The 57,515-nt window shown below is 72.7% G+C and carries 46 protein-coding genes and 1 pseudogene (2 of these 47 cut by a window edge); 35 read left to right on the top strand and 12 right to left on the bottom strand.

Features of this window, described 5'->3' with window-relative positions; genetic code table 11:
- The 12 genes and pseudogenes from ACE3UN_RS10945 to ACE3UN_RS10890 form a co-directional block, all read left to right on the top strand.
- Positions 1-488, top strand: partial view of a MucB/RseB C-terminal domain-containing protein gene (locus ACE3UN_RS10945; RefSeq protein WP_374674975.1) — the final stretch only. It extends 607 nt beyond the left edge of the window; only the last 488 of its 1,095 coding nucleotides appear in the window; its start codon lies off the left edge, out of view; it ends in the stop codon at positions 486-488.
- Between the two features lie 22 nt (positions 489-510).
- Entirely contained in the window at positions 511-1,995 is a 1,485-nt protein-coding gene (locus ACE3UN_RS10940) for a DegQ family serine endoprotease (protein WP_374674974.1), read from the top strand.
- Between the two features lie 527 nt (positions 1,996-2,522).
- Positions 2,523-4,331, top strand: a complete 1,809-nt coding sequence (lepA, locus tag ACE3UN_RS10935; RefSeq protein WP_374674973.1) for a translation elongation factor 4 — start codon at positions 2,523-2,525, stop codon at positions 4,329-4,331.
- Positions 4,332-4,408: 77 nt separating this feature from the next.
- A complete protein-coding gene (gene lepB, locus ACE3UN_RS10930) occupies positions 4,409-5,374 on the top strand; it encodes a signal peptidase I (protein ID WP_374674972.1) in 966 nt (321 codons plus the stop codon).
- 35 nt (positions 5,375-5,409) lie between these two features.
- The gene (locus tag ACE3UN_RS10925) at positions 5,410-5,805 is read left to right on the top strand and encodes a DUF4845 domain-containing protein (RefSeq protein ID WP_374674971.1); all 396 of its coding nucleotides are present in this window, start codon (positions 5,410-5,412) and stop codon (positions 5,803-5,805) included.
- A gap of 43 nt (positions 5,806-5,848) precedes the next feature.
- Positions 5,849-6,541, top strand: coding sequence for a ribonuclease III (rnc, locus tag ACE3UN_RS10920; RefSeq protein WP_374674970.1), 693 nt, complete (start codon positions 5,849-5,851; stop codon positions 6,539-6,541).
- A gap of 44 nt (positions 6,542-6,585) precedes the next feature.
- Positions 6,586-7,566 (top strand): GTPase Era, encoded by a 981-nt coding sequence (era, locus tag ACE3UN_RS10915; RefSeq protein ID WP_374674969.1) that lies wholly within the window; start codon positions 6,586-6,588, stop codon positions 7,564-7,566.
- 10 nt (positions 7,567-7,576) lie between these two features.
- Positions 7,577-8,329, top strand: a pseudogene (gene recO / locus ACE3UN_RS10910) (DNA repair protein RecO); the annotation flags it as partial.
- Between the two features lie 95 nt (positions 8,330-8,424).
- Positions 8,425-9,231: a pyridoxine 5'-phosphate synthase gene (locus ACE3UN_RS10905; protein ID WP_374674968.1), complete on the top strand. Its 807-nt coding sequence runs from the start codon at positions 8,425-8,427 to the stop codon at positions 9,229-9,231.
- Positions 9,228-9,659 (top strand): holo-ACP synthase, encoded by a 432-nt coding sequence (acpS, locus tag ACE3UN_RS10900; RefSeq protein ID WP_374674967.1) that lies wholly within the window; start codon positions 9,228-9,230, stop codon positions 9,657-9,659. The genes ACE3UN_RS10905 and acpS overlap by 4 nt, the downstream gene beginning before the upstream one ends.
- Complete coding sequence (nagZ, locus tag ACE3UN_RS10895) at positions 9,656-10,720, top strand: beta-N-acetylhexosaminidase (protein WP_374674966.1); 1,065 nt, start codon at positions 9,656-9,658, stop codon at positions 10,718-10,720. The genes acpS and nagZ overlap by 4 nt, the downstream gene beginning before the upstream one ends.
- Before the next feature lie 29 nt (positions 10,721-10,749).
- Positions 10,750-11,676: a carbohydrate kinase gene (locus tag ACE3UN_RS10890; protein WP_374674965.1), complete on the top strand. Its 927-nt coding sequence runs from the start codon at positions 10,750-10,752 to the stop codon at positions 11,674-11,676.
- A 15-nt stretch (positions 11,677-11,691) separates the two neighbouring features.
- Here the strand turns inward: ACE3UN_RS10890 and ACE3UN_RS10885 are convergent, their stop codons facing one another.
- Positions 11,692-12,774, bottom strand: a complete 1,083-nt coding sequence (locus ACE3UN_RS10885) for an AI-2E family transporter (RefSeq protein WP_374674964.1) — start codon at positions 12,772-12,774, stop codon at positions 11,692-11,694.
- 71 nt (positions 12,775-12,845) lie between these two features.
- On the bottom strand, positions 12,846-13,967 hold the full coding sequence (locus ACE3UN_RS10880; protein WP_374674963.1) for an ABC transporter substrate-binding protein: 1,122 nt from the start codon (positions 13,965-13,967) through the stop codon (positions 12,846-12,848).
- Between the two features lie 182 nt (positions 13,968-14,149).
- On the opposite strand from ACE3UN_RS10880, the gene uvrA reads away from it, so the two are divergent.
- Entirely contained in the window at positions 14,150-19,786 is a 5,637-nt protein-coding gene (gene uvrA, locus ACE3UN_RS10875) for an excinuclease ABC subunit UvrA (RefSeq protein ID WP_374674962.1), read from the top strand.
- Positions 19,787-19,808: 22 nt separating this feature from the next.
- Here uvrA and ACE3UN_RS10870 read toward each other — a convergent pair whose 3' ends face one another.
- Entirely contained in the window at positions 19,809-22,526 is a 2,718-nt protein-coding gene (locus ACE3UN_RS10870) for a DUF3857 domain-containing protein (protein ID WP_374674961.1), read from the bottom strand.
- 227 nt (positions 22,527-22,753) lie between these two features.
- Between ACE3UN_RS10870 and ACE3UN_RS10865 the strand changes: the two genes are divergently transcribed.
- From ACE3UN_RS10865 to ACE3UN_RS10840, 6 genes are all read left to right on the top strand, one after another.
- On the top strand, positions 22,754-23,374 hold the full coding sequence (locus ACE3UN_RS10865; protein WP_374674960.1) for a hypothetical protein: 621 nt from the start codon (positions 22,754-22,756) through the stop codon (positions 23,372-23,374).
- 76 nt (positions 23,375-23,450) lie between these two features.
- The gene (locus ACE3UN_RS10860) at positions 23,451-25,802 is read left to right on the top strand and encodes a bifunctional salicylyl-CoA 5-hydroxylase/oxidoreductase (RefSeq protein WP_374674959.1); all 2,352 of its coding nucleotides are present in this window, start codon (positions 23,451-23,453) and stop codon (positions 25,800-25,802) included.
- Complete coding sequence (locus ACE3UN_RS10855; RefSeq protein ID WP_374674958.1) at positions 25,799-26,563, top strand: SDR family NAD(P)-dependent oxidoreductase; 765 nt, start codon at positions 25,799-25,801, stop codon at positions 26,561-26,563. Before ACE3UN_RS10860 ends, ACE3UN_RS10855 begins: the two co-directional genes overlap by 4 nt.
- On the top strand, positions 26,560-27,081 hold the full coding sequence (locus ACE3UN_RS10850; protein ID WP_374674957.1) for a MarR family winged helix-turn-helix transcriptional regulator: 522 nt from the start codon (positions 26,560-26,562) through the stop codon (positions 27,079-27,081). Before ACE3UN_RS10855 ends, ACE3UN_RS10850 begins: the two co-directional genes overlap by 4 nt.
- 20 nt (positions 27,082-27,101) lie before the next feature.
- On the top strand, positions 27,102-27,959 hold the full coding sequence (locus ACE3UN_RS10845; protein WP_374675029.1) for an enoyl-CoA hydratase family protein: 858 nt from the start codon (positions 27,102-27,104) through the stop codon (positions 27,957-27,959).
- A gap of 17 nt (positions 27,960-27,976) precedes the next feature.
- Positions 27,977-29,131, top strand: a complete 1,155-nt coding sequence (locus ACE3UN_RS10840; RefSeq protein WP_374674956.1) for an acyl-CoA dehydrogenase family protein — start codon at positions 27,977-27,979, stop codon at positions 29,129-29,131.
- A 55-nt stretch (positions 29,132-29,186) separates the two neighbouring features.
- Here ACE3UN_RS10840 and ACE3UN_RS10835 read toward each other — a convergent pair whose 3' ends face one another.
- The 6 genes from ACE3UN_RS10835 to ACE3UN_RS10810 all read right to left on the bottom strand — a co-directional run bounded on the left by ACE3UN_RS10835 (position 29,187) and on the right by ACE3UN_RS10810 (position 36,411).
- On the bottom strand, positions 29,187-30,191 hold the full coding sequence (locus ACE3UN_RS10835; protein ID WP_374674955.1) for a cation diffusion facilitator family transporter: 1,005 nt from the start codon (positions 30,189-30,191) through the stop codon (positions 29,187-29,189).
- Positions 30,192-30,198: 7 nt separating this feature from the next.
- Positions 30,199-30,855: a sulfite oxidase heme-binding subunit YedZ gene (locus tag ACE3UN_RS10830; protein ID WP_374674954.1), complete on the bottom strand. Its 657-nt coding sequence runs from the start codon at positions 30,853-30,855 to the stop codon at positions 30,199-30,201.
- Positions 30,856-30,858: 3 nt separating this feature from the next.
- Entirely contained in the window at positions 30,859-31,893 is a 1,035-nt protein-coding gene (gene msrP, locus ACE3UN_RS10825) for a protein-methionine-sulfoxide reductase catalytic subunit MsrP (RefSeq protein ID WP_374674953.1), read from the bottom strand.
- Positions 31,894-31,994: 101 nt separating this feature from the next.
- Entirely contained in the window at positions 31,995-33,392 is a 1,398-nt protein-coding gene (gene ccsB / locus ACE3UN_RS10820) for a c-type cytochrome biogenesis protein CcsB (protein ID WP_374674952.1), read from the bottom strand.
- Positions 33,389-35,563 carry a cytochrome c biogenesis protein ResB gene (locus ACE3UN_RS10815; protein WP_374674951.1) on the bottom strand — a complete coding sequence of 725 codons (2,175 nt, stop codon included), beginning with the start codon at positions 35,561-35,563 and terminating at the stop codon, positions 33,389-33,391. The genes ccsB and ACE3UN_RS10815 overlap by 4 nt, the downstream gene beginning before the upstream one ends.
- A 182-nt stretch (positions 35,564-35,745) precedes the next feature.
- Positions 35,746-36,411: a cytochrome c gene (locus ACE3UN_RS10810; RefSeq protein WP_374674950.1), complete on the bottom strand. Its 666-nt coding sequence runs from the start codon at positions 36,409-36,411 to the stop codon at positions 35,746-35,748.
- Positions 36,412-36,465: 54 nt separating this feature from the next.
- On the opposite strand from ACE3UN_RS10810, the gene yihA reads away from it, so the two are divergent.
- On the top strand, positions 36,466-37,173 hold the full coding sequence (gene yihA / locus ACE3UN_RS10805) for a ribosome biogenesis GTP-binding protein YihA/YsxC (protein ID WP_374674949.1): 708 nt from the start codon (positions 36,466-36,468) through the stop codon (positions 37,171-37,173).
- A 96-nt stretch (positions 37,174-37,269) separates the two neighbouring features.
- On the opposite strand, the gene ssb is transcribed toward yihA, so the two are convergent.
- On the bottom strand, positions 37,270-37,782 hold the full coding sequence (gene ssb / locus ACE3UN_RS10800) for a single-stranded DNA-binding protein (protein WP_374674948.1): 513 nt from the start codon (positions 37,780-37,782) through the stop codon (positions 37,270-37,272).
- A gap of 152 nt (positions 37,783-37,934) precedes the next feature.
- Between ssb and ACE3UN_RS10795 the strand changes: the two genes are divergently transcribed.
- Positions 37,935-38,375 (top strand): hypothetical protein, encoded by a 441-nt coding sequence (locus ACE3UN_RS10795; protein ID WP_374674947.1) that lies wholly within the window; start codon positions 37,935-37,937, stop codon positions 38,373-38,375.
- 56 nt (positions 38,376-38,431) lie between these two features.
- Here ACE3UN_RS10795 and ACE3UN_RS10790 read toward each other — a convergent pair whose 3' ends face one another.
- Positions 38,432-41,431, bottom strand: a complete 3,000-nt coding sequence (locus ACE3UN_RS10790; protein WP_374674946.1) for a ribonuclease E/G — start codon at positions 41,429-41,431, stop codon at positions 38,432-38,434.
- A 688-nt stretch (positions 41,432-42,119) separates the two neighbouring features.
- On the opposite strand from ACE3UN_RS10790, the gene ACE3UN_RS10785 reads away from it, so the two are divergent.
- From ACE3UN_RS10785 to bioF, 13 genes are all read left to right on the top strand, one after another.
- Positions 42,120-43,118, top strand: coding sequence for an RluA family pseudouridine synthase (locus ACE3UN_RS10785; protein ID WP_374675028.1), 999 nt, complete (start codon positions 42,120-42,122; stop codon positions 43,116-43,118).
- On the top strand, positions 43,115-43,777 hold the full coding sequence (locus ACE3UN_RS10780; RefSeq protein ID WP_374674945.1) for an HAD family hydrolase: 663 nt from the start codon (positions 43,115-43,117) through the stop codon (positions 43,775-43,777). The genes ACE3UN_RS10785 and ACE3UN_RS10780 overlap by 4 nt, the downstream gene beginning before the upstream one ends.
- Positions 43,770-44,159 (top strand): Rieske (2Fe-2S) protein, encoded by a 390-nt coding sequence (locus ACE3UN_RS10775; protein ID WP_374674944.1) that lies wholly within the window; start codon positions 43,770-43,772, stop codon positions 44,157-44,159. The genes ACE3UN_RS10780 and ACE3UN_RS10775 overlap by 8 nt, the downstream gene beginning before the upstream one ends.
- A 47-nt stretch (positions 44,160-44,206) precedes the next feature.
- Positions 44,207-45,286 carry a S49 family peptidase gene (locus ACE3UN_RS10770; RefSeq protein ID WP_374674943.1) on the top strand — a complete coding sequence of 360 codons (1,080 nt, stop codon included), beginning with the start codon at positions 44,207-44,209 and terminating at the stop codon, positions 45,284-45,286.
- A 43-nt stretch (positions 45,287-45,329) separates the two neighbouring features.
- Positions 45,330-46,385: a hypothetical protein gene (locus ACE3UN_RS10765; RefSeq protein WP_374674942.1), complete on the top strand. Its 1,056-nt coding sequence runs from the start codon at positions 45,330-45,332 to the stop codon at positions 46,383-46,385.
- 34 nt (positions 46,386-46,419) lie between these two features.
- A complete protein-coding gene (locus ACE3UN_RS10760) occupies positions 46,420-47,616 on the top strand; it encodes a hypothetical protein (protein WP_374674941.1) in 1,197 nt (398 codons plus the stop codon).
- Between the two features lie 148 nt (positions 47,617-47,764).
- Positions 47,765-48,631: a 3-methyl-2-oxobutanoate hydroxymethyltransferase gene (panB, locus tag ACE3UN_RS10755; RefSeq protein ID WP_374674940.1), complete on the top strand. Its 867-nt coding sequence runs from the start codon at positions 47,765-47,767 to the stop codon at positions 48,629-48,631.
- Between the two features lie 196 nt (positions 48,632-48,827).
- Positions 48,828-49,667, top strand: a complete 840-nt coding sequence (gene panC / locus ACE3UN_RS10750; protein ID WP_374674939.1) for a pantoate--beta-alanine ligase — start codon at positions 48,828-48,830, stop codon at positions 49,665-49,667.
- 7 nt (positions 49,668-49,674) lie between these two features.
- Complete coding sequence (gene bioB / locus ACE3UN_RS10745) at positions 49,675-50,694, top strand: biotin synthase BioB (RefSeq protein WP_374674938.1); 1,020 nt, start codon at positions 49,675-49,677, stop codon at positions 50,692-50,694.
- Positions 50,695-50,727: 33 nt separating this feature from the next.
- Entirely contained in the window at positions 50,728-51,111 is a 384-nt protein-coding gene (gene panD / locus ACE3UN_RS10740; RefSeq protein ID WP_374674937.1) for an aspartate 1-decarboxylase, read from the top strand.
- A 17-nt stretch (positions 51,112-51,128) separates the two neighbouring features.
- A complete protein-coding gene (bioA, locus tag ACE3UN_RS10735; RefSeq protein ID WP_374674936.1) occupies positions 51,129-52,511 on the top strand; it encodes an adenosylmethionine--8-amino-7-oxononanoate transaminase in 1,383 nt (460 codons plus the stop codon).
- Entirely contained in the window at positions 52,501-53,223 is a 723-nt protein-coding gene (gene bioD, locus ACE3UN_RS10730) for a dethiobiotin synthase (protein WP_374674935.1), read from the top strand. Before bioA ends, bioD begins: the two co-directional genes overlap by 11 nt.
- Before the next feature lie 39 nt (positions 53,224-53,262).
- Positions 53,263-54,468 (top strand): 8-amino-7-oxononanoate synthase, encoded by a 1,206-nt coding sequence (bioF, locus tag ACE3UN_RS10725; RefSeq protein ID WP_374674934.1) that lies wholly within the window; start codon positions 53,263-53,265, stop codon positions 54,466-54,468.
- 769 nt (positions 54,469-55,237) lie between these two features.
- Here the strand turns inward: bioF and ACE3UN_RS10720 are convergent.
- The gene (locus ACE3UN_RS10720; RefSeq protein WP_374674933.1) at positions 55,238-56,740 is read right to left on the bottom strand and encodes a carbohydrate porin; all 1,503 of its coding nucleotides are present in this window, start codon (positions 56,738-56,740) and stop codon (positions 55,238-55,240) included.
- Positions 56,741-56,890: 150 nt separating this feature from the next.
- Here ACE3UN_RS10720 and ACE3UN_RS10715 point away from each other — a divergent pair, with 150 nt between their 5' ends.
- Positions 56,891-57,515, top strand: partial view of an imelysin family protein gene (locus tag ACE3UN_RS10715; protein ID WP_374674932.1) — the 5' portion only. Its footprint extends 596 nt past the window's final position; only the first 625 of its 1,221 coding nucleotides appear in the window; it begins with the start codon at positions 56,891-56,893; the stop codon falls past the right edge of the window.

Below are 57,515 nucleotides of genomic sequence, written 5' to 3'. Positions count from 1 at the left end.
GCGGCCTGCTGCTGCGGGTGGACATCCTCGGCCCGGGCGAGCAGCTGCTCGAGTGGGCCGCCTTCTCCGACATCCTCATCGGCGTGCGCCCCCGCATGCACGCCGTGACGGACCAACTCCGGCGCCTGGACGGCTACCGCGTGCTGCGGCCCGCGGTGCTGCCCACCAGCCTGGACAACGAAGGCTGGCAGCTGCAGGCGCCGCCGCCGGGCTTCCGGCCGGTGCAGTGTGCCAAGCGTTCGCTCGACCCCGCCGGAGCGGCCGGTGCGCCGGTCGTCCTGCAGGCCATCTATTCCGATGGCCTCACGCATGTCTCGCTGTTCATCGAACCTTTCGATGCGAAGCGGCACCAAGCGGAGGTCGCCGGCTCCATCGGCGCGACGCACACCTACATGGCGCGGCGCGACGACCAATGGGTCACTGTCATGGGCGACGTGCCGATGGAGACGCTCAAGCGTTTCGCGTCGGCACTGCAGAAGAAGCGCTAGCCTTGTTCCGGAAGGAGAACACATGCCCCGTTCCGCCATTGCGATGGCTCCCCGCCGCGCGCCGCGCGGCCTGATCGCCGCTGCGGCCCTGTCCCTGGCCGCCGCCTTCACGGCGCTGCCGCCGCTGCCGGCGTCCGCCCAGACCCGGGTGCTGCCGGACTTCACCGAGCTGGTCGACCAGGTCGGCCCGTCCGTGGTCAACATCCGCACCACCGAACGGGTGCGCGGCATGGGTCCGCGCGGCGGCCAGGTCGACCCCGGCCTGGAGGAGTTCTTCCGTCGCTTCGGCATTCCCCTGCCCAACGGGCGGGGTGGCCCCCGCGGCGGCAACGAGGACGAGGACGACGACCGGCCGCAGCGACGCGGCGTCGGGTCGGGCTTCATCGTGAGCACCGATGGCTACGTGATGACGAACGCGCACGTGGTCGAAGGGGCCGACGAGCTCATCGTCACCCTGACCGACAAGCGCGAGTTCAAGGCCAAGGTCATCGGCGCCGACGCGCGCACCGACGTGGCCGTGGTGAAGATCGAGGCGACGGGTCTGCCCGCCGTGAAGATCGGCGACATCAACCGCCTCAAGGTGGGCGAGTGGGTGATGGCCATCGGCTCGCCCTTCGGCCTGGACAACACGGTGACGGCCGGCATCGTCAGCGCCAAGCAGCGCGACACCGGCGACTTCCTGCCCTTCATCCAGACCGACGTGGCCATCAACCCCGGCAATTCGGGCGGGCCGCTGATCAACCTGCGTGGCGAGGTGGTGGGCATCAACTCGCAGATCTACAGCCCCTCGGGCGGCTACGCCGGCATCTCCTTCGCCATCCCGATCGACGAGGCGATCCGCGTGTCGGAGCAGCTGCGTGCCAGCGGCCGCGTGATCCGTGGCCGCATCGGTGTGCGCATCGCGCCGGTCACGAAGGAAGTGGCCGAGTCCATCGGGCTGGGCAAGCCGGTGGGCGCGCTCGTGCAGGGCGTCGAGCCCGGCACGCCGGCCGAAAAGGCGGGCATCGAGGCGGGCGACATCATCGTCAAGGTGGATGGACGCCCGGTGGAACGTTCTGGCGACCTGCCGCGTGTCATTGGTGGCACCAAGCCCGGCACGAAGACCACGCTGCAGGTCTTCCGCCGTGGCACCTACAAGGACGTGGTGGTGACCGTGGCCGAACTCGAGGCCGACAAGCCCCGCACCCCCACGCCGGTGCCGCCTGCGGATGCCCCGTCGTCCGCCGCCGCCAAGGCGCACCTCGGCCTGGTCGTGAGCGACCTCACCGAGGCCCAGCGCAAGGAGTTGCGCGTGCGTGGCGGCGTGCGGGTCAGCGAGGCCGAAGGCCCTGCCGCACGCGCCGGCCTGCGCGAGGGCGACGTGGTGCTGTCGGTGAACAACGTCGAAGTCACCGACGTGAAGCAGTTCGGCGCATTGGCCGCCAAGCTGGACAAGGCCAAGCCTGCCACGCTGCTGGTGCGGCGCGGCGAGTGGGTGAACTACGTGGTCATCCGGCCCGCGCGTTGACCCCCAAGGCGGCCCCTGCCGCCCCGTTCCGAGGACCCGCTGCCCCACCGGGACGGCGGGTCTTTTCACGTCATGGGATCTGTGCCCTCCGCCTGCAGTGGGTGCAAAAGTGTGTGGGCACTGACCTACCGAGTCGCTTCCCGGGATTGCGCGCTCGAACGCGTACAATCGGGCCAGACGACGCGGCTTTGATGAGCGACGCCGGCATGGCGGAGGGTGCACACCGGCATCCGGCCAGCGCGCGACGGCATCTGTGGATAACTTGTGGATGAATTCCCTTGTTGGCACCCCGCAACGTGGCCGGGCCGGCTCACGGCGGGGGTTGCGGCGGGGGGCTTTTGGCTACAATGAAGGCCCAACAAGCAGTTGCCATACGTTTTGTTGGAAGGCGCGTCTCCTCTTTGGACGTGCCTTTTTTTTAGCCTCCGTACGGGGCCGCCCGCCCGGGCCCTGCGCCCCCTGACACCCTGGCCCACGCCGGTGTCGCGAGGGCCTACACGACTTGCGCCGGCCGAGCCGACGTTCCCATGGACCACATCCGCAACTTCTCCATCATTGCCCACATCGACCACGGCAAGAGCACGCTGGCCGACCGCCTCATCCAGCGCTGCGGCGGGTTGAGCGACCGCGAGATGGAAGCGCAAGTGCTCGACTCGATGGACATCGAGCGCGAGCGCGGCATCACGATCAAGGCGCAGACCGCGGCGCTGCAGTACACCGCGCGCGATGGCCGGACCTACAACCTCAACCTCATCGACACCCCGGGCCACGTCGACTTCTCGTACGAGGTGAGCCGCTCGCTGTCGGCGTGCGAGGGCGCGCTGCTGGTGGTCGATGCCAGCCAGGGCGTGGAGGCCCAGACGGTGGCCAACTGCTACACCGCGCTCGACCTCGGCGTCGAAGTGGTGCCGGTGTTGAACAAGATGGACTTGCCGCAGGCAGACCCGGACAACGCCAAGGCCGAGATCGAGGACGTGATCGGCATCGACGCTTCCGACGCCATTCCGTGCTCGGCCAAGACCGGCATGGGCATCGACGACATCCTCGAGGCGGTGATCACGCGCATGCCACCGCCCAAGGGCAACCCCGCCGGCGCACCGCGGGCGATGATCATCGACGCCTGGTTCGACAACTATGTGGGCGTCGTGATGCTCGTGCGCGTGGTCGACGGCCAGCTCGCCAAGGGCGAGCGCATCCGCATGATGGCGACCAACACGGTCTATCCCATCGAGCACCTGGGCGTGTTCACGCCCAAGAGCGAGAACCGCGACGTGCTGAAGGCCGGCGAGGTGGGCTTCATCATCGCGGGCATCAAGGAGCTGGCCGCGGCGAAGGTGGGCGACACCGTCACGCTCGAGAAGAAGCTGCCCAACAACGCCGGCCCGGCCACCGAGCCGCTGCCGGGCTTCAAGGAAATCCAGCCGCAGGTCTTCGCGGGGCTGTACCCCACCGAGGCCAGCGAGTACGACCAGCTGCGCGACGCGCTGGAAAAGCTCAAGCTCAACGACAGCTCGCTGCGCTTCGAGCCCGAGGTGTCCCAGGCGCTGGGCTTCGGCTTCCGATGCGGCTTCCTCGGCCTGCTGCACATGGAGATCGTGCAGGAGCGGCTCGAGCGCGAGTTCGACCAGGACCTGGTCACCACCGCCCCCAGCGTGGTGTACGAGGTCGAGCTGAACGACGGCACCGTGCTGGAGGTGGAGAACCCCAGCAAGATGCCCGACCTGGGCCGCATCCGGGAGATCCGCGAGCCCATCGTCACCGTGCACCTGTACATGCCGCAGGACTACGTGGGCGTGGTCATGACGCTGTGCAACCACAAGCGGGGCGTGCAGCTGAACATGGCCTACCACGGCAAGCAGGTCATGCTCACGTACGAGCTGCCGCTGGCCGAGATCGTGCTCGACTTCTTCGACAAGCTGAAGTCCGCCTCACGCGGCTATGCCTCGATGGACTACGAGTTCAAGGAGTACCGGGCGGCCGACGTGGTGAAGGTGGACATCCTCATCAACGGTGATCGCGTCGACCCGCTGGCGATGATCGTCCACCGCTCGCAGAGCCAGTACCGCGGCCGCGCCGTGGCCGCCAAGATGCGCGAGCAGATCCCCCGCCAGATGTACGACGTGGCGATCCAGGCCGCCATCGGCGCCAACATCATCGCGCGCGAGAACATCAAGGCGCTGCGCAAGAACGTGCTGGCAAAATGCTACGGCGGCGACATCACCCGCAAGCGCAAGCTGCTCGAGAAGCAGAAGGCCGGCAAGAAGCGGATGAAGCAGATCGGCTCGGTCGAGGTGCCGCAGGAGGCCTTCCTGGCCATCCTGCAGGTGGACGACTGACACGGCTGCTTGACCGCGGCGGCCTGCCATTCGGCAGCCCTTCATTTCCAACGCGCCCACGAGGCACCCCCTACCCGATGAGCATCCTCACCGCGGCCCTGTACGCCGTCCTGATCATCTACCTCGGCGGCTGGTACATGGACAAGTGGGTGGGCAACTTCTCGTTGCTGCTGTTCCTGCTGTCGGTCGTCACGTTCTTCTACTGGCTGGCCGAGCGCTTCCACTTCCGCCCTCGGCGCGAGGCCGCCGCCCGCACGCTGGAGCAGCAGGACATGGCACGCCGTGCGCAGCTGGCCGCCCAGGGCATCACCCAGGTCGACGGCAACGTGGAGGAAGCCCGGGCGCGCCTGCTGATGCAGCCCTGGTGGCTGGACTGGACCGCGGGGCTCTTCCCCGTGATCATCGTCGTGTTCGTGCTGCGCTCGTTCCTCTTCGAGCCGTTCAAGATTCCTTCGGGATCGATGATCCCGACGCTGGAGGTGGGCGACCTGATCCTCGTGAACAAGTTTCACTATGGCGTGCGCCTGCCCGTGATCAACAAGAAGATCATCGACAACCACTCGCCGAAGCGCGGCGACGTGGTGGTCTTCCGTTATCCGCTGGACACCCGCATCGACTACATCAAGCGCGTGGTGGCGGTGCCCGGGGACGTGGTGAGCTACGGCAACCACCAGCTCAAGCTGAACGGGCAGCCGGTGCCGCTGACGCCCCAGGGTGACGGCTACGACGAGGAGAGCATCCGCTACATGGCCGTGTTCGCCGAGAAGCTGGGCGAGGTCGAGCACCGCATCCAGCACGAGAAGGGCGCGGGCCAGTCGTTCCACCCGATCACGGTGTTCCCCTACCGCGAGGCCTGCAGCTACAGCGCGGAGGGCGTGTCCTGCACCGTGCCCCCGGGCCACTACTTCGTCATGGGCGACAACCGTGACAATTCCCAGGATTCACGCTACTGGGGCTTCGTGCCGGAGCAGAACCTGGTCGGCCGGGCCTTCTTCATCTGGATGAATTTCGGTAACCTCGGCCGGATCGGTGGCTTTCATTGACGTGCCGCCGCCGTCCTGACAGGAGCAACCCGACCATGAGCCGTCCCATGATGCCCGCACCCGCCAGCCGCCGTGCCCAACGAGGCCTGAGCGTGATCGGGCTGCTGTTCTGGGCCATCGTGGTGGGCGCGCTGGCGGTCTTCGCGATCAAGGTGTACCCCTCGGTGCAGAAGTACATCACCACGCGCCAGGCACTCGACCGCGTCATGCGGGCCGATCCGCCGCCCAACTCCGTGCCCGCCATCCGCACCGCCTTCGACCGCCAGCGCGACATCGAGTACATCCAGGACATGCTGCGCGGTGCCGACCTCGAGATCGAGGCCGTGGGCTCCGGATTCAGTGTGGGCTTTTCGTATGACGACGAGGTCGAGATCGCGGATCCGGTCTACTTGCTGATCAAGTACCGCTACACCGCTCCGTCCACGCGCTGACGCATGGCGCGGTGTGGAACCGACGACCGACACCGCCTGCCCGATGGATACCCGCCACGACGCGCTGCAGCAGCGCCTGGACTACCGTTTTCGACAGCCCGAGCTCCTGCAGCGGGCGCTGACGCACCGCAGCTTCGGCGCGGGCCACAACGAGCGCCTGGAGTTCCTGGGCGATTCGGTGCTCAACCTCGGCGTTTCGCGCCTGCTCTTCGACCGCTTCGGTGACTCGGACGAGGGCGACCTCACGCGCATCCGCGCCCACCTCGTCCGCGAGGACACCCTGCACCGACTCGCCCTGGCCCTGCGGCTGGCCGAGGTGCTGCGCATGTCCGAGGGCGAGGCCCGCGGCGGCGGGGCCCAGCGCCCTTCCATCCTCGCCGATGCGATGGAGGCCGTCATCGGCGCGGTCTACCTCGACGGCGGTGCCGAGGCCGCGCACGCGCTGGTGGCCCGCCTGTTCGGCGAGATGATCGCCGGCACCGGCGTGGACGCCTGGCGCAAGGACCCCAAGACCGAGCTGCAGGAGTGGCTGCAGGCGCGCCGCATCGCGGTGCCCGCCTACCGGATCGTGGCCACGCGCGGCCAGGCGCACGCCCAGACCTTCGAGGTCGAAGCCGCGGTGCCCAGCCTGGAGCGTGCCGCGCGCGGCGAAGGGCGCTCGCGCCGGGCGGCCGAGCAGGAGGCCGCGCAGGCGTTGCTCGAGCAGCTGCAGCAGGCCGAGCCACCGCGCCCCTGAGACCCCGCTGCCGCACCGGCCGCCGTGTGCGGGACAATCGACCCGTGGACACCAACCCCCAGACGCCCGAGGCCGCGCCGCAACGCTGCGGCCTCATCGCCATCGTCGGCCGCCCCAACGTGGGCAAGTCGACGCTCATGAACGCCCTGGTCGGCCAGAAGATCAGCATCACCTCGGCCAAGGCGCAGACCACGCGCCACCGCATCACCGGCGTGCGCACGGTGGGGCCGGCGCAGTTCGTGTTCGTCGACACGCCCGGCTTCCAGACCAAGCACTCGGCCGCGCTGAACCGCTCGCTCAACCGCGCCGTGGTGGGCACGCTGGCGGACGTGGACGTGGTGATCTTCGTCGTCGAGGCCGGCCGCTTCGGCATGGACGACGCCAAGGTGCTCGCGCTGCTGCAAGGCGAATCGCTCAAGCACAAGCCGGTGGTGCTGGTGGCCAACAAGCTGGATGCCGTGCAGCGTCGCACCGACCTGCTGCCCTGGCTCAAGGGCATGCAGGACCGCCACACGTTTGCCGAGTACGTGCCCATGTCGGCGCACAAGGCGGCCGACGTCGACCGGCTGTTCGGCATCCTCCAGGCCTACCTGCCCGAGCAGCCCTGGTACTACGACGAGGACATGCTCACCGACCGCAGCGAGAAGTTCCTCGCCAGCGAGATCATCCGCGAGAAGCTCTTCCGCCTCACGGGCGACGAGCTGCCCTACACCTCCACCGTGGTCATCGACAAGTGGGAGGAAGGGGATGACAGCCCCGAAGACGCTGCGCCCGCCGGCGAGGTCCGCGTGCCGGCCTTCGCCGGCCGCCGGTGCCGCATCAGCGCCTCCATCGTGGTGGAGCGCGACGCGCACAAGGGCATGATCATCGGCGCCCAGGGCGAGCGGCTCAAGCGCATCGGCAGCGAGGCGCGCCAGGAGCTCGAGCGCCTGATGGACGCCAAGGTGTTCCTGGAGCTGTGGGTGAAGGTGCGCTCCGGCTGGGCCGACAGCGAGGAGCACCTGCGCAGCTACGGCTACGAGTAGCCGCGCCGCCATGGCTGCCCGCCACCCGGCCGCCAGCGCGGCCTATGTGCTGCATCGCTGGGACTGGAGCGAGAGCAGCCTGATCCTGGACGTGTTCACGCGCGACCAGGGGCGGCTCACCGTGGTGGCCAAGGGGGCCAAGCGGCCCTACTCGCAGCTGCGTGCGGCCCTGCTGCCGTTCCAGCGCATCAGCGTGTCCGTGGGCCGGCCGCGCGAGGAGGCGGCCGAGATCCACACCCTGCGCGGCGCGGAGTGGGCGGGCGGCGGGCCCATGCTCGGCGGGGCCGCCCTGTTCTCGGGCTTCTACCTCAACGAGCTGCTGATGAAGCTGCTCGCCCGGCACGACGCCCATCCGCGCCTGTTCGACGCCTACGCCGCCACGCTGCCCGCGCTGGCGGCCGGCCACGATGCGCTGTCGCAGGCGGCCTTGCGGGCGTTCGAGCTGGTGCTGCTGCAGGAGATCGGCCTGCTGCCGCAGCTCGACCTGCACACCGCCACCCTGCAGCCCGTCGGCGACGACGAGGCCTGCGCCCTGCGCCCCGAGTCCGGTGTCGGCCTGGCGAACGACGGCGAACTGCCGCTGCGCGGCGCGCTGCTGCAGCGCCTGCAGGCGGCGCTCGATGCGGGCGACATGCCGGCCTTGCAGGCGGTGTGCGCCGAGGCCCTCGCGCCGCTCAAGCAATGGCTGCGTGCGCTGCTTCACTATCATCTGGGCAGCCCGAGGCTGCGCACTCGCGAGGTCATGATCGACGCGCAGCAGCTGCTCGAGGGCGCCGCCCGCGGGGCGCCCACCCCTGCCACCCCCACCACGCCAGCGCCTGCGCCCGGCGTGGGCTCGGCCGCCGTGCCGGTCCGCCCATGAACCCACTCGTCGCCCCCGAAGCCGGCCACCGGCCCCACGCCGGCCGCACCGCCCTGTCGGTCAACCTCAACAAGGTGGCCTTGCTGCGCAACACGCGCCACCTGGCCATCCCCAGCGTCACCCGGGCGGCCGAGCAGGTGCTGCAGGCCGGCGCGGACGGCATCACCGTGCATCCGCGTCCGGACGAGCGCCACATCCGCGCCAACGATGTGCATGAGCTGGCCGCGCTGCTCAAGGCCTGGCCCGAGGCGGAGTACAACATCGAGGGCAACCCGCTGCACAACCTGATGGACTTCGTGCGTACCGTGCGGCCGCACCAGGCCACCTTCGTGCCGGACACCGTGGGCCAGTTCACCTCCGACCACGGCTGGGACCTCCGGCACGATGCCGAGCGCATCCGCCCGCTGATCGCGGAGTGCCAGGCGCTGGGCGTGCGCGTGAGCCTGTTCATGGACCCGGTGCCCGAGGCCATGGCCGCCGCCCGTGCCGTGGGCGCCGACCGGGTCGAGCTCTACACCGAGGCCTATGCCCGGGCCTTCGGCACGCCCGACGAGGCGGCCGTGCGCGCCCGCTACGCGGCAGCCGCTTCGGCGGCGCTGGCCGCCGGCCTGGGCGTGAATGCGGGGCACGACCTCAACCGCGACAACCTCAGCGCCTTCCTGCGTGAGGTGCCCGGCGTGGCCGAGGTGTCCATCGGCCATGCGCTCATCGCCGATGCGCTGGAGCTGGGCTACACCGACACCGTGCGCGCCTACCTGCGCGCCATCGCGCTGGCCCACGGGCCGGCCACCGCCTCGGCATGATCTTCGGCACCGGCACCGACATCTGCGACCTGCGGCGCATCGCCGAGACGCTCGCGCGCCGCGGCGACCGCTTCGCGCAGAAGGTGCTCGGCCCGGCGGAACTGCAGGTGTTCCACGCCCGCCGCGCGCGCGCCGAATCGCGCGGCCTGGCCTACCTGGGCACGCGCTTTTCCTGCAAGGAAGCGTTTTCCAAGGCCATCGGGATGGGCATGCACATGCCCATGACCTGGCGCGCCTGCGAGACGCTCAACCACCCGAGCGGCCAGCCGTACATCCGCCTGCATGGCGCGCTGGCCGAGTGGTTCGCCGCGCGGCGCCTGCGTGCGCACGTCACCCTCAGCGACGAGAGCGACTACGCCGTGAGCTTCGTCGTCGTCGAGCACGACCCCGACGCCCTCCACCATTCCCTTTCCCCGATCGCCCCATGAGCACCCACGCGCCCGTCATCCTCGACACCGCCGGCCCGGCCCTGTCTGCCGACGACCGCCGGCGGCTGAAGCACCCGCTCACCGGCGGCCTCATCCTCTTCGCCCGCCACTTCGACAGCCGTGCGCAGCTGACCGCCTACGTGGCCGAGGCCAAGGCCGTGCGGCCCGACCTGCTGGTGTGCGTGGACCATGAAGGCGGCCGCGTGCAGCGCTTTCGCACCGACGGCTTCACCCACCTGCCGCCCATGCGCGCGCTGGGCGAGCTGTGGATGCGCGACGCCATGGCCGCCACGGCCGCGGCCACGGCGGCCGGCTTCGTGCTCGCGGCCGAGTTGCGCGCCTGCGGTGTCGATTTCAGCTTCACCCCCGTGCTGGACCTGGACCACGGCCACAGCGCGGTGATCGGCGACCGCGCCTTCCACCGCGATGCCCGCGTCACCACGCTGCTGGCCAAGAGCCTGATGCACGGCCTGATGCAGGCCGGCATGGCCAGCTGCGGCAAGCACTTCCCCGGCCACGGCTTCGTGGAGGCCGACAGCCACGTGGCGGCGCCCGTGGACCGGCGCGGCAAGCGCGCCATCCTGGGCGACGACGCGCTTCCCTACGGCTGGCTGGGTACCGTGCTGCACAGCGTGATGCCCGCGCACGTGACCTACCCACGCGTGGACAGCCGGCCGGCCGGCTTCTCGCGCGTGTGGCTGCAGGACATCCTGCGCGGCCAGCTGGGCTTCACCGGCGCCGTGTTCAGCGACGATCTCAGCATGGAAGGCGCGCGGGTGCTCGACGGCCATGCCGTGAGCGCCACCCAGGCGGGCATCGCCGCGCTGGAGGCCGGCTGCGACCTGGTGCTGCTGTGCAACCAGAGCCAGGTCGATGGCGGCGCGGCGGTGGATGCCTTGCTCGACGGCCTGGCCATGGCCGCCGAGCGTGGCCAATGGCAGCCGAGCGACGACAGCGAGGCGCGCCGCGTGGCGCTGCTGCCGCAGACCGACCCGCTGCCCTGGGACGAGCTGATGCACGACGCGCGCTACCAGCACGCGCTGGAGGCCATCGCGTTCTGACGGGCGCGGCGCCCCTCCGGAGGACCGGCATGTTCGTGGTCTGTGGCGAGGCCTTGTTCGACGTGTTCGCGGGCGACCGCACGCCCGCCGGGCTGGCCCTGGACGCCCGCATCGGCGGATCGCCGTTCAACGTGGCGATGGGGCTGGCGCGCCTCGGGCAGCCGGTGTCGCTGTGTGCCGGCATCGCGCGGGGTGCACTGGGCGACCGGCTGATGCAGGCCCTGGCCGAGGAGCGCATCGGCACGGGCCTCGTGCGGCGGCTCGACGCCCCGGCCACGCTGAGCCTGGTGGGCCTGGACAACCAGGGCGTGGCCAGCTACAGCTTCTACGGCCACGGGGCGGCGGACCGCCTGCTGCCGGCCGAGGTGGTGGACGCCGTGCCCGAGGACACGGCCGCCGTGCACGTCGGCTCGTACACGATGGTCGTGGAGCCGGTGGCCAGCGTGCACCGGGCGCTCGTGCAGCGGTGGCAGGGGCGCGCCCTGGTCAGCCACGACGTCAACGTGCGGCTGAACGTCGAGCCGTCCATCGATCGCTGGCGGGCCGCGGTCGACTGGATGGCCGGGCGCGCCGACCTGCTCAAGCTGAGCGACGAGGACGCCGCGCTGCTGTACCCGGGCGAGGCGGCCGACGCGCTGGCCGCCGGCTGGCGCGCGCGCGGCACCGGCGTGGTCGTCATGACCCGCGGCGCGCAGGGCGCGCGCGCCTGGCTGGCCGGCGGCCCGCTGGACGTGCCCCCCGTGCCGACGCCGCTGGTGGACACCGTGGGGGCCGGCGACACCTTCCAGGCCGCGATGCTCGCCGGCCTGGCGGAGCGCGGCCTGCTCGGCCCGGCTGCCATGCGCGCGGCACCCCGGGCGGCCTGGGAGGCCGTGCTGGGCTGGGCGGCCCGCGCCGCGGCACTCACCTGCGCCCGCCGCGGCGCCGACCTGCCGCGCCGTCCCGACCTGCCGTGACGGCGACCCGCCGCCTCAGGCGGTGCCGGGCGGCCCGCCGTCCGTGCGCGCAGGCAGCGGCCCGGGCCGCGCGGCCCACAGCTGCACCAGCGTGAGCCCCACGGCCAGCATGGGCGGGCCGATGAAGATGCCGATGAAGCCGAAGGCGACGATGCCGCCGAACACGCCCAGCACGATGAGCAGCAGGGGCAGGGCGGCGCTGCGGCTGATCAGGTAGGGCTTGACGATGTTGTCGATGCTGCTGATGCCGAACAGGCCCCACAGCAGCATGAACACGCCCCAGCCCACCCGCCCCTGGCCGAACAGCCAGATCGTGGCACCGCCCCAGATCACGGGCGGCCCCACGGGCACCAGCGAGAACAGGAAGGTGAGCGCGCCCAGCGCCAGCGCGCCCGGCACGCCCGCGATGAAGAAGCCGATGGTGGCCACGGCTGCCTGCGCCAGCGCCGTGCCGAAGATGCCGTTGACCACGCCGGTGACGGTGCTGGCGGTGGTGGCGAGCAGTTCGTCGCCCAGGCCGTGGCCGGCCAGCTTGTGCAGGATGCGGCGGGCCACCTGCACCATGTGCTCGCCGTCGCGGTAGAAGAAGAAGACGACGAAGGCGGCGAAGGTCAGCTGCAGCAGGCTGGCCGCCAGTGCCTTGCCCACCGCCACGGCCACCGTGCGGGCCGGGTCCATCAGCGAACGCAGCAGCCCCACGAACTCCTCGCGGCTGGCGGCCATGCGGTGCCAGTAGTCGTCCAGCAGGCCGCCCACCAGCGGGATGTCACGCAGCCAGGCCGGCGGCATCACGGGTCCGTCGTCGAGCAGGTGGCGCAACCGGTCGACGAGCCCGGCCAGGTCGTCGGCCAGGGTGAAGCCCAGGGCGGTGACGGGCCCGATCACCAGCACCACCAGCAGGGCCGTCATGACCAGGGCCGCGGGGCCCGCCTGGCCATGCAGCGACCGCCGCAGCCGCAGGTTCAGCGGCCAGCTGGCCAGGCCGGCCACCGCGGCGAACAGGATGGCCGGCACGAAGGGCCGCAGCACGGCCCAGCAGCCGACCACCAGGATCACGACGGCGGCCAGCTGGGCATAGTGGTGGAGTTGCTGTCTCACGCGCGTCCCGCGGAAGTGGTGACGGCGCTATTGCAGCACAGGGGCCGCACGGAGCCGCGCGGTGTCGGCCCTCAGCGGCGGAAGGCGCCGTCCTCGCCCACGATGGACAGGTCCGCGTAGTCCAGGCCACTGTGGTCGGTGGGGGTGAAGGTCACCTCCAGCCCGCCGATGTCATGGCGGCGGAAGGTTTCCAGCGCGGTCTTCAGCTTCTCGCGGGTGGCGCCCGGCGAGGCGCGGCGCAGGCCCTCCACCAGCACCTTGGCGGCGGCATAGCCTTCCAGCATGGCCGGCGTGACGTCGCCGCGGCCGCCGGCCTTGGCGATGTCCATGGCCTCCTTGACGATGGGCGTGGCCAGCGAGCGCTCGTACGGAAAGATCTGGCTGACCACCGTGCCGCGGGCATGGGGCCCGAGGGACTTCACGAAGCCCGACGAGGCGTTGTTCGACAAGGTGACCAGCTGGGCGCGCGAGCCGGCCGCGCGCAGCTGCCGCACGCCGTCGGCCACGGCGCCGCCCGCGCCGATGAACAGCACCGCCTGGGCGTCGGCCTTCACGATCTTGGGCACGATGGTGCTGAAGTCGGGCTTGGTGCGGTCGAATTTCTCGTGCGCCACCGGCTGCTTGCCTACGCCCGCGAAGCCCTTGAGCGCGCCGGCGGCCGCGTCGTCGCCGAAGCTGTCCTCGGGCTGCAGCACCGCGATGCGGTCCATGCCGATCAGGCTGAGGTGGCGCACGGCGCGCTCGGCCTCGCGCTGGTAGGTGGCGCGCACGTTGAACACCCACGGGTGGACCGGCTGGTGCAGCACCATGGCCCCGGTGGACGGCGCCACCAGCGGCACGCGGTGCTGGGCCAGCAGCGGCATCACGGCCTGGGTGTGCGGCGTGCCACGCGTGAGGAACAGCGCCACCACGCCCTGGTCGATCAGCTTCTTCGCGTTGTCCGCGGCGAGCGCCGGCTCGAACTTGTCGTCCAGCGACACCAGCTCGATGCTCTGGCCGCCCACCCCGCCCGCCTTGTTCACGTGGTCGAGGTACAGCCGGGCACCGTCGGTGACCTCCTTCACCCCGGCGGCCACGGGCCCGGAAAAGCCGGCGGTCTGGCCGATGCGGATCTGGGCCACCGCCGGTGCGCCCAGCAGCAGGCCGGCGCCACAGGTGGCCACCCAGGCCACCGATTGCAGGACACGGAACATCGCTCTCCCCAAGGGTTCGTCAACGAGATGGCGCGCATTCTGCGCAGCGGTCGTGACGTCCATGCGGGCCTGCCCCATGCCAGCGGGCGGTGCAGCGCCATTCCGTCACGCTTTTCCTGCTGACGGCATCGGTTGGCGCGACATGCCAACATACCCGGTTCCGCACGCTCCACGCCCCTGCCATGTCCTCCGGCACCATCCACATCCGCGGCGCCCGCCAGCACAACCTGAAGAACCTGGACCTGGACATCCGGACGGGGGAACTCACCGTGGTCACCGGCCCGTCCGGCTCCGGCAAGTCCAGCCTGGTGTTCGACACCCTCTACGCCGAGGGGCAGCGCCGCTACGTGGAGACCTTCTCCGCCTACGCGCGCCAGTTCCTGGACCGCATGGACCGTCCCGCGGTGGACCGGGTGGACGGCGTGCCGCCGGCGATCGCCATCGACCAGACCAACCCGGTGCGCACGAGCCGGTCGACGGTGGGCACCATGACGGAGCTCAACGACCACCTCAAGCTGCTGTTCGCGCGCGCCGCCGACCTGTTCGACCGCCAGACCGCGCTGCGCGTGCGCCACGACACGCCCGAGACCATCCTCGCGGACCTGCAGGCCAGGGCGGCGGCGTCCGGGGACCCGCGGCTGGTCGTCACCTTCCCGGTGGAGCTGCCGGCCGACACCAGCACCGAGCAGATCGAGCAGTGGCTCGCTGCGGCGGGCTTCACCCGCGTGCAGGCCGAGCGTGTGGCCGACGGCCGCAAGGTGCTCGACGTGGTGGCCGACCGCTTCCGCCTCGCCGGCGCGGAGCGCGTGCGGGTGATGGAGGCCATCGAGCTCGGCCTCAAGCGCGGCAGTGGCCGCTTGTCGGTGTACGCGCTGCGCGAGGAAGGCGAGCCCGAGCTCTGGCGCTACTCCACCGGCCTGCACTGCCCGGAAAGCGACCTGCGCTACGGCGACCCGCAGCCGGCGCTGTTCTCGTTCAACTCCGCCTACGGCGCCTGCGACACCTGCCGCGGCTTCGGCCGGGTGATCGGCGTGGATTTCGGCCTGGTGATCCCGGACGAGCGCAAGACGCTGCGCGGCGGCGCCATCAAGCCCATGCAGACACCGGCCTGGAAGGAATGTCAGGATGACCTGATGCGTTATGCCGGCGAGGCCGGCATCCCGCGCGACACGCCCTGGAGCCAGCTCACGCCCGCCCAGCGCGACTGGGTGATCGACGGCTCGCCGCACTGGAACGGCAACTGGAACAAGCAGTGGTACGGCGTGCGCCGCTTCTTCGAGTACCTGGAGAGCAAGGCGTACAAGATGCACATCCGGGTGCTGCTGTCCAAGTACCGCAGCTACACCCCGTGCCCCACCTGCGGCGGCGCCCGGCTCAAGCTCGAGTCGCTGCTGTGGCGCGCGGGCTCGAAGGGCGACGCCGACGCGGTGCTGCCGCCGGCGCAGCGCTTCCTGCCCGTGGGCGCGGCCTGGTCGCGCGAGCAGCTGGAGGCGCTGCCGGGCCTGCACCTGCACGACCTGATGCTGCTGCCCATCGAGCGCATGCGGCGCTTCTTCGATGGCCTCACGCTGCCCGATGCGCTGCGAGATGAAGCACTCAAGCTCCTGCTGGACGAGGTGCGCAACCGGCTGAAGTACCTGTGCGACGTCGGGCTGGGCTACCTCACGCTCGACCGGCAGAGCCGCACGCTCTCGGGCGGCGAGGTGCAGCGCATCAACCTGACCACGGCGCTCGGCACCTCGCTGGTGAACACGCTGTTCGTGCTCGACGAGCCCTCCATCGGCCTGCACCCGCGCGACATGAACCGCATCGTGCAGGCCATGCAGCGCCTGCGCGACGCCGGCAACACGCTGGTGGTGGTGGAGCACGACCCGGCGGTGATGCTCGCCGCCGACCGGCTCATCGACATGGGCCCCGGCCCGGGCGAGCGCGGCGGGCAGATCGTGTTCGACGGCACGCCCGACGCCGCGCGCCAGGCCGACACGCTCACCGGTGCCTACCTGGGGGCGCGCAAGACGGTGGGCATGGGCGTGCGGCGCCATGTGGACGCCGGCACGCCGCGCCTGATCCTGGAGGGCGCGCGCGAGCACAACCTGCGCAACGTGTCGGTGGATGTTCCGTTGCAGCGGCTGACGGTGGTCACCGGCGTGTCCGGCTCGGGCAAGTCCACCCTGGTGCAGGACGTGCTGGTGCCGGCGCTGGCGCGCCACTTCGGCCAGGCCACCGAAACACCCGGTGCGCACGACCGGTTGCTCGGCATGGACCACCTGGCCGGCGCGGTGTTCGTCGACCAGAGCCCCATCGGCAAGACGGCGCGCTCCAACCCGGCCAGCTACGTGGGCGCCTTCGACGAGGTGCGCAAGCTCTTCGCCGTGGCGCCGCTGGCGGTGGAGCGGGGGTACACGGCCGGCATGTTCAGCTTCAACGCGGGTGACGGGCGCTGCCCCACCTGCGGCGGCTCGGGCTTCGAGCATGTGGAGATGCAGTTCCTGTCGGACGTGTACCTGCGCTGCCCCGATTGTGATGGCCGCCGGTACCGCGCCGAGATCCTGGACGTCACCATCGAGCGTGCAGAGCGGCGCCTCTCGATCGCGGACGTGCTGGACCTGACGGTCAGCGAGGCGGTGCGACTGTTCGCCGGCGACCGCGACGTGCTGCGCACGCTGCAGCCCATCGTGGACGTGGGCCTGGACTACGTGCGCCTGGGCCAGCCGGTACCCACGCTCTCCGGCGGCGAGGCGCAGCGGCTCAAGCTGGCCGGCTTCCTGGCCGAGGCGGCGGCCAGCCCGCGGCAGGCCGTGGCGAAGAAGGGCCAGCTGTTCATCTTCGACGAGCCCACCACCGGCCTGCATTTCGACGACATCGCGAAGCTCATGCGGGCGCTGCGCAAGCTGCTGGATGCGGGGCACTCGCTGCTGGTCATCGAGCACAACCTGGACGTCATCCGGGCGGCCGACTGGCTGATCGACCTGGGCCCCGAGGGCGGCGACGCGGGCGGCGAGGTGGTGGCGGTGGGCACGCCGGAGGACCTGCGCGCCCACCCCAGCTCCCACACCGGCCGCGCCCTGCGCGAATACGACACGGCGCTGGGCGTGCACGAGGCGGCGGCCGGGGCCTACCTCGGCCGCGTGGTGCGCGAGCGCCGTCCCGAGGACGACGCCATCCGCATCGTCAACGCGCGCGAGCACAACCTGAAGTCGCTCAGCGTGGACATCCCGCGCGGCAAGTTCACCGTGGTCACGGGGGTGTCGGGTTCGGGCAAGTCCACCCTGGCCTTCGACATCCTGTTCAACGAGGGCCAGCGGCGCTACCTCGAATCGCTCAACGCCTACGCCCGCAGCATCGTGCAGCCCGCGGGCCGGCCCGAGGTGGACGCGGTCTGGGGCATCCCGCCCACCGTGGCCATCGAGCAGCGCCTGTCGCGCGGCGGGCGCAAGTCCACCGTGGCCACCACCACCGAGGTCTGGCACTTCCTGCGCCTGCTGTGGGTGAAGCTCGGCCTGCAGCACTGCGTGCACGACGGCGCGCCGGTGATGCCGCAAAGCCCCGAGAGCATCGCCGCGCAGATCCTGCGTGACCATGCCGGCCGCCACGTGGGGCTGCTGGCGCCACTGGTGGTGAACCGCAAGGGCGTCTACACCGACCAGGCCAAGTGGGCCAAGGCCCGCGGCCACAGCCACCTGCGGGTGGACGGCGAGTTCGTCACCGTGGACCCGTGGCCCAGGCTGGACCGCTTCAAGGAGCACACGCTGGAGCTGCCGGTGGGCGACGTGGTGGTGAGCCCGGCCCACGAGGCCGAGCTGCGCCGCCTGCTGGCCGAGGCGCTGGACATCGGCAAGGGCGTGCTGCACGTGCTGCACCCGCTGGACGGCCTGGCCGAGGCGCTGGAGGACGGCCAGGCCACGGCCGGCATCGGCCGCGTCACCGTGTTCTCCACCCGCCGGGCCTGCCCCGTGTGCGGCACCAGCTACCCCGAGCTGGACCCGCGCATGTTCAGCTACAACAGCAAGCACGGCTGGTGCACCGGCTGCGTGGGCACCGGCCTGAACCTCAGCCGCGAGCAGCGCCAGGCCTTCGACGACAGCCGCCGCGACGGCGACGACAAGGGCCGCGAGCAAAGCTTCCCGAGTGAGGAGCCGGACGTCGAAGGCGTGGCCGGCGAACCCTGCGACGACTGCGGCGGGGCGCGGCTGAACCCGGTGTCCCGGGCCGTCACCTTCGCCGGCCGGGGCATCCACGACGTCGCGCAGTGGTCGGTGCGCGACACACGCGCCTGGGTGGACGCCCTGGAGCTGCAGGGCCGCGAGGCAGGCATCGCGCGCGACGTGGTCACCGAAATCCGCAGCCGGCTCGCCTTCCTGGAGGAGGTGGGCCTGGGCTACCTGACGCTGGACCGGGCGGCGCCCACGCTGTCGGGCGGCGAGGCCCAGCGCATCCGCCTGGCGGCCCAGTTGGGCAGCCACCTGCAGGGCGTGTGCTACGTGCTGGACGAGCCCACCATCGGCCTGCACCCGCGCGACAACGGCATCCTGCTCAACGCCCTGCACCAGCTGGGCGACAAAGGCAACACGCTGGTGGTGGTGGAGCACGACGAGGACACCATCCGCCGCGCCGACCACATCATCGACATCGGCCCGGGCGCCGGCAAGCGCGGCGGCCAGGTGATCGCCCAGGGCTCGGCCGCCGAGCTGGCGCGCCACCCCGAGTCGCTCACCGGCCGCTTCCTGGCCCGGCCGCTGAAGCACCCGCTGCACGCGCGGCGGGCCGTCACCGCCACCACGCCGCAGCTGGCGCTGCGCGGCGCGCACCTGCACAACCTGCAGCAGGTGGACGTGGACGTGCCGCTGCATCGCCTGGTGGCGGTGACGGGCGTGTCCGGCTCCGGCAAGAGCACGCTGGCGCGCGACGTGCTGCTGGCCAACGTGGCGGCGCTGGTGGCGGCCAAGGGCCGCGGCGCGCCGCGCGAGACCGTGCTCACCGGCTGCCGCGCCCTGGAGGGGTGGGGCGGCGTCGACCGCGTGCTGGAGGTGGACCAGACCCCCATCGGCAAGACGCCGCGGTCCTGCCCCGCCACCTACATCGGCTTCTGGGACGCCATCCGCCGGCTGTTCACCGAGACGCTGGAGGCCAAGGCGCGCGGCTACGCGGCGGCGCGCTTCTCCTTCAACACGGGCCACGGGCGCTGCCCGGCCTGCGAAGGCCAGGGCATGCGCACCATCGAGATGAGCTTCCTGCCGGACGTGAAGGTGCCCTGCGACGTCTGCCACGGCCAGCGCTTCAACACCGAGACGCTGGCCGTCACCTGGCGCGGCAGGAACATCGGCGACGTGCTGCGCATGGAGGTGGACGAGGCGGTGGAGTTCTTCGCCAGCATGCCCGCCATTGCCCACCCGCTGCAGCTGTTGAAGGACGTGGGCCTGGGCTACCTCACGCTGGGCCAGCCCTCGCCCACGCTCAGCGGCGGCGAGGCGCAGCGCATCAAGCTGGTCACCGAGCTCAGCAAGGTGCGCGACGACGTCACCCGCCGCGGCCAGAAGCCGCCGCACACCCTGTACGTGCTGGACGAACCGACGGTGGGCCTGCACATGGCCGATGTCGAACGGCTCATCCACGTGCTGCACCGCCTGGTGCAGGGCGGCCACAGCGTGGTGGTCATCGAGCACGACCTGGACGTCATCGCCGAAGCCGACTGGGTGATCGACCTGGGCCCCGACGGCGGCACGGGCGGCGGCCGCATCGCCTGCGCCGGCACGCCGGAACAGGTGGTGGCGGCGGGCACCCACACCGGGGTGGCGCTGGCGCCGGTGCTGGCGCGCTGAGGCGACCGCGCCGCCGCGTGCCTCATCCGTGGGCCGTGGCGGCCGGCGGCGCGGCGGGGGCCTGCGCCGCCTCCCTGATGTCCGTGGTGGGGCCGGGCGGGGCGGCCACCGCATCGGTCACGTCGGATGCGCCCGGGCCGGCGGCATGCCGGCGCCGGACGAACGTGCGCGCCACGCGCGTCGACCGTTGCATGTAGGCGATCCACACCGCGGTCAAGAGCACGTCGCGCAGGGCGGTGCTGCCGGCCTTCGTGGATTCGGCGTCGCCACCGGTGGCAGGCAGCACCTGCGCCGCAGCCATGTCCAGCAGCGACAGCACGATCACGGTGGCGGCGTAGGCGCTGTACAGCCGCGGCAGGCTGCTGCGGCGCTGGTAGAACAGCACGGTGACGAGCACGGCACCGATGATGGCGATGCTGTGCACCCCCAGTTCGGCCAGGAGAATCGGCTGGTACGCGGGGTGGTAGGCAGGATGGTCCGGTGTCGTCAGCGATGCCCAGGTCGCCGGTGAATAGGCGGCCAGCGACTCGGCGAAGTTCTTGCCGTGGATCAGCACGGAGGCAGGCAGGCCCAGCGCCGGCAGCAGCAGCCAGCCGCCGATGCCCTCGGGCGGACCCGCGGACGGCGGCCCACCCGCCGGCACGGGGTCCCACCGGTACAGGCGCCACGCGAGTGCGCCCACGGCCAGCACGGCCAGCGTCAGCACCACGGCCGGCAGGGCGTGCATGCCTCCTGCGGTGCTGGCGGCGCCGGGCGTGTGGTACAGGGTGAAGCTGGATTCGTGGCGCGCCTTGGCGAGGTTCTCCGCGTACTGCGCCATCCGCTCCGCGGGCACATGGTCGGCCAGGGTGACGTAGTGGTCCGTGAAGGTGACGGTCCGCGTGGCGGCATCCCATTGGGTGTCGCGCTCGAAGCGGAAGGCCGGGTCCACCACCTTCACGCGACCGGTCTGCAGCCGCCAGGCCATGGGCAGCTTGACCTCGGTCACCGAGCTGAGGTCGACCGGATGGGCGATGGCCAGCGGAGACTTCCTGACCACCTGGGACGGCTGGCGCAGGTAGTCGAGCAGTTCGGGCACGAACACCTCCGCCTCGCGCTGCCCGTTGGCCTGGGCCGTCTGCCAGAAGCGGCCGATCTCGTAGCGTTCGGTGACCCACAGTTCGTTGGCCGCGGGATCGTCGGCCACCACGTAGGGCGCGACCGGTCGCACGTCGCCGAAACGGCCGGCGTAGTAGTTGAGGTACTGCTTCTCCAGCGTGTCACGGCTCTGATGGCCGAAGGCCTGGCGCATCGAGTCCGCCGCCATGCCGCGGGTGGTGGTCTGGACGGTGTAGCGCGCGGGCTTGCCGACGCCGTCGGAGGCGTCGATCACGGTCTTCAGCTCGCGCCGGTGCGTCACGGCGCTCGGCCCGGCCATGGTCACCAGGCCGGTGGCGCCTTCGGTCAGCCACAGCGCCCGGCCGAAATCGGCCTGGGTGAGCGTGGTGGCGCCGCCGGTCTGGGGCAGCCGGGTGGGGTCCAGCCAGTAGACGCGGTGGCCGGCCTCGGCCCGCACGAGCACATGGTTGAAGGGCGCGGGCGAGGGCAGCCACTGCGCCACTGCGCCCCGCTGGCTGGTGTGGACGAGCGCGGCGTCGGCCTTCAGCCCGAGCCGCCTCAGCAGGCTGACGAGCAGCAGCGTCTTGTCCTTGCAGTCGCCGTAGCGGCGCTGCAGCACCAGATCCGGCGCATGCGGCTCGTGGGAGTGGGCGCCGACCTCGATGCCAAGGTAGCGGATGTCCGACTGCACCAGCCTCAGCGCCGCGATCAGGCGCTGGTCCGGGTCGGCGTGCTGGCCGGCGATGCGGGCGGCCACCGCCTGCACGCGCGGCCCCGGCTCGGTGGGCGGTTGGTACATCGGCCGGGCCCAGGCCGCCACGTCCGCCCAGTCGGCGAACTCGCTCCAGCTCACCGTGGGGTACGGGTCGAACCACGCGGGCGCGTCGGACTCCACCGGACGCGCCGGCACCCCGGTGGCCTCCCATTCATGCAGGTCCATGTCGCCCAGGCGGGCGGACCGCACCGACGGCGGCGCGTGGTCCTCCTTCCAGTGGATGGCCCGTCCGTGCGGCCAGAGCAGGCGTGCGCGGATGCGGTCCACCGGGACGCCGTACTGGAACACGAAGCCGCCGAAGTGCCGCCCGCGAAACACCGTGTTGGCGCCCTGGACGCTGTAGGCGTACTCCACGACGTCGCCCACGTGCACGTCCTCGAGCACCAGGTGGGCCGTGCGCCGGCCATCGAACATGAGCGACTCCAGGCCCTGCTCGCGCTGCAGGATGCGGACCTGCGCCGTCGCCAGCTTGGGAATCAGCCGGGGGCCCCGGCGCACCTGCACCCAGTGCAGGGTGAGCCGCTGGAACGAGGGATCGAAGCCGATGTCGAGGTTGGCGGCGCTGCTGAGACCCTGCTCGTTGACGGGCTGGACCGCGACATGGCGGTAGGACTGGCGGTCGGCGCCCTGCACGCGCACCTGCTGGTCCACCAGCAGGTAGCGCAGGCCCTCGGCCGCCTGGTGGCCGTCCGGCGCCGCCGCGGGCGCGGCCACCGGGATGACGTCCACCCACGCCGGGGCGGGGCCCACATGGTGGCGCACGGACGGGCCGGGCGCCGCGGTGGCTGCCCCGCCGGCGAGCACGGCGGCGGCCAGGCCGAACAGGCGCATGGCCCGACCCACCGATTGCCCGATGGTGCGCTTCATGGGTCCCTCCCTCGTTGCGACTGCTGTCGCTATGGCCGGGATTATCCGGCCCCGCGCGCCGGGCACGGCGGACGCCGCGCCGCCGCCGGCGCGTCCGATGTCACGCGGCCCCTGCCGACGCCGTTCGTCGGCCGGGCTGGCGAACCGTCGCCGGGGTGCGGCCGGCGCGCGGGCGGCCGCCTAGAGTGCGCCGCACACCACTGCACCTGCCGAAGAGGGACCCCCGCATGGCCACCTTGATCCCGCGTCCGACCGCCGCCGCACCGGCGCCCACCCTGCACCCGTGCACGCCGGCGGCCAGCCTCGACGCCCACCGCGCCGCGTTCGCCTCCCGCCGCTTCCTCGCCATGCCGCTGGCCGGCACCCTGGCCTGGGTCGTGGTGGGCATCGGGGGTGCCACCTTGTCCACCTACTGGGCCAGCATGCTGCTGTACGCCGCCACCGGGGGCATCGCCTACCTGGGCATCGCGCTGTCGCACGTCACGGGCGAGCGCTTCCTGGACAAGACACGGCCCGCCAATCCGTTCGACCGGCTGTTCTTCGCCGGCGTGGGGCAGGCGGTGCTGGTGTATGCGGTGGCGATCCCCTTCGCGCTGAAGGAGCCGACGGCGCTGCCGCTGGGCGTGGGGGTGCTGGCCGGCCTGATGTGGCTGCCGTTCTCCTGGATCGTGCAGCACTGGATCGGCGCGGCCCATGCCATCGGCCGCACGCTGCTGCTGGTGGCCGGGCACTACGCCTTTCCGGACCATCGCTTCGTCGTCATTCCGGCCTTGGTGGTGCTGTGCTATGCGTTCACCATCCCCGTGCTGGAACGGCGCTGGCGGCGCCTGCAGCAGCCAATTGGTTGACACCTGAAAGCTTCACACTTAAAGTAATTGCCACCCCGCCGGCTCAGGCGCCGGCCTCTCCTTCGCGGTGGCTGTCATGAACATCGTCTGCATCGGCGGCGGCCCCGCCGGCCTGTACTTCGCGCTGCTGATGAAGCAGCAGCAGCCTGCCCACGAGATCACGGTCGTCGAGCGCAACCGCCCGTACGACACCTTCGGCTGGGGCGTGGTGTTCTCCGACGCCACCATGGCGCACATGCAGCGGTGGGACCCGGTCACCGCCGGGCAGATCACCGAGGCCTTCAACCACTGGGACGACATCGAGCTGCACATCCACGGCCGGGTCATCCGCTCGGGCGGGCACGGCTTCGTGGGCATCGGCCGCAAGCGCCTGCTCAACATCCTGCAGGCGCGTTGCGAGGCGCTGGGGGTGAAGCTGGTGTTCGAGACGGAGGCCGAGTCCGACGCCGACTACCCCGACGCGGATCTCATCATCGCCAGCGACGGCATCCATTCCCGCGTGCGCGCCCGCCACGAGGCCGTGTTCCAGCCCGAGATCGTCAGCCGCCCCAACCGCTACATCTGGCTGGGCACGAAGCGGCAGTACGACGCCTTCACCTTCCTGTTCGAGAAGACCGAGCACGGCTGGTTCCAGGCCCACATCTACAAGTTCGACGAGACCACCTCCACCTTCATCGTGGAGTGCCCGGAATCGGTGTGGCTGGCCCATGGCCTGGACCGCGCCTCGCCGGAGGACTCGGTGGCCTTCTGCGAGCGGCTGTTCGCGTCCAACCTGCAGGGCGAGCGGCTCATGACCAACGCGCGCCACCTGCGCGGCTCGGCCTGGCTCAATTTCCAGCAGGTGCGCTGCGCGCAGTGGTCGCTGTTCAACGGGCGCAGCCACGTGGTGCTGATGGGCGACGCGGTGCACACCGCGCACTTCGCCATCGGCTCGGGCACCAAGCTCGCGCTGGAAGACGCGATCGAGCTGACGCGCCAGTTCCGCGACCACGGCAACCCGGTGCAGGCCGATGCCGCGATGATCGGCGACGTGCTGGCCCGCTACCAGGCCGAGCGCCGGGTGGACGTGCTGCGCCTGCAGAACGCCGCCTGGAACGCCATGGAATGGTTCGAGGTGTGCGGCGAGCGCTACTGCGATGCGCTCGAGCCGGAGCAGTTCATGTACTCGCTGCTCACGCGCAGCCAGCGCATCAGCCACGAGAACCTGCGCCTGCGCGACAAGGCCTGGCTCGAGGGCTATGAATGCTGGTTCGCGCAGCGCAGCGGCCAGGCCGAGGCCGCTGCGTCGGCACGCGTGGCGCCGCCCATGTTCACGCCCTGGTCCGTGCGCGGGCTGCGCCTGAAGAACCGCGTGGTCGTCTCCCCCATGGCGCAGTACAGCGCCGTGGACGGCGTGCCGGGCGACTACCACCTGGTGCACCTGGGCGCCCGCGCGCTGGGCGGCGCGGGGCTGGTGTTCGCCGAGATGACCTGCCCCAGCCCGGACGCGCGCATCACCCCGGGCTGCCCCGGGCTGTGGAACGACACCCAGCGCGACGCCTGGCGCCGCATCGTCGATTTCGTGCATGGCCACAGCGACGCGAAGATCGCGCTGCAGCTCGGCCACGCCGGCCCCAAGGGCTCCACCCAGCGGCCCTGGGAAGGCGAGGGCGCCGACCGGCCGCTGGCCGAGGGGAACTGGCCCTTGCTGTCCGCGTCGGCGCTGGCCTACGAGCCGGGCGTCACCGCGCTGCCACGGGCCATGACGCGCGCCGACATGGACCGTGTGCGCGACGAGTTCGTGGCCGCCACGCGGCGCGCCGACGAGGCGGGCTTCGACTGGCTGGAGCTGCACTGCGCGCACGGCTACCTGCTGTCGGCCTTTCTCTCGCCGCTCACCAACCGGCGGGCGGACGAGTATGGCGGTGCGCTGGCGAACCGCCTGCGCTACCCGCTGGAGGTGTTCGCCGCCATGCGCGCGGCCTGGCCGGCGCACAAGCCCATGTCCGTGCGCATCTCGGCGCACGACTGGGTGCCCGGCGGCACCACGCCGGCGGACGCGGTGGAGATGGCCCGCGCCTTCCGGGAGGCCGGGGCGGACATGATCGACTGCTCGTCCGGCCAGGTGAGCCCCGAGCAGAAGCCCACCTATGGCCGCATGTACCAGACGCCCTTCGCCGACCGCGTGCGCAACGAGGCCGGCATCGCCACGCTGGCCGTGGGCGCCATCAGCGAGGCCGACCACGTCAACAGCATCATCGCGGCCGGACGGGCCGACCTGTGCGCCGTCGCCCGCCCGCACCTGGCCAACCCGGCCTGGACGCTCACCGAGGCGGCGCGCATCGGCTACACCGCCATCGAGTGGCCGGCGCCCTACCGCTCGGGCAAGCCGCAGCTGGAATCGCTGATGCAGCGGGCCGCCACCGCGGGGCAGGGTGGCCAGGGGTGAGCGCAGCCGCCTCCATTCGCCCGCACGCGCTGGTCACCGGCGCCAGCCGCGGCATCGGCGCGTCCATCGCGCGCCGCCTGGCGGCCGACGGCTGGGCCCTCACGCTCACCGGCCGCCAGCCCCCCACGGCGCTCGCCGCCGAACTGGGCGGCACGGCCGTGGCCATGGAGCTCACCCGGGCCGATTCGGTGGCCGACGCGGTGGCGGCGGCGCGCGCCGCCCACGGCCCGGTGGTGGCCCTGGTCAACAACGCCGGCGCGGTGGAGACCGCGCCCTTCGGCCGCACCTCGCCCGCGCTGTGGCAGCGCATGATGGACGTGAACCTCACCGGCCCCTTCCTGTGCTGCCAGGCCGTGCTGGCCGACGTGCGGGCGGCGGGCCCGCGCGGGCGCATCGTCAACGTGGCCAGCACCGCGGCGCTCAAGGGCTACGCCTATGTCTCGGCCTACACCGCGGCCAAGCACGGCCTGCTGGGCCTCACGCGCAGCCTGGCGCTGGAGCTGGCGGCCGAGGGCCCCACGGTGAACGCGGTGTGCCCCGGCTACACCGACACCGACATCGTGCGCGACGGCGTGGCCCGCATCGCCGAGCGCACCGGCCGCTCGGCGGACGAGGCCCGGGCGCACTTCACCCAGGCCAATCCGCAGGGCCGGCTGGTGCAGCCCGACGAGGTGGCCGCGGCCGTAGCGTGGCTGTGCTCGCCGGCGGCCGGCGCGGTGAACGGCCAGGCCATCGCCCTGTGCGGCGGGGAGACGATGTGAAGAAGACCGCCGTCCCCGCGACGCTGGACGACCACCAGATCGGCCTGGAGGCGCGCGTGGCCGATGCCGACCACCAGGCGCTGAAGGTCTGGCTGCGCCTGCTGGCCTGCAGCACCCAGATCGAGACCGAGATCCGCCGCCGCCTGCGGCGCGAGTTCGGCATGACGCTGGCACGCTTCGACTACCTGGCCCAGCTGCACCGCCACCCGGACGGCCTGCGCATGAGCGCGCTGTCGCGCTACCTCATGGTCACCGGCGGCAACGTCACCGCGCTCACCGACGACCTCTCGGCCGAAGGCCTGGTGCGGCGCGAGACGGACGCCGAGGACCGGCGCTCGTTCCGCGTCGCGCTCACGCCCGCGGGCCGCCGCGCCTTCGAGCGCGTGGCGCAGGCGCACGAGGCCTGGGTGGTGGAGCTCTTCGCCGGCCTGGGCGCCACCGACAAGCACCTGCTGCACGAGCTGCTGGGCCGCCTGCGCCTGCACCTCGCCCAGCCCACCCCTCCGGAGACCGCATGAACACCCCCGCTTCCCCCGACATGGATGCCCCCGGCCGCGTGGACCCCGCCCTGCAGGCCGGCAACCGCCGGTCCATGGCGGGCCATGTGATGCAGCATGTGGGTTATGCCGTGGCCCATGGCGTGGCCACCGTCACGCTCAACCGCCCGGAGCGCAAGAACCCGCTCACCTTCGATTCCTACGCCGAGCTGCGCGACCTGTTCCACGCGCTGAAGCTGGCCGACGATGTGCACGCCGTGGTGCTGCAGGGCGCGGGCGACAACTTCTGCTCCGGTGGTGACGTGCACGAGATCATCGGCCCGCTGGTGCGCCTGAAGGCGCCCGAGCTGCTGATGTTCACCCGCATGACCGGCGAGCTGGTGAAGGCCATGCGCGCCTGCCCGCAGCCCATCGTGGCGGCGGTGGACGGCGTGTGCGCCGGCGCCGGCGCCATCCTGTCCATGGCGTCCGATCTGCGGCTGGGCACGGCCCGCTCGAAGACGGCCTTCCTCTTCAACCGGGTGGGGCTGGCCGGCTGCGACATGGGCGCGTGCGCCCTGCTGCCGCGCATCATCGGCCAGGGCCGGGCCAGCGAGCTGCTCTACACCGGGCGGGTGATGGGCGGCGAGGAGGCCGAGCGCTGGGGCTTCTTCAACCGCCTGGTGGCTCCGGACGCGCTGGCGGCCGAGGCGCGCGCGCTGGCGGCGCAGCTGGTGGACGGCCCCACCTTCGCCAACGGCATCACCAAGACCATGCTGCACCAGGAGTGGAACATGTCCATCGACCAGGCCATCGAGGCGGAGGCCCAGGCCCAGGCGCTGTGCATGCTGACCGAGGACTTCCACCGCGCCTACCACGCCTTCGTGGCGCGGCAGTCGCCGGTGTTCGTGGGCCGCTGATCCGGCAGGAGCCACGCATGGACCGCACCGACTGGCCCTTCTTCGAGCCGGCGCACCGCGCCTTTGCCGCCGAGCTGGACGCCTGGGCCGCGGCCCACGTGCGCGACGTGCACGGCGACCACGACCTGGACGCCACCTGCCGCCGCCTGGTGCGCCAGCTGGGCGACGCCGGCTGGCTGGCGCCCGCGGTGGCCGGTCGCGCCTATGGCGGTGCGGGCGAGGCCATCGACACCCGCGCCATCTGCCTGGCCCGCGAGACCCTGGCACGCCACAGTGGCCTGGCGGACTTTGCCTTCGCCATGCAGGGCCTGGGGTCTGGCGCGGTGTCGCTGGCCGGTACGCCGGATCAGCGCGCGCGCTGGCTGCCGCCCGTGGTGCGCGGCGAGGCCCTGGCGGCGTTCGCCCTGTCGGAGCCTGATGCCGGCTCCGACGTCGCGGCCCTGCAGTGCGCGGCGCGCATCGACGGCGAGCACGCCGTGATCGATGGCGAAAAGACCTGGATCTCCAACGGCGGCATCGCCGACCTGTACGTGGTGTTCGTGCGCACGGGCGAGGCGCCCGGCGCGCGCGGCCTCTCGGCCTTCGTGGTGGAGGCCGGCACGCCCGGCTTCGAGATCGCCGAGCGCATCGACGTGATCGCGCCCCACCCGCTGGCGCGGCTGCGCTTCACCGGCTGCCGGGTGCCGCTGTCGCAGCGCATCGGCGCGCCGGGCGAGGGCTTCAAGGTGGCCATGCGCACGCTGGACGTGTTCCGCACCAGCGTGGCGGCGGCCGCGCTGGGCTTCGGCCGGCGCGCGCTGGACGAGGGCCTGGCCCGGGCACGTTCGCGGGCCATGTTCGGCGGCGTGCTGGGCGATTTCCAGCTCAGCCAGGCCAGGCTGGCCGAGATGGCCACCACGCTGGATGCGGCGGCCCTGCTGGTCTACCGCGCCGCCTGGCAGCGCGACCAGGGCCAGGCCGTCACGCGCGAGGCGGCGATGGCCAAGCTGTTCGCCACCGAGGGCGCGCAGCGTGTCATCGACGCGGCGGTGCAGCTCTGGGGTGGCCTGGGCGTGACCAGCGGCCACCCGGTGGAGCGGCTGTACCGCGAGATCCGCGCCCTGCGCATCTACGAAGGCGCCACCGAGGTGCAGCAGCTCATCATCGGCAAGGACGTGCTGCGCCACGGCTGAGCGCCGGGCCGGCCGGCGGCGAGGGCTTTCGGGGGCCCGCCGACGGCGAGCGGGCTCAGCGGTGCGCGCCCGCGGCCAGGTGGCAGGCGTGGTGGGTGTTGCCGCGCTCCACCTGCAGCGTCGCGTGGTGGATGGCGAAGCGCTCGCGCAGGCCCGCCGCCCACGCGTCCACCACCGCGTCGTCCGGTGCACCTTCGGGCACCACCACGTGGACCGTGAGCGCCGTCTCGGTGGTGGAGATGGCCCAGATGTGCAGGTCGTGCACCTCCTGCACACCGGGCTGGGCGGCGAGGTAGGCGCGCACCTGGTCCAGGTCCACATGGCGCGGCACCGCGGACAGGGCCAGCTCCAGCGATTCGCGCAGCAGCCCCCAGGTGCCCCAGAGGATCACCACCACGATCACCAGGCTCAGCAGCGGGTCCACCACGAACCAGCCGGTCTGGCGCATGACCAGGCCACCGACCACCACCGCGAGGGACACCCCGGCGTCCGCCAGCAGGTGCAGGAAGGCGCCGCGCACGTTGATGTCGTGGGCGCTGTCCCTGGCGAACAGCCAGGCCGACAGGCCGTTGATCACCAGGCCGATGGCGGCCACGGCGATGACCATGTCGCTGGCCACGGCCGGTGGCGCACCGAAGCGGCGCAGCGCCTCCCAGCCGATGCCGCCGCAGGCCACCAGCAGCAGCGTGCCGTTGGCCAGCGCGGCCAGGATGGAGCTGCCGCCCAGGCCGAAGGTGTAGCGCCCGCTGGCCGCCCGCTGGCCCAGCCGCGCGGCCATCCAAGCCAGCGCCAGGCCCAACACGTCCGACAGGTTGTGGCCCGCATCGGCCATCAGCGCGGTGGAGTTCGACCACACGCCGGCCACGAACTCCACCGCCACGAACGCCAGGTTCAGGCCGATGGCCAGGGCGAAGGCCCGGCCGGCGCGGGCCGGGTCGCCGTGGGCGTGTCCGACGTGGCCGTGGCCGTGCCCGTGGCCATGGCCATGGTGGTGGCCGGGGTCGTGAGCGTGATCGTTGGCGTGAGCGTGAGCGTGGTCGTGGTCGTGGTGGGCGGACATGGCCCGTTCAGTGTCCCACGCCGCGCGCCGGGCCCGCCACTGCGGCGCGTTGTCGTCGCTGCCGCTGCCGCTGCCACAGCCGCCAGCCCAGCAGCAGGGCCAGGACGGCGGCGTACACCGCCACCTCGCCGTACAGCCGCTTGCCCGAGCGCATCCAGAAGAAGTGCAGGATCGCCAGGCCGCCGATGGCATACACCGCGCGGTGCAAGGCCTGCCACCGCCGGCCCCCCAGCGCGCGAATGGCCGCGTTGAACGAGGTGGCCGCCAGGGGCAGCAGCAGCAGCCAGGCCAGCGTGCCCACCAGGATGAAGGGCCGCTTGGCCACGTCGGCCACGATGGCGCCCCAGGCCCAGCCCTGGTCCAGCCACGCATAGGCCGCCCAGTGCAGCGTGGCGTAGGCGAAGGTGGCCACGCCCAGGGCGCGCCGGTGGCGCAGCAGCTGGTGCCAGCCGGTCCACTGGCGCAGCGGCGTCACGGCCAGCGTCAGCAGCAGCAGCCGCAGCGTCCAGTCGCCCAGGCCGCGCACCAGCGCCTCGGCCGGGTTCGCGCCCAGCGCATCGGCCATCGCGCGGCCCACCAGCCAGGCGAGCGGCCCGGCGAGCGCCAGCCACAGCACTGGCTTCGCCGCGCGGTGGGCCAGCAGGCGGTTGGCGTCCAGCGCCATGCGTCAGTAGTGCTTCTTGAGGTCCATGCCCGCGTACAGCGAGGCCACCTGCGCCTCGTAGCCGTTGAAGGGCAGGGTGGGGCGGCGCTTGGCGAACAGGCCGCCCTCGCCGATGCGGCGCTCGGTGGCCTGGCTCCAGCGCGGGTGGTCCACGGCCGGGTTCACGTTGGAATAGAAGCCGTATTCCTCGGGCGCCGAGCGCTGCCAGCTGGACACCGGCTGCTTCTCCACGAAGCGGATGCGCACGAGCGACTTGGCGCTCTTGAAGCCATACTTCCACGGCACCACCAGGCGCACCGGCGCGCCGTTCTGCGGCGGCAGCAGCTCGCCATACAGGCCGAAGGCCAGCAGCGTGAGCGGGTGCATGGCCTCGTCCATGCGCAGGCCTTCCACATACGGCCAGTCGAGCACCGACGAGCGCAGGCCCGGCATCTGCGCCCTGTCCGCCAGGGTGGTGAACTCGACGAACTTCGCGTTGCCGGTGGGCTCCACGCGGCGGACCAGCTCGGCCAGCGAGAAGCCCACCCAGGGCACCACCATGGACCAGCCTTCGACGCAGCGCAGCCGGTAGATGCGCTCTTCCATCGGCGCCAGCTTGAGCAGGTCGTCGATGCCCAGCACCTGGGCCCGCTTGACCTCACCCTCGATGCTGACGGTCCACGGCCGCGTCTTCAACGAGCCGGCGGTGCGGGCGGGGTCGGCCTTGTCGGTGCCGAACTCGTAGAAGTTGTTGTAGCTCGCCACGTCGTCGAAGGGCGTGGGCTTGTCCATCACCATGGCGCCAGCCACGGCGCTGCGGGCGGCCGGCAGCGCCGCGCGCTGGCCCGGGCGCGGCACACCCTGGGCGAAGGCCTCGCGACTCGCCCAGGCCGCCAGCCCGGCCCCGGCCAAGCCGGCGGCGGCCTGCTGCAGCCACTGGCGGCGCCCGTGGTAGAGCGCCGCGGGCGTGATCTCGGAGGGGACGGGGCGGTCGACGCCGCGGTCACGCCGCACGAGCGGCGACAGCGGGCGGAACGGGGGGCGGGGCGGCTGCGTCATGGGGGGCTCGTCGTGGGAAGGGCAGGGCGGGGCGCCTGTTCCACACAGTCGCCCATCCCCCCTGCGACCTTACACGCGCGCCGCCGGTTCCGCCGCGCCGCTCAGAGTTCCCCGTACGAGTGCAGGCCTGACAGGAACATGTTGACGCCCAGGAAGGCGAAGGTGGTGACCACCAGGCCGGCCAGCGACCACCAGGCCGCGGCCGTGCCGCGCAGGCCCTTCATCAGCCGCATGTGCAGCCAGGCGGCGTAGTTGAGCCACACGATCAGCGCCCAGGTCTCCTTCGGGTCCCAGCTCCAGTAGCCGCCCCAGGCCTCGGCGGCCCAGAAGGCGCCCAGCACGGTGGCGATGGTGAAGAAGGCGAAGCCGACGGCGATGGCCTTGTACATCACGTCGTCCATCAGCTCCAGCGACGGCGTGCGGGCGTTGATGGCGCCGCGCAGGGCGATCATCACCGCGAAGAACGCGGCCGTGCCGCCCAGCAGGCGGGCGGCCTTGACGACCGCGCCCTGCATCTCCGCGTCGGGCGAACCCAGCACCGCGTAGGCGCCCATGAGCACCAGCACCGCGCCCGGCAGGGCGACCAGCCCCGTCCACAGCGAGCGCGCGGGCGAGGTCTTGAGCAGCACCGCCAGCGCCACCATGGCCGCCAGCGCGAAGGTGCCGTAGCCGATGAAGTTGGCCGGCACGTGCACCTTCATCCACCAGCTCTGCAGCGCGGGCACCAGCGGCTGGATCTCCTGCGCGCCGCGCGCCACCGTGTACCAGAGCAGGAAGCCCACCGCGGCGCTCACCACCAGCATCACGAAGGGGCCCAGCGCGCGGGTGCGATAGCGCTCCTCGTAGTAGAGGTAGAACACGGTGGTGAGCCAGCAGAACAGCACGAACACCTCGTAGAGGTTGCTCACCGGGATGTGGCCGATCATGGGGCCGATCTGGTGGCTCTCGTACCAGCGCACCATGGTGCCGGTGAGTGCCATGAAGACGGCCGCCCAGGCCAGGCGCGAGCCGATGCGCAGGCCCGCGGGCTCGGCGCCCGCGGCCGCCTGCGTGGCGCCGCGGCTGGCGAAGCCGATCCAGTAGAACAGCGTGCTCATGAAGAACAGCACGCCCATCCAGAGAATGGCGCTCTGGCTGGACAGCAGGTACTTCAGCAGGAACACCTGCGAGCCCGCGACCAGATCGGCGCCGAAGTCGTCGGGCGTGCGGGCGTACAGCGAGATGGCCAGCAGGCTGGCCGCGCCCACGGCGAGCGACAGCACGCGCAGCGGGCCCCAGAACCAGCCCAGCGCGATCAGCGACGGCACGGCACCCACGAGGATGCCCTTCTCGTAGCCGTCCATGGCCGCGCCGTAGCGCGCAAAGGCGTACGCGGCGCCCGCCACCACCAGCGCCGCGAAGGCCCAGTCGAAGGCGCTGCGCGTGGCCAGCCGCGACGGCCGGGTGAGGTCCAGCGTGGTGGTCGTCGTGGTGGTGGTCGTGGTGGCGGTGGTGTTCATGGGGCGGTGCCTCCGGCCGGGGCGCTGAGCTCCCGGCGCAAGGTGTCGAACTCGGTGTCGATGTCCAGCGTGCGGCGCGGCGTGGAAAGCGCCATCTGCAGCCGGGTGCCGCCGTGCGCGGCATCGTCGGCCAGCCAGACCCACAGGCGGCGTTCGCGCACGTACAGCATGGCGAAGATGCCCACGATGAGCAGCACCGCGCCCAAGTACACCAGCGCCTTGCCGGGCGCCCGCGCCACTTGGAAGACGCTGGCCTGGACGGGGGTGAAGTCGGTGAGCTGCAGCAGCACGGGGGCCGGGTAGAGGAAGCTGTCGGACAGCGACAGCACGGCCTGCGTCATGAAGGCCTCGGTCGCCGGACCGGGTTCGAGCGGTTTCAGGCCGGCTTGTTCCCGTGCCATCTGGTTCAGGTCGAACAGCGCGCCGTTCAGGATGCGCAGCATCACCTCGGCGATGCGCGAGCGGTCGGCCGGCGGCACGCTGACCTCGATGAACTGGCTCAGCGCCGCCAGCCCGCCCAGGGTGGTGCCGGGCGGCAAGGCCGGCGCGGAGGCGCCCGCGGCGGGCGCCGGCACGTTCTCCAGCCCCGCGAAGAGCGTCAGCGCCCGGGCGGCGGTCAGGCGCAGCTGCTCGTGCATCTCGGCCTTGCCCTCGGGCGTGGCCTGGTCGGCGTAGCGGCGGGCGGCCTTGTCGCGCATGTCCGGGTCGAGCAGGGCGGCGCGCATGCGCAGCCAGCCGTCCAGGCTGCTGTTCTCGTCGGCCGGCATGCGCAGGTAGCGGAACGCCTCGGCCGTGCTGTCGCGCACGCCGGCCAGGAACACGCGCTTTCCGTCCAGCTCCACCGGCAGCATGTAGTGGTGGTATTCCCGCGCCTGGCCGGCGCTGTCGCGCAGGCGGAAGGTGACGGCCGGGCCGATGTTGCGCAGCGCCTTGGCCTTGTCCGGGTTGATGCCCGCGCCCAGGTGCTTGTCCAGCGTGCCCCGCAGGTCCACGGCGCGCACGTCGGTGCCCGGGGCATCGGCGGCGCTGGCCTCGGCCAGGTTCTCCACGTTGATGACCTTCAGGCCCGTCAGTTCCAGGCGCAGCGGGTCGCCGCCCTGGTTGTTCACCAGCTGGGTGCTCTCGCCCACGCGCATGGCGAGCTCGAAGGGCTTGCCACCGGGCGTGAGCGGCTCGGCGCGCAGCTTCACCGCGGAGCCGCCGTCCTCGAAGCTGCTCTGGTAGATCAGGATGCCGCGGTGCTCGGCCGGCTCGTTCACCTTCACGGTGGCCGGGATCGCCTGGCCGCTCTCGCGGTCGTGGATGACGATGTCGCTGGCGAACAGCCGGGGCATGCCGGTGTCGTAGTACTCGACGATGAACTTCTTCAGCTCCACGTCGAACGGCAGCTCCTGCAGCACGGTGCCATTGGGCATGCTGAGCAGGGCCACGCCGGCACGCTGGCCCTCGGGCACCAGCAGGTTGCCGCGGAAGGTGGGGTTGCTGGCCGGCAGCCGGTGCTCGGCCGGCACCTGGCTGATGAACTGGAAGCCGCCGTCGAAGCTGGACACGCCACGCAGCGCCATCTGCAGCCGCACCATCAGGTCGCCATCGGCCAGTCCGCCCACGCACACCAGCACCACGGCGGAGTGGGCTGCGAGGTAGCCCAGCTTGTTGGCCCGGCCGGCGCGCGCGGCCACCATGGTGCCGTGCTCGCGCACCTGGGCGCGCGCCTGCCAGCCGTGGCGCCCCAGGACGGCGGCGACATGGTCGAGCGCAGGCTGCCGCGCGAGCGGCACGCGCGCCTCGGCCTTGTGGTGGAAGGCGGCCAGCGACTGCTCGCGCACGTGCTCCTTGAAGCTGCGCAGGTCGGCCAGGATCTTGGGCGTGTTGCGGGCGATGCACAGGCTGGTGGACACCACCAGGAAGGCCAGGATCACCAGGAACCAGCCGGCCGAGTACACGTTGAACAGCTGGAAGCGCGCGAAGACCTCGGCCCAGAACGGGCCGAACTTGTTGATGTAGTCGTTGACCGGCTGGTTCTGCTGCACCACCGTGCCGATGACCGAGGCAATGCAGATCACCGACAGCAGGGTGATCGCGAAGCGCATCGACGACAGCAGCTCGTAGGCCTCGCGCCAGCGCCGGGCGGCCGCGGTGGGGGCGCCCGGGGCGCCGTTGATCTCGGTCATGGGCGGCATTATGGGAAGCGCGACGTCAGGCGCGCCTGTCAAAAAGCAAAAGGCCGGTCGCTCGGACCGGCCTTCGCAGCGGGCAGCCGGTCGCCCGGACCGGCCTTCGTGGCAGACGGCCGGTCACGGCGACCGGCCTTCGTCAGGGCAGCCGGCGCGGTGCCGCCGGTGCCGCGCAGCGCTCAGCGCAGGCCGCCGATGTAGTCGGCCACCGCCGCGATCTCCGCGTCGTTCATGCGGGCCGCCACGGCCTGCATCTGGGCGCTGTTGGCGCGCTTGTTGTCGCGGAACAGCTTCATCTGCGCGTCGATGTAGTCCGTGTGCTGGCTGGCCAGGCGCGGGTACTGTGCCGGGATGCCGGCGCCCGCCGGGCCGTGGCAGCCCGCGCAGGCCGGCACCTGCTTGTCGGCGATGCCGGCGCGGTAGATCTTCTCGCCCAGGGCGATGGTTGCCTTGTTCTTGGAGAAGCCGGTCTTGGCTTCCTTGGTGGCGTAGAAGGCCGCCACGTTCTTCATGTCGGCCTCGCTCAGCGGCGCGGCCATGCCCTGCATGATGGCGTTCACGCGCTTGCCGGCCTTGAACTCGGCCAGCTGCTTGGCCAGGTACTCGGGGTGCTGGCCCTGCAGGATGGGGTTGGCGGGGGCGCCGCGGCTGCCATCGAAGGTGTGGCAGGCCACGCAGACGCCGGCGGCGATCTCCTGGCCGCGGGCCAGATCGGGCTTGGTGCTCTTGGCCGGCTCGGCGGCCAGGGCGGGCAACGCCAGCGTGGTGGCCAGTGCGGTGCCGGCCACCAGGCGGGCGACGAGGTGGCTCGCGCGGTGGCTCACGTGGGCGGCGAAGGTCTTCATCTCGGCGTGCCTTGGGGTTGTTCAGAACAAAACCGGCGGATTTTACAATGCTCCATGACCGCTTCCACCCGCGCACCGTCCGCGACAGTGCCCAACGTGTCGCCTGCCACCCGCACCGCCCTCGCCTGGGCGCACGGCGCACGCTTCCTCACCACCGCCAGCCAGCTCGACCAGCTGCCCGCCGGCGACCTGCCGGAGTTCGCCTTCGTCGGCCGCAGCAACGCTGGCAAGTCCACCGCCATCAACGCCCTGGCCCAGCGGCGCCAGCTGGCGTTCGCCTCCAAGACGCCGGGCCGCACGCAGCACATCAACCTGTTCGCGCTGGGGCCCAAGGACTCGCCCGACGCCTACTGGGCCGACCTGCCCGGCTATGGCTACGCCACCGTGGAACGCACCGCCAAGCTGCGCTGGCAGCAGGTGATGGCCGATTACCTGAAGGTGCGGCGCAACCTGGGCGGCGTGGTGCTGCTGGTGGACAGCCGGCTCGGCTTCACGCTACTGGACCGGCAGCTGCTGGAGTTCGTGGCGCCCCGCGTGGTGACCGGCGAGGTGAAGCTGCTGGCCGTGCTGACCAAGGCCGACAAGCTCAGCAAGAAGGAGCAGGCCGCGGCGCTGGCGGTGGCGCAGGAGAGTCTTGCCGACCTGGCCACCGAGGCGGCCGACGTGGGCGTGCTGCTGTTCTCGGCCCCCAAGCAGATCGGCCTGGGCGACCTGGCCGAGGCGGTGTGGGGCTGGGCCCATCCGGACGCGCTGCAGCCCTGACCACGTCTGACGTGGCGACGCCCCTGCCGCCAGGAGGCGACGCGGGGCGTCGAGGGGCGTCGGGGGGGCGCGGCCGGGTGCCGCGGCGGCCGACCGTCAGAACGGGATGTCGTCGTCCATGTCGTCCAGCCCGGCGCTGCTGGAGGCGCGCGGCGCGGGGCGCTGGGCCGGGGCGCGGGGCGCGGGCGCCGGGCGGCTGCCGCCGCCACCGCCACCACCGGCCTCGCTGTCGCGGCTGTAGCCGCCGTCGTCGCCCATGCCACCGCCGCCGCCTTCCCGGCCGCCCAGCAGCTGCATCGTCTCCGCCACGATCTCGGTGGTGTAGCGGTCGTTGCCGTCCTTGTCCTGCCACTTGCGGGTCTTCAGGCGGCCTTCGATGTACACGGGGCGGCCCTTCTTCAGGTACTCGCCGGCGATCTCGGCCTGACGGTCGTACAGCACCACGGAGTGCCATTCGGTCTCTTCCTGCCGCTCGCCGCTGTCGCGGTTCTTCCAGTTGCGCGTGGTGGCCAGGCGCAGGCTGCACACCGCGGAGCCGCTGGTGGTGTAGCGCACCTCGGGGTCGCGGCCCAGGTTGCCGATGAGGATGACTTTGTTGACGGATGCCATGTGTGGCGCTCCCTGTGCTGGAGGACGGTTCGACGAACGGGAAAGGGGGCTGTGATTGTGCCCCATGGGCCAAGGCCCACCGCCGTGGTGTCACACTCGGCCGCATCGCGGCGCATGCCGCGCCTTGACCCGGTGACACCCGGTGCCCTCCGATGACCGACCTCGTCCGATTTCGCCTTCGCCGTGCCGCATCCAGCGTCGTCGTGGCCGCCTTCGGCAGCCTGTGGCTGGCCGCCTGCGCCCAGCCACAGGCTCCGCCGCCGCCCGCCAGCGTGCCCGCGGCCGACACGCAGGCGCTGTTCCGCCAGATCCGCGACGAGATCGGCGAGCCCACCTGCAGCAGTGCCGCCCAGTGCCGCAGCACGCCGGTCGGGCACAAGGCCTGTGGTGGCCCCGAGGCCTATGTGGTCTGGTCCACCACCGTCAGCGACGGCACGCGGCTGCGCCAGCTGATCGACGCCTACACGCGTGCCCGCCAGGAGGACAACCAGCGCAGCGGCCGCATCTCGGACTGCTCGATGGTGACGGATCCGGGTGCCCGCTGCGAGGCCGGCCGCTGCGTGGCCGGGCCGGCAGTGCGCCCGGTGATGTGAGCCGACCATGAAAAACGCCACCCGGAGGTGGCGTTGTTGGCTTGGCCGGCCGGCGCTCAGCGTGCGGCGGGCGTGTCGAAGGGCAGGGTGATCTGGCTGAGGTCCTTGCGGGTCTCCACCAGCACCAGCGGGCCTTCATCGACCACCACCACGGGCGGGCGCTCACGCGGCACGCGCACCGGCTGCGGCTCGGCGGCGATGGCGGCCTGGGCGGCGCGGATCTTCTCCTCGTCGGAGTTGACCCAGGTGAGGCCCGCGGATTCGGCGATGCGCTGCAGGTCGTCGAGCGCGAGCACGTAGGGCTCCACCCGCGCCGGGCGCGGTGCGGGCGCGGTGACCGGCGCGGCCACGGCGACGGGCGCGGCGGGCGCCGCAGGCACGGCGGCGGGAGCGTCGTCGTCGCCGGGAACCTCGGCGAAGGTGGGCGCCGCGGGCACGTCGGCGGCAGCCGGTTCGCCGGCCGGACGGCGCTCGGCACGCTCCCCGCGCTCGCCGCGTTCACCGCGTTCACGCCGCTCGCGGCGCGGGCGCTCGGACGGGGGGGTGCCGGCCGTGTCGGCCGACGCGGCCCCGGGCTCGGCCAACGGTTCGCCACCGTGATCGGCCACCGGCGCCACGGCCGGCGTGGCCTCGCCTTCCGGCGTGTCGTCGGCCGCCACGGTGCCGTCCGTGCCGGCTTCACCCATGCCCTCGGCACGGCCACCGCGGCCGCGGCGGCGGCGGCGGCGGCGGCCTTCACCTTCGCCTCGCTCGCCCTCGGGACGCTCCGTGTCGCCGTCCGGCGCCAGCAGGGCCTCGTCGCCCGCCACGGCGGACGCATCGGCCGGCGTCGTCGCGTCGACCGCCGCCGGGCGCGGCGTGCGCGGCGGCCGCGCCGGCGCGCCCTCGTCGCTGCGCGGCGCGGCGGCCAGGGCGGCCGTGTCGCTCAGCTCGGCATCGGCCACCTGCGGCGTGCGGCGGGCATCGCCCCGGCGCTCGTCGCGTCCGTCGCGGCGCTCACCGCGGCCGCCACGGCTGTCCTGGCGGCCTTCCTGCCGACCCTCTGGCCGACCCTCGGGGCGCCCACCGCCCTGGCGGGTGTCGTCGCCGCGCTCGGCGCGCTCGCCGCGCCCGCGGCCTTCACCGCCACGGCCGCGATCGCTGCGCTCGCCGCGATCGCCGCGCTCGCCACGTCGGCCGTCGCGGCCGCCGCCCTTGCGCTCGCCGCGGCCGCCTTCACGGGCCGGCTCGGTGCGTGCGGCGGGCTGCGCCGCCGGGGCGGCGGCCGGAGCGGGCGTGGGCGCCGGCGTGTCGCCGATGCCGAACATCTTCTTCAGCCAGCCCATGAAGCCGCCGCTGGCCGGCTGGGCGGCCGGCGTGCTGGCCCACTGGGGCTGGGCCGGGGCGGCGGCCACGGGCGCCGGGGCCGGGGCCACCGGCGCGGGCGCCGGGGCGGGCGGCGGGGCCACGGGGGCCGGCTGGTCGGGCAGCACACCCTTGATCACCGGCTCCTGCTTGGGCTTGCTCTTCTCACGCCGGGAGATGGCGACCTCGTCGTCCGGCTCCTCGATCATGGTGTAGCTGGCCTGCAGGTTCTCCAGGCGGGGGTCGTCGTGGCGCAGCCGCTCGAGCTTGTAGTTCGGCGTCTCCAGGTGCTTGTTGGGCACCAGCAGCACGGTGGTGCGCTGCTTCAGCTCGATCTTGGTGATCTCGGTGCGCTTCTCGTTGAGCAGGAAGCTCGTCACCTCCACCGGCACCTGCACGTGCACGGCGGCGGTGTTCTCCTTCATCGCCTCTTCCTGGATGATGCGCAGGATCTGCAGGGCGGACGATTCCGTGTCGCGGATGTGGCCGGTGCCGTTGCAGCGCGGGCAGGTGATGTGGCTGCCTTCGCTGAGCGCCGGGCGCAGGCGCTGGCGGCTCAGCTCCAGCAGGCCGAACTTGCTGATCGAGCTGAACTGCACGCGGGCCCGGTCCTGGCGCAGGGCGTCGCGCAGGCGCTGCTCCACTTCGCGGCGGTTCTTGGACTCCTCCATGTCGATGAAGTCAACGACGATCAGGCCGCCCAGGTCGCGCAGCCGGGCCTGGCGCGCGATCTCGTCCGCGGCCTCCAGGTTCGTGCGCAGCGCGGTTTCCTCGATGTCGCCGCCGCGTGTGGCGCGCGCCGAGTTCACGTCCACGGCCACCAGGGCCTCGGTGTGGTCGATCACGATGGCGCCGCCCGAGGGCAGGTTCACCGTGCGGGCGAACGCCGTCTCGATCTGGTGCTCGATCTGGAAGCGCGAGAACAGCGGCGCGTCGTCGCGGTAGCGCTTCACGCGATGCGCCGACTCGGGCATCACGTGGTTCATGAACTGGTGCGCCTGATCGTAGATGTCGTCGGTATCGATCAGGATCTCGCCCACATCCGACGTGAAGTAGTCGCGGATGGCGCGGATGACGAGCGACGACTCCTGGTAGATCAGGAACGCGCCCTTGCCCGCCTTGGAGGCGCCGTCGATGGCGTCCCAGAGCTTGAGCATGTAGTTGAGGTCCCACTGCAGCTCCGCCGCCGAGCGGCCGATGCCGGCCGTGCGGGCGATCAGGCTCATGCCCTTGGGGTACTGCAGCTGGTCGAGGTTCTCCTTCAGTTCCTCGCGGTCCTCGCCCTCGATGCGGCGGCTGACGCCACCGCCGCGCGGGTTGTTGGGCATCAGCACGAGGTAGCGGCCGGCCAGCGAGACGAAGGTGGTCAGCGCCGCGCCCTTGTTGCCGCGCTCTTCCTTTTCCACCTGGACCAGCAGTTCCTGGCCATTGGAGATGACGTCCTGGATCTTCGCGTCGCGGACGCCCACGCCTTCCTTGAAGTACTGGCGGGAGATTTCCTTGAAGGGCAGGAAGCCATGGCGGTCCTCGCCGTAGTCGACGAAGCAGGCCTCCAGGGAGGGCTCCACGCGGGTGACGACCGCCTTGTAGATGTTGCCCTTGCGTTGTTCGCGGCCCTCGATCTCGGTCTCGAAGTCGAGCAGTTTCTGGCCGTCGACGATTGCGAGGCGCCGTTCTTCCGGCTGCGTCGCGTTGATGAGCATGCGCTTCATGTGCACTCCTTGTCAGGTGCCGGACCTGCCCTCAGGCTGGCCAGGCACCACCATGGAGGCTGCAGCGCGACGGCCCGGGGGCCAGCGCGCTGCCGCCTCGAACGATGCACGGGAAACAGCAGCGGACGTGGCCGGGAGAAGGAATCGCCCTGGACTGCCTCAGGCCGCGGTGAGCGGCATGACAGAGGCAGCGTTGGCGCGTGCGGCGACAGGCAGGCGACCGTGCGGCATGCTCGGCCCGGCCCCGACGGGCCCGGCAGCGCCGGGCACGGGCACGCCGGCCCGGGGCGGCCGCACCGACGCACGAGCGCCGGGGCCGTCGGGGGCAGCGAGCCAGGAGGGGAGGGGAGTGGGCATGCGCGTCGATGGGCGCTTGTTGTTGTCGTCGCTGGCGGTTCCGGCGCAGGGCAGCGGGTCACGCGCTCCGGCCGGAGGCCAAAAACCTTGGTGGATCCCCAGCGCACAGGCGCTGGAGGCGGCACATCCGAATGTTTCTCTTCCACGCCCGCCGTCACGGCCGGCCGGCCACTTTGGGGCAGGCCATTCCGCGCCGGAATACCGGGTGTGTTGCATCACCTTGACGATCGGCAGGCGAAAAACACCACCTGCCGCCACGCCTGGAAACCCCCGTGCCCGGGTAAACTCTGAAAAATCAAGCACTTACGGCTTCAACGTGGCGCAGACCATTATAAAGGCCAAAAACGCGCCCCTGCCGGCCGTGCGCCAGCTGACCGTGGACGACGGCTCCGCAGGCCAGCGGCTGGACAACTTCCTGATGCGTGAGCTCAAGGGCGTGCCCAAGACGCACGTCTACCGCATCATCCGTTCCGGCGAGGTCCGGGTGAACCGCGGGCGCGCGGCGGCCGATACCCGCCTGGCGGTGGGCGACCAGGTGCGCGTGCCGCCGGTGCGGGTGGCGGCCCCGGCGGCGCAGGCCCCGGCCGACGCGGTCCCGCCGCGCGAGTTTCCTGTGCTGCTCGAGGACGAGCACCTGCTGGTGATCGACAAGCCCGCGGGCGTGGCCGTGCATGGCGGCAGCGGCGTGAGCTTCGGCGTCATCGAGCAGCTGCGCCGCGCCCGGCCCGAGGCCCGCTTCCTGGAGCTGGTGCACCGCCTGGACAAGGAGACGTCGGGGCTGCTGCTGCTGGCCAAGAAGCGCAGCGCCCTGAACCACCTGCAGCAGCAGTTCCGCGACCGCCAGACCGGCAAGACCTACGCGGCCCTGGTGGCCGGCGCCTGGCCGGCCGCCAGGAAGGTGGTCGACGTGGCGCTGCACAAGTACCTGGACGCCCAGGGCGAGCGGCGGGTGCGCGCCGTGGCCGACGACGACGCGGACGGCCGGCGCTCCATCTCGCTGGTGCGGGTGGTGCAGGCCTTTGCCGGCCCGGCGCCGGGCTTCAGCCTGCTGGACGTGACCATCAAGACCGGCCGCACGCACCAGATCCGCGTGCACCTGGCCCACGCGGGCCATCCCATCGCCGGGGACGAGAAATACGGCCAGTTCGCGCTGAACAAGGCGCTGGCCGCCGGCAAGGCGGTGCCCGGCTGCCGCTTCGACCGCATGTTCCTGCACGCCCGGCGCCTGGCCTTCGACCACCCGGCCAGCGCCGAGCGCATCACCCTCGAGGCGCCGCTGCCGGCCGAATGCGCCACACTGCTGTCGGCGCTGTCCTCTCCCGTTCCATGACCCGCACCCGCCGTTTCGACCTCATCGCCTTCGACTGGGATGGCACCCTGTTCGACTCCACCGCCCTCATCGTGCGCAGCATCCAGGCCGCCTGTGCCGACCTCGGGGTGGACGTGCCCAGCGCCGAGCGCGCCGCCTATGTCATCGGCCTGGGCCTGCGTGATGCGCTGGAATACGCCGTGCCTGGCCTGCCGCACGACCGCTATGCCGAGCTCGGCGCCAGCTACCGCCGCCACTATTTCGCCAGCCAGCACGAGATCAGCCTGTTCCCCGGCACGCTGCCCATGCTGCACGCACTGAAGGCGCGCCAGCACTTCCTGGCCGTGGCCACCGGCAAGTCGCGCCGTGGGCTGGACGAGGCGCTGGCGAGCACCGAGCTGCGTGGCCTGTTCGACGCCAGCCGCACGGCCGACGAGACGCAGTCCAAGCCGCATCCGCGCATGCTCCAGGAGCTCATGGCCGAGCTGGGCGTGGCGCCCGAGCGCACGCTGATGATCGGCGACACCACCCATGACCTGCAGCTGGCACGCCATGCCGGCACGCCGTCGGTGGGCGTGGCCTTCGGCGCCCACGACCACGAGACCTTCGCGGCCCTGGAGCCGCTGTTCGTGGCGCACTCCACGGCCGAGTTGCACGACTGGCTGGTGCAGCATGGCTGAGCCCCTGGCACCTGTCGCGCCGCAGCGCGTGTGCGCCAGCGCCGATCTGCACGAGCGCGGCCTGGCGGTGGTGTTCGACGTCACCCTGTGGGGCCAGCCCGCGCGCGCCTTCGCGCTGCGCTTCGACGGCCGGGTGGTGGCCTACATGAACCGCTGCGCCCATGTCCCCACCGAGCTCGACTGGCAGCCCGGCGAGTTCCTCGACCTGGACAAGCGCTGGATCATCTGCTCGATCCACGGCGCCACCTACGAGCCCGCCGACGGCCAGTGCGTGGCCGGCCCCTGCCTCGGTGAATCCCTCATCGCCCTCGATGTCGCGGAGCGTGACGGCGAGGTGTATTGGTATCCTAGTCCGGACATCCGGCCCATCCTCTTCGACTGAGGCGCCCGCGTGCCGCCCTCGGTTCCCGCCGCCGTACCCCCTGCCCCATGAGCCTGCCGAACGACCCCGTCGACCCCTCGGCCGAGCGCCCCGCGCCGGTCCCTGGCCCCGCTGCCGAGCCCGCGCCGGCGCCCGCGCCCGCCGCCGCCGAGGCGGCGGCACCCGCGGCGGCTGCCGCGCCGGCCGACACGGCGCATGCCCTGGCCAGCATGCAGGCGCTGCTCGCGCAGGTGTCGGGCGAGATGCTGCGCGAGCGCCGCCATGCGCGCCGCTGGAACCTCGCCTTGCGCCTGGGCTGGTTCGGCCTGGTGCTGGCGCTGGTGTGGGGGCTGTCCACCCAGCGCGACGGCCACCCCGGTGCGCCCACGGGCGCGCACACGGCCCTGGTGGAGGTGCGTGGCGAGATTGCCGTGGACAGCGAGGCCAGTGCCGAGCTGCTGGTGAGCTCGCTGCGCTCCGCCTTCGAGGACGAGAATGCCAAGGCGGTGGTGCTGCGCATCAACTCGCCGGGCGGCAGCCCGGTGCAGGCCGGCATCGTCAACGACGAGATCGCGCGCCTGAAGGCCAAGCACAAGAAGAAGGTGTATGCCGTGGTCGAGGAGGTGTGCGCCTCCGGGGCCTACTACATCGCGGTGGCGGCCGACCAGATCTACGTGGACAAGGCGAGCCTGGTGGGCTCCATCGGCGTGCTGATGGACGGCTTCGGCTTCACCGGCCTGATGGAGAAGATGGGCATCGAGCGCCGCCTGCTCACCGCCGGCGAGCACAAGGGCATGCTGGACCCCTTCTCGCCGGCCGATCCCCAGGAGACCGCCTACGCCAAGGCCATGCTCGACCAGATCCACCGGCAGTTCGTCGACGTGGTGCGCGAAGGCCGCGGCGAGCGCCTGAAGGAGACGCCAGAGACCTTCTCCGGCCTGTTCTGGAACGGCGAGGAAGCCGTCAAGCAGGGCCTCGCCGACGACTTCGGCAACCTCGACTACGTGGCCCGCGAGGTGGTGGGCGCCGAGGACGTCGTGGACTACACGCCGCAGGAGAACGTGGCGGAGCGCCTGGCCAAGCGCTTCGGCGCGTCCATCGGCGAAGGCGCCGTGCGCGCCATGCGCCAGATCGCGCCCCTGCGCTGACCGCGCGCCGCCGCCTCGCTGGCCCTGGCGCGCCCGCCCACCGATGAACGACCCGCTGACCGCCGCACCGGGCCCGGACGAGGGCCAGGCGGTGCAGCGGCTCATCGGGCGCGTCCGCGCCTGGCAGCACCGCCAGCCCCTGGCTGGGCGCATCGAGCCCGCCCAGGTGGGCGGATGGGGCGTGGTGGCCCTGCCGTTCGCACCCGCGGGCACGCCGGCCGGCCGGCCCACCGCACTGTTCCACCAGCCGGCGCTGCTGCCCGGCCTGTCCCACCGGGCGCTCGTGGAGTTCGCCCTGGCCCATGGCGTGGCCGAGCGCCCCGGGCCGGCCAGCTGGCCGCAGCGCGACGTGGAGCGCGCCGACGCGGCCCCCGAGCCGGCGCCGCTCACCCTGCACCTGCTCACCGCGGCCATCCAGGACCTGCCCGACCGGCTGGGTGCGCCGCCGCGTGCGCCGCGCCGCCTGCTGCTGGCCCCGGCCCATCCGGCGGTGTGGGGCCCCCGCCCGCTGAGCCCTCGGCGCGTGGCGCTGGCCGCGGCCGGGGCCGCCGCGCTGCTGCTGCTGGCCATCGCCGGCTGGCGCGCGCCGCCGGGGCCTGCGCCGGCCGCCGCCACGGGCCCGTCGCCCGGGGCATCGTCGGCCCCGGCCGCCTCGGCGACGGTCTCGGCGCCCGCCTCGGTACCCGCCTCGGCACCCGCGTCTGCCGCGGTGCCCGCCCCGGCGATCGCCTCCGCACCGGCTTCCGCCGGATCCGCTGGGGCGGTGCGGCTGTCCGCCGTCGCTCCCGCCTCGGCGCCGGCCGCTTCGGCCGCCTCAGCCGCCTCCGCCGCCTCCGCCGTACCACCGCGCGCGTTGCCGCCCGGCCCGCATTTCGCGCTGGTGTCCGTGCCCGTCAAGCAGAACGCGGCGGCGGAGTTCACGCTGCAACGCGTGCAGCAGGTGCTGGGGCCGGCGCAGGGGGAGATGCAGGTACAGATCATGCCGACCCCCCAGGGGTACGTGGTGACGCTGTGGCCGCTGCCCAGCCAGGCCGACGCCGAGCGGGTGGCCGAGGTGCTGGCGCGGCGCGGCGTGCCCATGAAGTGGATGGAGTTCTGAGCGCCGCGCCGCATGGCGGCCCAGGGACCTGCCCATGACCACCACTGCCGTCGCCCCGCCCGCCACCCGCCGCGCCAGCCGCGCGGGCGTGGCGCGCGAGCGTGCGGCCAAGCGCCGCCGCCTGGCGGGCGGCGACGCGGTCTCCCGCTTCGGGCCCGTCACCCGTCTGCCGGCCGCCCATGCGTCGGCGTCGCTGCGCCGGCGCCTGGCCTCGCAGGTGGTGGCCTGGCACAACGGCCACGCGCTGGCCCGGCGCATCCGCCGGCGCGACCTGGGTGGCTGCGGCGTGATCGCGCTGCCGTTCTCCGCCCCGCCCCCCGACAGCGACCCCGCCGGCCTGGCGGGGCGGCTGCCGCTGTTCGACGAGCTGCCCATCGCGCCGCCGCTGTCGCGCGACAAGGTGGTGGCGCTGGCGCTGTCGCGCGGCTGGCTGCAGCGGCCCGATGGCGGCGAGTGGCCGCTGCGGCGGGTGGCCGTGGGCACGGGCTGGCGCGAGGACGATGCGCAGCCGGTCTACCTGCTCACCGTGGCCCTGCGCCGGGGCCGCGGGCGGCCGCCGGCGCGCCTGCTGGCCGGCCGCGAGGTCACGGCGCCGGCGCACGACCCGGCCAGCGTGGTCGGCCACCGTCAGCTCAGCCGCCCGCGCCTGGCGCTGGGTGCGGGCCTGGTGTCGGTGCCGGCCTTGCTGGTGGCCGGCTGGATCGCCTGGGCGGCCTGGCCCGCGGGGCGCCTGCCGGCGGAGGCGGCGGCCGTCGCGCCGCGCCCGGCCGAGCGGGCCGCGGCGCCACCGGGCCCCTTGCGCCCGGGCGTCGCGCCGCCGACCGGGCCCTCCGCCGGACCGGCCGGCACGGCGCCCGACCTGCCTGCGACGGCGACGGCGACGGTGGACGCGCCCCTGCCAGCCCCCGCGGGCCGACGTGCGGCTGCCGCCCCGAAGGTGGGCGCGGGCGTGCCGGCCGATGTGGGCGACACGCGGGGGGCGGTGCCGAGCCGGTTCCGGCTGGTGGGCCCCGCCCAGAGCGACCCGGCCGTGTTGCGCTCGCAGGCGCAGCAGCTGGAGTCCACCCTGCGCAGCATGGGGCAGACGGGCAGCCGGCTGCGTGTGGACGTCGTGGGCACGCACGAGGGCGATGCGCTGTCGGTCGGGCCGCTGGCCGACCAGGCGGAGGCCGAGCAGGTGGCGCGGCGCCTGGCCGCCCGGGGCATCGCGTGGCAGATCGTGGAGCAATGAGTCCCGGCTGACCGGCCGCCGCGGCCTTGTGCCGGCCGGCGGAGCGCGTCAGCCGATGCAGGCAGAATGGCGCCCCTGCTGCGGCGCAGCATCCTGCATCCTGCGCGTCGCCGCGCCCCGCCACGAGCCATTCCACCGAGTGCCGACCATGAGCGTGCATCCTTCGACGTCCGAGGCCCCCCCGGCCGCCCGCCCGGCGGTGACCCTGCCGCGCCTGCGCGAGGCGGCGGCACGGGGCGAGAAGCTGGCCATGCTGACCTGCTACGACGCCACCTTCGCGCGCGTGCTCGACGACGCGGGCGCCGATGTGCTGCTGGTGGGCGATTCGCTGGGCAATGTGATCCAGGGCCAGAGCAGCACGCTGCCGGTCACGCTGGAGCACATGGCCTACCACACCGAGGCGGTGGCCCGTGGCAAGCGCCTGGCCTTCCTCGTGGCGGACCTGCCCTTCGGCAGCTACGAGTCCAGCCCGCAGCAGGCCCTGGCCTCGGCCGGCGCCCTGATGCGCGCGGGGGCGCAGATGGTCAAGCTCGAGGGCGGTGGCTACACGGCCGAGACCGTGCGCTTCCTGGTCGAGCGGGGCGTGCCGGTGTGCGCGCACCTGGGCCTGACGCCGCAGCGCGTGCACGCCATCGGCGGCTACCGTGTGCAGGGCCGTGACGAGGCGGCCGCCAGCCAGCTGCTCGCCGACGCCACGGCGCTGGCCGAGGCGGGGGCCTCCATGCTGGTGCTGGAGCTGGTGCCCTCGGCCCTGGCACGCCGCATCACCGGGCAGCTGCCGCAGCTCATGACCATCGGCATCGGCGCCGGCGCGGGCACCACCGGCCAGGTGCTGGTGCTGCACGACATGCTGGGCCTGACGCCCGGCAAGCGCCCCCGCTTCGTGCGCGACTTCACCCGCGTGCCGGGCAGTGCCGCGGACGCGCCGGGTCTTTCGGTGGCCCAGGCCGTGGCGGCCTACGTGGCCGCGGTCAAGGACGGCAGCTTCCCCGACGAAGCCGTGCACGGATACTGACATGAGGCCCCCACGCCCCCCTGCCAGGGGGCTGCCCCCCGAGGGGGCTCGCGCAGCGGACCGGGAGATACTGGGGCCCCCACGCCCCCCTGCCAGGGGGCTGCCCCCAGAGGGGGCTCGCGCAGCGGACCGGCACAGCCGGATCCGCGCACGCCACTGGATGGGCGGCGGCGGCTGCGCCGCGCCTTGAGTTGATATGCAGGTCATTCATTCGATCACCGAGTTGCGTCACAGGCTGGCCGGGCAGGAACAGACGGCCTTCGTGCCCACCATGGGCAACCTGCACGAGGGGCACCTGTCGCTCGTGCGCGAGGCGCGGCAACGCGGCGGCCCGGTGGTGGCCAGCATCTTCGTCAACCGGCTGCAGTTCCTGCCGCACGAGGACTTCGACCGCTACCCGCGCACGCTGGCGCGCGACGTGGAGCTGCTCACCGGCGCCGGCTGCGACCTCGTCTTCGCGCCCGACGAGGCCGAGCTCTACCCCGAGCCGCAGGCCTACAAGGTGCAGCCGCCCCCGGCGCTGGCCGACATCCTCGAAGGCGAGTTCCGCCCCGGCTTCTTTACCGGCGTGTGCACGGTGGTGATGAAGCTGTTCCAGTGCGTGCAGCCGCGCGTGGCGGTGTTCGGTCAGAAGGACTACCAGCAGCTGAAGGTGATCGCCGGCATGGCGCGCCAGTTCGCGCTGCCGGTGCAGGTGGTGGGCGCGCCCACCGTGCGCGCCGACGACGGCCTGGCGCTGTCCTCGCGCAACGGCTATCTGGGCCAGACCGAGCGCCACGAGGCCATCGCGCTGCCCCAGGCGCTGCAGGCCCTGGCCGCGCGCGCCCGCGACGGCCAGGCCCCGCGCGAGGCGCTGGAAGCCGAGGCCATGGCCGCGCTGGCCGCCCGCGGCTGGGCGCCCGACTACCTCACGCTGCGCCGCCGCAGCGACCTGCTGCCGCCCACCGAAGGCGAGCGCCTGGCCGGCGAACCGCTGGTGGCGCTGGGCGCCGCCCGCCTGGGCGCCACGCGCCTGATCGACAACATCGAGTGCTGAACCCACCATGACGCAAGACCTCACCACCGAACAGCCCATCCGCCTGCACCGTGCCCCGGCCGCGCCGGACGCCGCACCGAACGCCCGCTGGAAGGTGGCCGACATCGAGGCGCTGTTCGCGCTGCCGCTGACCGAGCTGGTGTTCCGCGCCCAGACCGTGCACCGCGAACACTTCGACCCCGCCGAGGTGGAGCTGGCGACGCTGCTGTCCATCAAGACCGGCGGCTGTCCCGAGGACTGCGGCTACTGCCCGCAGTCGGTGCACTACGACACCGGCGTGGAAGCCGGCAAGCTGATGGACGGCGATGCCGTGCGCCAGGCCGCCGAGGCCGCCAAGGCGGCGGGCGCCACCCGCTTCTGCATGGGCGCCGCCTGGCGCGCGCCCAAGGACCGCGACATCGAGAAGGTGGCCGAGCTGGTGCGCGAGGTGAAGTCCATCGGCCTGGAGGCGTGCTGCACGCTGGGCATGCTCAGCGAGCAGCAGGCGCTCACGCTGAAGGACGCCGGCCTGGACTACTACAACCACAACCTGGACACCGCGCCCGAGGCCTATGGCCGCATCATCACCACGCGCGACTACCAGGACCGCCTGGACACGCTGGACCATGTGCGCAAGGCCGGCATGTCGGTGTGCTGTGGCGGCATCGTCGGCATGGGCGAGAGCCGCGCCGAGCGCGCGGCGCTGATCGGCCAGCTGGCCAACCTGGACCCGTACCCCGAGTCGGTGCCCATCAACGAGCTGGTGCAGGTGGAGGGCACGCCGCTGGCCGGCACGGAGAAGATCGACCCCTTCGAGTTCGTGCGCACCATCGCCGTGGCCCGCATCACCATGCCCACCGCGCGCGTGCGCCTGTCGGCCGGGCGGCAGCAGATGGACGAGGCGCTGCAGGCGCTGTGCTTCGTCGCCGGCGCCAACTCCATCTTCTACGGCGAGAAGCTGCTGACCACCGGCAACCCCGACGTGGAGCGCGACCGCGCCCTGCTCATGCGCCTGGGCATGAAGGCGCGCCACTCGCTGCAGGGCTGACAGCCCGCCGGACCCCGCTGCGCCGCACGACCCATGTTCCGCACCTTCCTGCACGCCAAGATCCACCGCGCCACGGTCACCCACTGCGAGCTGCACTACGAGGGCTCCTGCGGCATCGACCAGAACCTGCTCGACGCCAGCGGCATCCGCCCCAACGAGCAGGTGCACATCTGGAACGTGAGCAACGGCGAGCGTTTCATCACCTACGCGATCGCCTCGCCGCGCGGCTCCGGCGTCATCTCGCTCAATGGCTCGGCCGCACGACGGGCGTCGGTGGGTGACCTGGTGATCATCGCCTCGTTCGCCTCGGTGCACGACGACCGCATCGACGCCCATGTGCCCACGCTGGTGTTCGTGGACGGCGACAACCGGGTCAAGGAGATCCGCCACGAGCCCTCGGGCCCGCAGGCCGGCTGATCGAGTCACTCCCGCGCATGAGCCTGAACGACGACTGGCGGCGCCGCAGCCTGGCGGCCGTCTGGCACCCGTGCACGCAGATGAAGCTGCATGCACGCGACGAGCGGCCCCAGCCGCTGATCCCCGTGGCCCGCGCCCAGGGCGTGTGGCTGCACGACCACGAGGGCGCCCGGGTGCTCGATGGCATCAGCTCGTGGTGGGTCAACCTCTTCGGCCACGGCCACCCCGCCATCCGCGAGGCCCTGGTGGACCAGTTGCACACGCTGGACCACGTCATGCTCGCCGGCTTCACGCATGCCCCCGTGGTGGAGCTGTCCGAGCGCCTGTCCGCCCTCACTGGGCTGGGGCACGCGTTCTACGGCAGCGACGGCGCCAGCGCCACCGAGATCGCGTTGAAGATGAGCGCGCACTTCTGGCGCAACGCGGGCCGGCCGGCCAAGAGCCGTTTCGTGGGCATCGCCGGCGGCTACCACGGCGAGACGGTGGGCGCGCTGGCCGTGACCGACATCGCGCTGTTCCGCGAGGCCTATGCACCCCTGGTGCGGCTGGCGGCCACCGTGGACAGCCCGGATGCGCGCCAGGCGGCGCCGGGCGAGGCGCCCGCCGACGTGGCCGAGCGCGCGGCCGCCGCGCTGGACGCCTGGCTCACCGAGCACGCGCACGAGACCGCGGCCGTGATCGCCGAGCCGCTGGTGCAGTGCGCGGCCGGCATGGCCATGCACGACCCGCGGTACCTGCAGCGCCTGCGCGCGCTGTGCGACCGGCACGCCGTGCACCTGGTGCTCGACGAGATCGCCGTGGGCTTCGGCCGCACCGGCACGCTGTTCGCGCACCAGCACCCGCAGGCGGCCATCCGCCCCGATTTCCTCTGCCTGTCCAAGGGCCTCACCGGCGGCACGCTGCCGCTGTCGGCGGTGCTCACCACCGATGCGGTGTACGAGGCCTTCTGGGACGACGAGGTGGCGCGCGGCTTCCTGCACTCGCACAGCTACACCGGCAACCCCCTGGCCTGCCGCGCCGCACTGGCCACGCTGGACTTGATCGAGCAGACCGGCATCGTCGAGGCCAACCGCGCCACGGCCGACCGGCTGTGGGCCCAGTTCGCCCCGCTCACCGCCCACCCCGCCGTGCGCCACGCACGCCGCCAGGGAATGATCTTCGCGTGGGACGTGGCCAGCCGCGCCCCCGACTTCTCCCGCCGCTTCGCGTCGCACGCGCTGGCGCAGGGCGTGCTGCTGCGGCCCATCGGGCACACGGTGTACGCCATGCCGCCCTACGTGATCAGCGAGGACGAGGGCGCCTTCCTGGCCGCCGGCGCGCTGGTGGCGCTGCAGGCCACGCTGGCGGAGGAGCCGGCCGAGGGCCGCGCCGTCGCCACCGGAGGCGTCGATGGCGTCTGACCACGTGGCCCTCCCCGGCGCCTGCCGCACCCTGTTCGTCACCGGCACCGACACGGGCGTGGGCAAGACGCTGGTCAGCGCCACGGTGCTGCATGCGCTGGCCCGCCACCACCGGCGCGTGGTGGGCATGAAGCCCGTGGCCTCCGGCCTGGTGCCGCATGCCGGCACGCCGGGCGGCTGGGCCAGCGAGGACGTGCTGCAGCTGCGCGCCGCGTCCACGCTGGCGGTGGCGCCCGAGCTGGACAACCCCGTGGCGCTGCCCGACCCGCTGTCGCCCCACCTGGCCGCGCGCCGGGCCGGCCGCCGCGTCACCGTGGCCGACCTGCTGGCGCCCGCGCGCTCGCTGCAGGCCCAGGCCGACGCGCTGGTGGTCGAAGGTGCCGGCGGCTGGCGTGTGCCCGTGAACGACGACGAGCTGCTGTCCGACCTGGCGCGGGCGTTGGCGGCGCCGGTGCTGCTGGTGGTGGGCCTGCGCCTGGGCTGCCTCAACCACGCCATGCTCACCGCCGAGGCTATCCGCGCCGACGGCCTCGAGCTCGCCGGCTGGGTCGGCAACGTCGTGGACCCCCACATGGCCTGCCTCGTCGAGAACCTGGACACGCTGCGCCAGCGCCTGCCGGCGCCGTGCTGGGGCGTGCTGCCGTGGCAGGCCGGGCTGCCCGAGCCGCCGGCGCTGGCGGCGCGGCTGGACCTGGCGCCTTTTCTGCACTGACCCTCTCCCTGCCGGGCCGGTGCGGCCGCGGCCTCTTGCATGACCTGGCTCGACGATTTCGACACCCGCCTGGCCGAGCGCCAGGCCGCCCACCTCATCCGCCGCCGTCGTGTGGTGGAGCCCGCCGCCGGGGCACGGCTGCAGGTGGATGGCCGCGAGCTGCTGGCCTTCTGCAGCAACGACTACCTGGGCCTGGCCAGCCACCCGGCGCTGCGTGACGCGGTGCACGCCGCGGTGGAGCGCTACGGCGTGGGCTCGGGCGCCTCGCCCATGGTCAGCGGCCACAGCGCGGCCAACGCCGCGCTGGAGCAGGAGCTGGCGGCCTTCGTGCAGCTGCCCCGGGCGCTGTACTTCTACGCCGGCTACGCCACCAACGCCAGCATCGTGCCCGCGCTGGTGGGGCCGGGCGATGCCATCTTCTCCGATGCGCTCAACCATGCCTGCCTGATCGACGGCGCACGCCTGTCCAAGGCGGCGATCCGCCGCTACGACCATGCCGACCTGGCCGCCCTGGACGCGGCGCTCGCCGCCGAGCCGGCGCGCCGCAAGCTGATCCTCAGCGACGCGGTGTTCAGCATGGACGGCGACATCGCCGACATCCCCGCGCTGATCGCGCTGGCCGAGCGCCATGACGCGCTGTTGCTCATCGACGATGCCCACGGCTTCGGTGTGCTGGGGCCGCAGGGCCGCGGCGCGCTGGCGGCGGTGGGCCGCATGGGCGCCGGCGCCTCGGAACGCGTGATCTACATGGCCACCCTCGGCAAGGCGCTGGGCGTGGCGGGTGCCTTCGTGGCGGGCCCGCAGCGCCTGGTCGAGTGGCTGCTGCAGGCCACGCGCAGCTACACCTTCGCCACCGCCGCGCCCGCCCTGCTGGCCGAGGCGCTGCGCGCGTCCCTGAAGGTGGTGGCGGGCGAGGAGGGCGACCGCCGGCGCGCCCACCTGCACGCGCTGGTGGCACGCCTGCGCGACGGCCTGGCGCCCGGCGCCGACGCGGCCGTGGACGCGGCCAGCTGGCGGCTGCTGCCGTCGGACACACCGGTGCAGCCGCTGGTCATCGGCGAGAACGCGCCGGCGCTGGCCGTGATGCAGCAACTGCACGATGCCGGCCTGTGGGTGCCGGCGATCCGCCCGCCCACCGTGGCGCCGGGCACGGCGCGGCTGCGCATCGCGCTGTCGGCGGCGCACACGCTGGCCGATGTGGATCGGCTGGTGGCGGCCTTGGGGCGGGCGGCTCGGGGCGGCTGACGGCCCACGCGAGGGGCCGCACGCCAAGGTTGGAGCGCGGCACCCCCGACACCCGCCCCGCCGGGCTCATTCGTCCGCGCCCTCGGCCTGGCGGCCGAGGGTCCGCTGTGATGCTCGGCCGGCCGGCACGCCGCCGAACTCGCTGCGCTCACTGGCGTTCGCTGCGCTCAGACACCGGACGGCGAGTCAGAAGACGAGGCGCGCCGCTCCGGCTCGCTGCCGGCCGTCCTGTGCTTCTCGCCGCTCCCCAAATCGCCCGGCGGGGCGGGTGCCGGGGGTGCCGGAGTGACCGCGGAAGCGGCGGCAAGGAAGGGCCCCGTCAGAGTAAGAAGCGCTCGCGAGCCCGCGCCGGTGCCTGCCCCGGGTGGCGATGTGGGCAGCGCCGAGAAGCGCAGGCCGCGGGTCGGCGCGCGTCAGCGCGCTTCGTGGTCTGACTCGCGGCGACTGGCCGAGCGCAGTGAGCGCAGCGAACGAAGCGAGTTGAGCCGCGCGACCCGGGGCCGAGCATCGCAGGGAACCTTCGGCCGCGAGGCCGAGGGCGCGGACGCATGAGCCGCCCGGGGTGGGCGCGGGCGCGGGCTGGCACCTGCCTGTGCATGCCAGGGCCTTCGACGGGCTCAGGCCGAACGGGGAGCGATGCGGGCCTTCGACGGGGGCGGGCCGAACGGGGAGCGATGCGGGCCTTCGACAGGCTCAGGCCGAACGGGGAGCGATGCGGGCCTTCGACAGGCTCAGGCCGAACGGGCGCCGGCCGATCCCCTGCCGGCTCTCAGAACCCCACCGCGGCCCGCAAGCCCACCGCCAGGAAGTCCGGCGCATCGGCGTCGCCGCCCGCGCGGCGGATCCACTGCAGGTCCGGGGTGAGCTCCAGGTGCTCGCTGAGCTTCCAGCGGTAGTACGCCTCCACGATCTGCTCGTTGCCGCGGGCGGCAAAGCCCACCAGGCTGGTGTCCAGGCGGGTCGCCGCGGCCCATTCGCCGCTGGTGCGCACCCAGCCCACGGCCAGGCCGGCGGCGTCCGTGCCGCGTCCCCAGGCGCGGCCACCGTGCTCGAAGCCGGCGGTCAGCGCGCGGTCGAAGGCGCCGTCGCCGGCCGTGCGCTGGCCCCAGCGGCCGAACACGTTCCATTCCCGCCCGATCTTCTGGTCGATCGAGAGCCCGTAGCCGCTGTGGCGCTGGCGGGCCTCGCCGGCCAGGTCGGTGGTTTCGCCGTTGGTCCAGGCATACACCCGGTAGTTGCCGCGCGGCTCGCCGTTGATCTGCTTGGGCGAGAACTCCAGCTGGCCGATGACCAGCGGGCGGCGCGGGCCGGTGCCGAAGTTCGCCGCCGTGCCCGCGCCGAAGACGCCCAGCGAGGCGCCCCAGCCCCAGCCGCGGTCCTCGCCCTCGTCCACGTAGGCCAGCCGGGCGCCCGGCGCGAAGCCGTAGGCATCGGCCGCGATGTCGCCGCCCGAATCCAGCAGCGGGTTGTGCACGAACACGTTGTTGAGGAACTGGGCGCCCTCGTCGCCGGCCACCTCGTTCTGGTCGAAGAAGCCGAAGATGTCGATCTTGCCGAGCGTGAGCTCCACCCGGTTGCCCGGCAGGTCGTTGAAGCCCAGGCCGCCCAGCTGCCAGCTCAGCTGGCCCCAGGCCTGCGCGACGATGGCGTAGGTCTCGTCCGAGCCGGAGCCGGCCTCGAAGGGCACCGAGTTGACCGTGGCGGTGTGCGTGGGGCGCAGCGACACGCCGCTGCCCTGGCCGAAGCGCAGGTGGCCGAAGCCGGTGAAGCGCGCCTCGCCGAGCGCCGGCACGGTGCCCAGCGGCAGCGTCACCTCGACGTCGCCGCGGTAGTTCAGCCGGCCCTGGTCACGGCCCGTGTCGCTGCCGCGGCCGCCCACCTGCTGGGCCACGGCCACCAGACCCCCTTCGACGGTGAGTTCCTCGCCGCTTTCGGCCTCCAGGGGGCGGGCCAGTGCCTTCACCTGCTGCTCCAGCGCGGCCAGCCGCGGTTCGCCCCAGCCGCCGGCGGGGGCGGCTGCGGCGGAGGGCGGAGCCGTGGCCGTGGCCGTGGCCGTGGCCGTGGCCGGGGCCCGCAGCGCCTGCACCTGGCGCTCCAGCTCGCCGTTGCGCTGCTCCAGCGCCTGCACACGCTGCATGAGCTTGTCCAGGCGCTCCAGGATGGCCGGGTCGGTGCCCGCGGGTGCAGCCACCGCGGCACTCAGGCCGCCGGCCGCGAGGGCGGCCACCAGGGCCCGCAGGGCAGGGCGGTGATAAGACGGGCAAGGGGTCACGGGCAGCCTCTCCTCAAGTCCATTTTCTAATGCAAATGCGATTTGTTCGCGTTTATGATACGGGGAAACGCGGCACACGGCGAGGGGCCGCGCCCGCAACAGAGTGCATGGCGCCGGCCCACCGGCATCCGCAAAAAGACAGGAGAAGCAATGACTTGTTCGACGAAGTGGCCGGCGGCCCGTCAACTGTGGGCCGTGGCGGCCCTGGCCACGGGGCTCGGCGGGGCCGCCCTGCCGGTGCAGGCGCAGGCGCAAGCCGCGGCCGCCCCGGTGCAGCCCGCGGCGGCCGCCGTCACGCCCGAGGCCGTGGTGCGCCACTACGCCGCGGGCGTGGCGGCCGGTTACGAGGACACCCTGGCCGCGGCGCTGCAGATGCAGCAGGTGATCAACGCCTTCGTGGCCCAGCCCAGCGCCGAGCGCCTGGAGGCCGCCCGCACCGCCTGGCGGCAGGCCCGCGAGTGGTACGGGCCCACCGAGGCGTTCCGCTTCTACGCCGGCCCCATCGACGCGGACGACGGCCCCGAGGGCCGCATCAACGCCTGGCCGCTGGACGAGTCGTACATCGACACCGTGCGGGGCAAGCGCGCCGGTGGCATCGTGGCCAACCGCAAGATCGCCCTGACCAAGGCCTCGCTGGCCGGCTTGAACGAGAAGGGCGGCGAGGAGAACATCGCCGCCGGCTGGCACGCCATCGAGTTCCTGCTGTGGGGCCAGGACGTCAACGCCGACGGCCCGGGCAACCGCTCGTTCGAGGACTTCGTGGACGGCAAGGCGC

The sequence above is a fragment of the Ideonella sp. genome, from assembly GCF_041918995.1.
Lineage (GTDB): Bacteria > Pseudomonadota > Gammaproteobacteria > Burkholderiales > Burkholderiaceae_C > Ideonella.
Note: the sequence above shows the minus strand (reverse complement) of the source record. Positions and strands in the feature narration are given on the sequence as shown.

Excerpts from the sequence above, each read along its gene's own strand:
- ACE3UN_RS10790 (WP_374674946.1), bottom strand. The coding sequence starts at position 41,431 with ATGAAGCGCATGCTCATCAACGCGACGCAGCCGGAAGAACGGCGCCTC.
- msrP (WP_374674953.1), bottom strand. The coding sequence starts at position 31,893 with ATGACGCAGCCGCCCCGCCCCCCGTTCCGCCCGCTGTCGCCGCTCGTG.
- lepA (WP_374674973.1), top strand. The coding sequence starts at position 2,523 with ATGGACCACATCCGCAACTTCTCCATCATTGCCCACATCGACCACGGC.
- nagZ (WP_374674966.1), top strand. The coding sequence starts at position 9,656 with ATGAGCACCCACGCGCCCGTCATCCTCGACACCGCCGGCCCGGCCCTG.
- ACE3UN_RS10765 (WP_374674942.1), top strand. The coding sequence starts at position 45,330 with ATGAACGACCCGCTGACCGCCGCACCGGGCCCGGACGAGGGCCAGGCG.
- ACE3UN_RS10760 (WP_374674941.1), top strand. The coding sequence starts at position 46,420 with ATGACCACCACTGCCGTCGCCCCGCCCGCCACCCGCCGCGCCAGCCGC.
- ACE3UN_RS10890 (WP_374674965.1), top strand. The coding sequence starts at position 10,750 with ATGTTCGTGGTCTGTGGCGAGGCCTTGTTCGACGTGTTCGCGGGCGAC.
- ACE3UN_RS10905 (WP_374674968.1), top strand. The coding sequence starts at position 8,425 with ATGAACCCACTCGTCGCCCCCGAAGCCGGCCACCGGCCCCACGCCGGC.
- ACE3UN_RS10840 (WP_374674956.1), top strand. The coding sequence starts at position 27,977 with ATGGACCGCACCGACTGGCCCTTCTTCGAGCCGGCGCACCGCGCCTTT.
- panC (WP_374674939.1), top strand. The coding sequence starts at position 48,828 with ATGCAGGTCATTCATTCGATCACCGAGTTGCGTCACAGGCTGGCCGGG.
- bioB (WP_374674938.1), top strand. The coding sequence starts at position 49,675 with ATGACGCAAGACCTCACCACCGAACAGCCCATCCGCCTGCACCGTGCC.
- ACE3UN_RS10865 (WP_374674960.1), top strand. The coding sequence starts at position 22,754 with ATGGCCACCTTGATCCCGCGTCCGACCGCCGCCGCACCGGCGCCCACC.
- ACE3UN_RS10870 (WP_374674961.1), bottom strand. The coding sequence starts at position 22,526 with ATGAAGCGCACCATCGGGCAATCGGTGGGTCGGGCCATGCGCCTGTTC.
- ccsB (WP_374674952.1), bottom strand. The coding sequence starts at position 33,392 with ATGAACACCACCGCCACCACGACCACCACCACGACGACCACCACGCTG.
- acpS (WP_374674967.1), top strand. The coding sequence starts at position 9,228 with ATGATCTTCGGCACCGGCACCGACATCTGCGACCTGCGGCGCATCGCC.
- ACE3UN_RS10830 (WP_374674954.1), bottom strand. The coding sequence starts at position 30,855 with ATGGCGCTGGACGCCAACCGCCTGCTGGCCCACCGCGCGGCGAAGCCA.
- panD (WP_374674937.1), top strand. The coding sequence starts at position 50,728 with ATGTTCCGCACCTTCCTGCACGCCAAGATCCACCGCGCCACGGTCACC.
- ACE3UN_RS10835 (WP_374674955.1), bottom strand. The coding sequence starts at position 30,191 with ATGTCCGCCCACCACGACCACGACCACGCTCACGCTCACGCCAACGAT.
- ACE3UN_RS10795 (WP_374674947.1), top strand. The coding sequence starts at position 37,935 with ATGACCGACCTCGTCCGATTTCGCCTTCGCCGTGCCGCATCCAGCGTC.
- ACE3UN_RS10940 (WP_374674974.1), top strand. The coding sequence starts at position 511 with ATGCCCCGTTCCGCCATTGCGATGGCTCCCCGCCGCGCGCCGCGCGGC.
- ACE3UN_RS10845 (WP_374675029.1), top strand. The coding sequence starts at position 27,102 with ATGGATGCCCCCGGCCGCGTGGACCCCGCCCTGCAGGCCGGCAACCGC.
- ACE3UN_RS10880 (WP_374674963.1), bottom strand. The coding sequence starts at position 13,967 with ATGTTCCGTGTCCTGCAATCGGTGGCCTGGGTGGCCACCTGTGGCGCC.
- uvrA (WP_374674962.1), top strand. The coding sequence starts at position 14,150 with ATGTCCTCCGGCACCATCCACATCCGCGGCGCCCGCCAGCACAACCTG.
- ACE3UN_RS10860 (WP_374674959.1), top strand. The coding sequence starts at position 23,451 with ATGAACATCGTCTGCATCGGCGGCGGCCCCGCCGGCCTGTACTTCGCG.
- rnc (WP_374674970.1), top strand. The coding sequence starts at position 5,849 with ATGGATACCCGCCACGACGCGCTGCAGCAGCGCCTGGACTACCGTTTT.
- bioF (WP_374674934.1), top strand. The coding sequence starts at position 53,263 with ATGACCTGGCTCGACGATTTCGACACCCGCCTGGCCGAGCGCCAGGCC.
- ACE3UN_RS10780 (WP_374674945.1), top strand. The coding sequence starts at position 43,115 with ATGACCCGCACCCGCCGTTTCGACCTCATCGCCTTCGACTGGGATGGC.
- yihA (WP_374674949.1), top strand. The coding sequence starts at position 36,466 with ATGACCGCTTCCACCCGCGCACCGTCCGCGACAGTGCCCAACGTGTCG.
- bioD (WP_374674935.1), top strand. The coding sequence starts at position 52,501 with ATGGCGTCTGACCACGTGGCCCTCCCCGGCGCCTGCCGCACCCTGTTC.
- ACE3UN_RS10770 (WP_374674943.1), top strand. The coding sequence starts at position 44,207 with ATGAGCCTGCCGAACGACCCCGTCGACCCCTCGGCCGAGCGCCCCGCG.
- panB (WP_374674940.1), top strand. The coding sequence starts at position 47,765 with ATGAGCGTGCATCCTTCGACGTCCGAGGCCCCCCCGGCCGCCCGCCCG.
- ACE3UN_RS10815 (WP_374674951.1), bottom strand. The coding sequence starts at position 35,563 with ATGACCGAGATCAACGGCGCCCCGGGCGCCCCCACCGCGGCCGCCCGG.
- lepB (WP_374674972.1), top strand. The coding sequence starts at position 4,409 with ATGAGCATCCTCACCGCGGCCCTGTACGCCGTCCTGATCATCTACCTC.
- ssb (WP_374674948.1), bottom strand. The coding sequence starts at position 37,782 with ATGGCATCCGTCAACAAAGTCATCCTCATCGGCAACCTGGGCCGCGAC.
- ACE3UN_RS10925 (WP_374674971.1), top strand. The coding sequence starts at position 5,410 with ATGAGCCGTCCCATGATGCCCGCACCCGCCAGCCGCCGTGCCCAACGA.
- ACE3UN_RS10810 (WP_374674950.1), bottom strand. The coding sequence starts at position 36,411 with ATGAAGACCTTCGCCGCCCACGTGAGCCACCGCGCGAGCCACCTCGTC.
- ACE3UN_RS10775 (WP_374674944.1), top strand. The coding sequence starts at position 43,770 with ATGGCTGAGCCCCTGGCACCTGTCGCGCCGCAGCGCGTGTGCGCCAGC.
- bioA (WP_374674936.1), top strand. The coding sequence starts at position 51,129 with ATGAGCCTGAACGACGACTGGCGGCGCCGCAGCCTGGCGGCCGTCTGG.